The 55469-nt window shown below is 70.8% G+C and carries 57 protein-coding genes, 1 tRNA gene and 1 pseudogene (1 of these 59 cut by a window edge); 27 read left to right on the forward strand and 32 right to left on the reverse strand.

Annotated elements, in window-relative coordinates:
- Together OG509_RS03045 and OG509_RS03050 are read right to left on the reverse strand one after the other, a co-directional pair.
- Nucleotides 1–219, reverse strand: the beginning of a protein-coding gene (locus tag OG509_RS03045) for an alpha/beta fold hydrolase (protein WP_406179860.1). Its footprint begins 561 nt before the window's first position; only the first 219 of its 780 coding nucleotides appear in the window; its start codon is at nt 217–219; its stop codon lies beyond the left edge, outside the window.
- Between the two features lie 146 nt (nt 220–365).
- Complete coding sequence (locus tag OG509_RS03050) at nt 366–947, reverse strand: TetR/AcrR family transcriptional regulator (RefSeq protein ID WP_406179862.1); 582 nt, start codon at nt 945–947, stop codon at nt 366–368.
- A 57-nt stretch (nt 948–1004) separates the two neighbouring features.
- Here OG509_RS03050 and OG509_RS03055 point away from each other — a divergent pair, with 57 nt between their 5' ends.
- The 3 genes and pseudogenes from OG509_RS03055 (at nt 1005) to OG509_RS03065 (ending at nt 3437) form a co-directional block, all read left to right on the forward strand.
- Complete coding sequence (locus OG509_RS03055; RefSeq protein WP_406179864.1) at nt 1005–1484, forward strand: SRPBCC family protein; 480 nt, start codon at nt 1005–1007, stop codon at nt 1482–1484.
- 267 nt (nt 1485–1751) lie between these two features.
- A pseudogene (locus tag OG509_RS03060) lies at nt 1752–2339 on the forward strand (rhodanese-like domain-containing protein).
- Nucleotides 2340–3233: 894 nt separating this feature from the next.
- Nucleotides 3234–3437: a cold-shock protein gene (locus OG509_RS03065; protein WP_053724154.1), complete on the forward strand. Its 204-nt coding sequence runs from the start codon at nt 3234–3236 to the stop codon at nt 3435–3437.
- Nucleotides 3438–5087: 1650 nt separating this feature from the next.
- On the opposite strand, the gene OG509_RS03070 is transcribed toward OG509_RS03065, so the two are convergent.
- A complete protein-coding gene (locus OG509_RS03070) occupies nt 5088–5732 on the reverse strand; it encodes a hypothetical protein (protein ID WP_406179866.1) in 645 nt (214 codons plus the stop codon).
- Nucleotides 5733–6024: 292 nt separating this feature from the next.
- Between OG509_RS03070 and OG509_RS03075 the strand changes: the two genes are divergently transcribed.
- The gene (locus OG509_RS03075; protein ID WP_406179868.1) at nt 6025–9771 is read left to right on the forward strand and encodes a S8 family serine peptidase; all 3747 of its coding nucleotides are present in this window, start codon (nt 6025–6027) and stop codon (nt 9769–9771) included.
- Nucleotides 9772–9907: 136 nt separating this feature from the next.
- Nucleotides 9908–10900: a helix-turn-helix domain-containing protein gene (locus OG509_RS03080; protein ID WP_406179870.1), complete on the forward strand. Its 993-nt coding sequence runs from the start codon at nt 9908–9910 to the stop codon at nt 10898–10900.
- 31 nt (nt 10901–10931) lie between these two features.
- Here OG509_RS03080 and OG509_RS03085 read toward each other — a convergent pair whose 3' ends face one another.
- Nucleotides 10932–11366 (reverse strand): nuclear transport factor 2 family protein, encoded by a 435-nt coding sequence (locus tag OG509_RS03085; RefSeq protein ID WP_406179872.1) that lies wholly within the window; start codon nt 11364–11366, stop codon nt 10932–10934.
- Nucleotides 11367–11476: 110 nt separating this feature from the next.
- Between OG509_RS03085 and OG509_RS03090 the strand changes: the two genes are divergently transcribed.
- A complete protein-coding gene (locus tag OG509_RS03090; RefSeq protein ID WP_406179874.1) occupies nt 11477–11998 on the forward strand; it encodes a winged helix-turn-helix transcriptional regulator in 522 nt (173 codons plus the stop codon).
- 184 nt (nt 11999–12182) lie between these two features.
- On the opposite strand, the gene OG509_RS03095 is transcribed toward OG509_RS03090, so the two are convergent.
- The 4 genes from OG509_RS03095 to OG509_RS03110 form a co-directional block, all read right to left on the reverse strand.
- Nucleotides 12183–12773 (reverse strand): hypothetical protein, encoded by a 591-nt coding sequence (locus tag OG509_RS03095; protein WP_406179875.1) that lies wholly within the window; start codon nt 12771–12773, stop codon nt 12183–12185.
- 148 nt (nt 12774–12921) lie between these two features.
- Complete coding sequence (locus OG509_RS03100; protein ID WP_406179877.1) at nt 12922–14166, reverse strand: cytochrome P450; 1245 nt, start codon at nt 14164–14166, stop codon at nt 12922–12924.
- 197 nt (nt 14167–14363) lie between these two features.
- Nucleotides 14364–15062 carry a nucleotidyltransferase domain-containing protein gene (locus OG509_RS03105; protein WP_406179879.1) on the reverse strand — a complete coding sequence of 233 codons (699 nt, stop codon included), beginning with the start codon at nt 15060–15062 and terminating at the stop codon, nt 14364–14366.
- A 68-nt stretch (nt 15063–15130) separates the two neighbouring features.
- Complete coding sequence (locus OG509_RS03110) at nt 15131–15985, reverse strand: alpha/beta fold hydrolase (protein WP_406187448.1); 855 nt, start codon at nt 15983–15985, stop codon at nt 15131–15133.
- 120 nt (nt 15986–16105) lie between these two features.
- Between OG509_RS03110 and OG509_RS03115 the strand changes: the two genes are divergently transcribed.
- Nucleotides 16106–16675 carry a hypothetical protein gene (locus OG509_RS03115; RefSeq protein WP_406179881.1) on the forward strand — a complete coding sequence of 190 codons (570 nt, stop codon included), beginning with the start codon at nt 16106–16108 and terminating at the stop codon, nt 16673–16675.
- 42 nt (nt 16676–16717) lie between these two features.
- Here OG509_RS03115 and OG509_RS03120 read toward each other — a convergent pair whose 3' ends face one another.
- From OG509_RS03120 to OG509_RS03135, 4 genes are all read right to left on the reverse strand, one after another.
- A complete protein-coding gene (locus OG509_RS03120; RefSeq protein WP_406179882.1) occupies nt 16718–17266 on the reverse strand; it encodes a hypothetical protein in 549 nt (182 codons plus the stop codon).
- Between the two features lie 146 nt (nt 17267–17412).
- A complete protein-coding gene (locus OG509_RS03125; RefSeq protein ID WP_406179884.1) occupies nt 17413–17607 on the reverse strand; it encodes a hypothetical protein in 195 nt (64 codons plus the stop codon).
- Between the two features lie 5 nt (nt 17608–17612).
- The gene (locus tag OG509_RS03130; protein WP_406179886.1) at nt 17613–18074 is read right to left on the reverse strand and encodes a pyridoxamine 5'-phosphate oxidase family protein; all 462 of its coding nucleotides are present in this window, start codon (nt 18072–18074) and stop codon (nt 17613–17615) included.
- Between the two features lie 11 nt (nt 18075–18085).
- Complete coding sequence (locus OG509_RS03135) at nt 18086–18781, reverse strand: SRPBCC family protein (protein ID WP_406179888.1); 696 nt, start codon at nt 18779–18781, stop codon at nt 18086–18088.
- A 207-nt stretch (nt 18782–18988) separates the two neighbouring features.
- On the opposite strand from OG509_RS03135, the gene OG509_RS03140 reads away from it, so the two are divergent.
- Nucleotides 18989–19483: a hypothetical protein gene (locus OG509_RS03140; protein WP_406179890.1), complete on the forward strand. Its 495-nt coding sequence runs from the start codon at nt 18989–18991 to the stop codon at nt 19481–19483.
- A 154-nt stretch (nt 19484–19637) separates the two neighbouring features.
- Nucleotides 19638–20243 (forward strand): hypothetical protein, encoded by a 606-nt coding sequence (locus OG509_RS03145; protein WP_406179892.1) that lies wholly within the window; start codon nt 19638–19640, stop codon nt 20241–20243.
- Between the two features lie 18 nt (nt 20244–20261).
- Here OG509_RS03145 and OG509_RS03150 read toward each other — a convergent pair whose 3' ends face one another.
- From OG509_RS03150 to OG509_RS03160, 3 genes are all read right to left on the reverse strand, one after another.
- On the reverse strand, nt 20262–21551 hold the full coding sequence (locus OG509_RS03150; protein ID WP_406179893.1) for a serine/threonine-protein kinase: 1290 nt from the start codon (nt 21549–21551) through the stop codon (nt 20262–20264).
- Nucleotides 21552–21637: 86 nt separating this feature from the next.
- Nucleotides 21638–21820, reverse strand: a complete 183-nt coding sequence (gene dmpI / locus OG509_RS03155; protein ID WP_053690240.1) for a 4-oxalocrotonate tautomerase DmpI — start codon at nt 21818–21820, stop codon at nt 21638–21640.
- A 115-nt stretch (nt 21821–21935) separates the two neighbouring features.
- Nucleotides 21936–22826 carry a LysR family transcriptional regulator gene (locus OG509_RS03160; protein WP_406179895.1) on the reverse strand — a complete coding sequence of 297 codons (891 nt, stop codon included), beginning with the start codon at nt 22824–22826 and terminating at the stop codon, nt 21936–21938.
- Between the two features lie 124 nt (nt 22827–22950).
- Here OG509_RS03160 and OG509_RS03165 point away from each other — a divergent pair, with 124 nt between their 5' ends.
- Nucleotides 22951–24117, forward strand: a complete 1167-nt coding sequence (locus tag OG509_RS03165; protein ID WP_406179896.1) for a copper resistance D family protein — start codon at nt 22951–22953, stop codon at nt 24115–24117.
- Nucleotides 24118–24166: 49 nt separating this feature from the next.
- Here the strand turns inward: OG509_RS03165 and OG509_RS03170 are convergent, their stop codons facing one another.
- Together OG509_RS03170 and OG509_RS03175 are read right to left on the reverse strand one after the other, a co-directional pair.
- Nucleotides 24167–25108, reverse strand: a complete 942-nt coding sequence (locus OG509_RS03170) for a M56 family metallopeptidase (protein WP_406179898.1) — start codon at nt 25106–25108, stop codon at nt 24167–24169.
- A gap of 14 nt (nt 25109–25122) precedes the next feature.
- Entirely contained in the window at nt 25123–25527 is a 405-nt protein-coding gene (locus OG509_RS03175; RefSeq protein WP_406179900.1) for a BlaI/MecI/CopY family transcriptional regulator, read from the reverse strand.
- Between the two features lie 152 nt (nt 25528–25679).
- Between OG509_RS03175 and OG509_RS03180 the strand changes: the two genes are divergently transcribed.
- From OG509_RS03180 to OG509_RS03190, 3 genes are all read left to right on the forward strand, one after another.
- The gene (locus OG509_RS03180; RefSeq protein WP_406179901.1) at nt 25680–26516 is read left to right on the forward strand and encodes an undecaprenyl-diphosphate phosphatase; all 837 of its coding nucleotides are present in this window, start codon (nt 25680–25682) and stop codon (nt 26514–26516) included.
- Between the two features lie 148 nt (nt 26517–26664).
- Nucleotides 26665–26826, forward strand: a complete 162-nt coding sequence (locus OG509_RS03185; protein ID WP_406179903.1) for a hypothetical protein — start codon at nt 26665–26667, stop codon at nt 26824–26826.
- Nucleotides 26823–27479 (forward strand): phosphatase PAP2 family protein, encoded by a 657-nt coding sequence (locus OG509_RS03190; protein WP_406179905.1) that lies wholly within the window; start codon nt 26823–26825, stop codon nt 27477–27479. The genes OG509_RS03185 and OG509_RS03190 overlap by 4 nt, the downstream gene beginning before the upstream one ends.
- 91 nt (nt 27480–27570) lie before the next feature.
- On the opposite strand, the gene OG509_RS03195 is transcribed toward OG509_RS03190, so the two are convergent.
- Both OG509_RS03195 and OG509_RS03200 read right to left on the reverse strand, forming a co-directional pair.
- Nucleotides 27571–28509, reverse strand: coding sequence for a M48 family metalloprotease (locus OG509_RS03195; protein WP_406179907.1), 939 nt, complete (start codon nt 28507–28509; stop codon nt 27571–27573).
- Nucleotides 28506–28877 carry a BlaI/MecI/CopY family transcriptional regulator gene (locus OG509_RS03200; RefSeq protein ID WP_387291699.1) on the reverse strand — a complete coding sequence of 124 codons (372 nt, stop codon included), beginning with the start codon at nt 28875–28877 and terminating at the stop codon, nt 28506–28508. Before OG509_RS03200 ends, OG509_RS03195 begins: the two co-directional genes overlap by 4 nt.
- Nucleotides 28878–29045: 168 nt before the next feature.
- Between OG509_RS03200 and OG509_RS03205 the strand changes: the two genes are divergently transcribed.
- Both OG509_RS03205 and OG509_RS03210 read left to right on the forward strand, forming a co-directional pair.
- A complete protein-coding gene (locus tag OG509_RS03205) occupies nt 29046–29708 on the forward strand; it encodes a DedA family protein (protein ID WP_406179910.1) in 663 nt (220 codons plus the stop codon).
- Nucleotides 29709–29841: 133 nt separating this feature from the next.
- Complete coding sequence (locus tag OG509_RS03210) at nt 29842–30831, forward strand: glycerophosphodiester phosphodiesterase family protein (RefSeq protein WP_406179912.1); 990 nt, start codon at nt 29842–29844, stop codon at nt 30829–30831.
- Between the two features lie 70 nt (nt 30832–30901).
- Here the strand turns inward: OG509_RS03210 and OG509_RS03215 are convergent, their stop codons facing one another.
- Nucleotides 30902–31459, reverse strand: a complete 558-nt coding sequence (locus tag OG509_RS03215; protein ID WP_406179914.1) for a winged helix-turn-helix domain-containing protein — start codon at nt 31457–31459, stop codon at nt 30902–30904.
- Nucleotides 31460–31684: 225 nt separating this feature from the next.
- Nucleotides 31685–31945: a putative leader peptide gene (locus OG509_RS03220; RefSeq protein WP_406179915.1), complete on the reverse strand. Its 261-nt coding sequence runs from the start codon at nt 31943–31945 to the stop codon at nt 31685–31687.
- 177 nt (nt 31946–32122) lie between these two features.
- Between OG509_RS03220 and OG509_RS03225 the strand changes: the two genes are divergently transcribed.
- From OG509_RS03225 to OG509_RS03255, 7 genes are all read left to right on the forward strand, one after another.
- On the forward strand, nt 32123–33313 hold the full coding sequence (locus OG509_RS03225; RefSeq protein ID WP_406179917.1) for an acyl-CoA dehydrogenase family protein: 1191 nt from the start codon (nt 32123–32125) through the stop codon (nt 33311–33313).
- Between the two features lie 117 nt (nt 33314–33430).
- Nucleotides 33431–33889, forward strand: a complete 459-nt coding sequence (locus tag OG509_RS03230; RefSeq protein ID WP_406179919.1) for an RrF2 family transcriptional regulator — start codon at nt 33431–33433, stop codon at nt 33887–33889.
- A gap of 152 nt (nt 33890–34041) precedes the next feature.
- Complete coding sequence (locus OG509_RS03235; RefSeq protein WP_385578229.1) at nt 34042–34140, forward strand: putative leader peptide; 99 nt, start codon at nt 34042–34044, stop codon at nt 34138–34140.
- A 219-nt stretch (nt 34141–34359) separates the two neighbouring features.
- Nucleotides 34360–35469, forward strand: a complete 1110-nt coding sequence (locus tag OG509_RS03240; RefSeq protein WP_406179921.1) for an aliphatic sulfonate ABC transporter substrate-binding protein — start codon at nt 34360–34362, stop codon at nt 35467–35469.
- A gap of 25 nt (nt 35470–35494) precedes the next feature.
- Nucleotides 35495–36292 carry an ABC transporter ATP-binding protein gene (locus OG509_RS03245; protein WP_406179923.1) on the forward strand — a complete coding sequence of 266 codons (798 nt, stop codon included), beginning with the start codon at nt 35495–35497 and terminating at the stop codon, nt 36290–36292.
- A complete protein-coding gene (locus OG509_RS03250) occupies nt 36279–37163 on the forward strand; it encodes an ABC transporter permease (RefSeq protein ID WP_406179924.1) in 885 nt (294 codons plus the stop codon). Before OG509_RS03245 ends, OG509_RS03250 begins: the two co-directional genes overlap by 14 nt.
- Nucleotides 37164–37234: 71 nt before the next feature.
- Nucleotides 37235–38230: a formylglycine-generating enzyme family protein gene (locus tag OG509_RS03255; RefSeq protein WP_406179926.1), complete on the forward strand. Its 996-nt coding sequence runs from the start codon at nt 37235–37237 to the stop codon at nt 38228–38230.
- Here the strand turns inward: OG509_RS03255 and OG509_RS03260 are convergent.
- On the reverse strand, nt 38169–39452 hold the full coding sequence (locus tag OG509_RS03260; protein WP_406179928.1) for an NAD(P)/FAD-dependent oxidoreductase: 1284 nt from the start codon (nt 39450–39452) through the stop codon (nt 38169–38171). The genes OG509_RS03255 and OG509_RS03260 overlap by 62 nt on opposite strands.
- A gap of 182 nt (nt 39453–39634) precedes the next feature.
- Between OG509_RS03260 and OG509_RS03265 the strand changes: the two genes are divergently transcribed.
- A tRNA-Met gene (locus OG509_RS03265) sits at nt 39635–39708 on the forward strand.
- 52 nt (nt 39709–39760) lie between these two features.
- On the opposite strand, the gene OG509_RS03270 is transcribed toward OG509_RS03265, so the two are convergent.
- The 5 genes from OG509_RS03270 to OG509_RS03290 all read right to left on the reverse strand — a co-directional run bounded on the left by OG509_RS03270 (nt 39761) and on the right by OG509_RS03290 (nt 45128).
- Nucleotides 39761–40708, reverse strand: coding sequence for an ion transporter (locus OG509_RS03270; protein WP_406179930.1), 948 nt, complete (start codon nt 40706–40708; stop codon nt 39761–39763).
- 184 nt (nt 40709–40892) lie between these two features.
- Nucleotides 40893–42080 carry an MFS transporter gene (locus OG509_RS03275; protein ID WP_406179932.1) on the reverse strand — a complete coding sequence of 396 codons (1188 nt, stop codon included), beginning with the start codon at nt 42078–42080 and terminating at the stop codon, nt 40893–40895.
- A gap of 100 nt (nt 42081–42180) precedes the next feature.
- Nucleotides 42181–42843, reverse strand: a complete 663-nt coding sequence (locus tag OG509_RS03280) for a deoxynucleoside kinase (RefSeq protein WP_406179934.1) — start codon at nt 42841–42843, stop codon at nt 42181–42183.
- Between the two features lie 278 nt (nt 42844–43121).
- On the reverse strand, nt 43122–44177 hold the full coding sequence (locus tag OG509_RS03285; RefSeq protein WP_406179936.1) for a tartrate dehydrogenase: 1056 nt from the start codon (nt 44175–44177) through the stop codon (nt 43122–43124).
- Between the two features lie 57 nt (nt 44178–44234).
- Nucleotides 44235–45128 carry a LysR family transcriptional regulator gene (locus OG509_RS03290; protein WP_406179938.1) on the reverse strand — a complete coding sequence of 298 codons (894 nt, stop codon included), beginning with the start codon at nt 45126–45128 and terminating at the stop codon, nt 44235–44237.
- A 134-nt stretch (nt 45129–45262) separates the two neighbouring features.
- Here OG509_RS03290 and OG509_RS03295 point away from each other — a divergent pair, with 134 nt between their 5' ends.
- Nucleotides 45263–46777: a carboxylesterase/lipase family protein gene (locus OG509_RS03295; RefSeq protein WP_406179939.1), complete on the forward strand. Its 1515-nt coding sequence runs from the start codon at nt 45263–45265 to the stop codon at nt 46775–46777.
- On the opposite strand, the gene OG509_RS03300 is transcribed toward OG509_RS03295, so the two are convergent.
- On the reverse strand, nt 46728–47543 hold the full coding sequence (locus tag OG509_RS03300; RefSeq protein ID WP_406179941.1) for an aquaporin: 816 nt from the start codon (nt 47541–47543) through the stop codon (nt 46728–46730). The two genes, OG509_RS03295 and OG509_RS03300, sit on opposite strands and share 50 nt — an antisense overlap.
- Nucleotides 47544–47919: 376 nt before the next feature.
- Nucleotides 47920–49260: a YhgE/Pip domain-containing protein gene (locus OG509_RS03305; protein WP_406179942.1), complete on the reverse strand. Its 1341-nt coding sequence runs from the start codon at nt 49258–49260 to the stop codon at nt 47920–47922.
- A gap of 136 nt (nt 49261–49396) precedes the next feature.
- Between OG509_RS03305 and OG509_RS03310 the strand changes: the two genes are divergently transcribed.
- On the forward strand, nt 49397–50071 hold the full coding sequence (locus OG509_RS03310; RefSeq protein ID WP_385590945.1) for a MerR family transcriptional regulator: 675 nt from the start codon (nt 49397–49399) through the stop codon (nt 50069–50071).
- A 48-nt stretch (nt 50072–50119) separates the two neighbouring features.
- Here the strand turns inward: OG509_RS03310 and OG509_RS03315 are convergent, their stop codons facing one another.
- Together OG509_RS03315 and OG509_RS03320 are read right to left on the reverse strand one after the other, a co-directional pair.
- On the reverse strand, nt 50120–51469 hold the full coding sequence (locus tag OG509_RS03315; RefSeq protein WP_406179944.1) for a lipase family protein: 1350 nt from the start codon (nt 51467–51469) through the stop codon (nt 50120–50122).
- Between the two features lie 96 nt (nt 51470–51565).
- Complete coding sequence (locus OG509_RS03320) at nt 51566–52219, reverse strand: DinB family protein (RefSeq protein ID WP_406179946.1); 654 nt, start codon at nt 52217–52219, stop codon at nt 51566–51568.
- A gap of 155 nt (nt 52220–52374) precedes the next feature.
- Between OG509_RS03320 and OG509_RS03325 the strand changes: the two genes are divergently transcribed.
- Both OG509_RS03325 and OG509_RS03330 read left to right on the forward strand, forming a co-directional pair.
- The gene (locus OG509_RS03325; protein ID WP_406179948.1) at nt 52375–52497 is read left to right on the forward strand and encodes a hypothetical protein; all 123 of its coding nucleotides are present in this window, start codon (nt 52375–52377) and stop codon (nt 52495–52497) included.
- Nucleotides 52498–52679: 182 nt separating this feature from the next.
- Nucleotides 52680–54200: a serine/threonine-protein kinase gene (locus tag OG509_RS03330; RefSeq protein WP_406179950.1), complete on the forward strand. Its 1521-nt coding sequence runs from the start codon at nt 52680–52682 to the stop codon at nt 54198–54200.
- 18 nt (nt 54201–54218) lie between these two features.
- On the opposite strand, the gene OG509_RS03335 is transcribed toward OG509_RS03330, so the two are convergent.
- The gene (locus OG509_RS03335; RefSeq protein WP_406179952.1) at nt 54219–55427 is read right to left on the reverse strand and encodes an NAD(P)/FAD-dependent oxidoreductase; all 1209 of its coding nucleotides are present in this window, start codon (nt 55425–55427) and stop codon (nt 54219–54221) included.
- Nucleotides 55428–55469 lie beyond the last annotated feature (42 nt).

The following is a 55469-nucleotide window of genomic DNA, read 5'->3' on the forward strand; positions in this document are numbered from 1 at the left end:
CGTGTAATCGAAACCTGTCGGCCGGTCGCTGATGCCATGACCGAGCAGGTCGATCAGCAGCGAACGGCGGCCTGCCAGCAGAGGGTGGACCGCAACCTCTGCGAAGTAGGCGGGCGAAGTGGCGCCCAAACCATGCACGTAGACGCGTGATGGCTCCTGCCCGGGCAGCTCGACCCAGCGGATCTGGTCACCCTCGGGCGTCACGGCGGCATTGCGCACAGTCTGCTCCCCTGCAGTCGCCATCGATGAAGAGACGAGAGTAGCCACCAGAGTCAGGTGTACCGCAGTCGGGCATTGGGCAGTCGGGCATCAGCAGCTCAACGGCGACTCGACTCTGCCCGAGCCCAGCCCTCCGCAACAGCCCGTCAGCCGAGCAGGGCAGCCGCGGACTCCTCGGCGAGGTCCTCGGCGTACGGGGGCAGCGGGTGGCCTGCCCGCAGGGGGCGGCGGACCACCCCGAGCGGAAGGTCGATCAGGGCCAGGACGATCCGGTCCCGGCCCTCGGGCCCGGTCAGGCCGAGGGCCGCGCCGACCACGCCGAGGCGGGCGAACACCCTCTCGTTGCCCCGATCCGCCCGCTCTCGATGCTCCTCGGACCAGCCGGCCCGGCCGAACTCCTCGGCGCCGTACAGGAGCAGCCCCGCCTCCCGCGGGTGGGCCCGGCTCCAGGCCACGACGTGCCGGGCTCCGGCGCGGGCGGCTGCGCGGGGGTCGGGGTCACCGTCGAGGGCGGCGAGGTAGCCCTCCTGGAAGCCCTCGACAGTACGCAGCCACACCTCGGCGAGCAGTGCGGCGCGCCCGGGGAACCGGTGGTACACGGATCCGCTGGGCGCGCCGACCGCCTGGGCGACGGCGGACATGGTGACTGCGGCCGGGCCGCCGGCGGCCGTGAGGAGGACGGCTGCGTCGAGGAACTCGCCGACGTCGAAGCGGGGTGGTCTCGGCATGAATCAGAGAGTACTCTCCATTTCAATTAGAGGTTGATCTCCAATTGAAGGAGTTCCATGCCCGTCCACAACGTCCACGAACGCCTGCTGCCTATGAAGGCGGCCGATGCCGGCGCCCTCCTCGATTCGCTCTCCGACGGAGCGGACGACCGGCTCTGGCCGCACCGGACCTGGTCTCCCATGGAGTTCGACCGCCCGCTGTCAGCGGGCGCGAAAGGCGGGCACGGCCCGGTCCGCTACACGGTCGCCGCGTACGTCCCGGGCACCTGGGTCCGCTTCACCTTCAGCGGCCCCCGCGGCTTCCACGGCTTCCACGAGTACGCCGTACTGCCGGTCGACGACGAGCACACCGTGCTGCGGCACACACTGTCGATGCGGGTCACCGGAATCGCCCGGCTGAGCTGGCCACTGGCCTTCCGCTGGTTGCACGACGCACTGCTGGAGGACAGCCTCGACCGTGCCGAGCACCCGGCCCGGCGCGCCCGCTGGTCCCCGTACGTCCGGCTGCTCATGGCCATCGGCCCGAAGGAACGCTGACAGGCCCGAGTACGGGAGATGACGCCGGTCGCCGTCAGCGGTCCGGGGGGAACCGCCGAGCCGGGGATCCCACGGCCGACGGCGGTCGTACGCCGCTCATACGCCGCTCGTACGCCGAGTGCCGTCCGTTGTTGCCGCAGCATGGCAACCGCATGGCAGTCGGGCCGGGTAGGGGCCGCAAGGGCGCTGCGATGCCTAGGATCCCCGGCACGTGCCTCCGGCCTTCCGTGCAGGCCCTCCCCCCTCTGCCAAGGACCGCGATCTGCCATGAGTGCTTCCGCCGACCTGAGCGTGAGCGAGGCGTTCTCCCGCCGCCACGAACTGACCTTCGTCGATGTCCGTACTCCGGCCGAGTTCGCGTCCGGCCATCTGCCGGAGGCCGTCAACATCCCCCTCGACCGCATCGGGCGGGCGCTGCCGGATCTCCGGAAGGCCGCCGGGCACAGGCCCCTGCTGGTGGTGTGCGCCTCCGGGGCCCGGGCGCAGAACGCCGTCGCCACCCTGGCCTCCCACGGCATCGACGCGTCGAGCCTCACCGGCGGCACCACCGCCTGGGCGGCCGAGGGACACCGGCTCGACCGTCCCGAAGGCCGCCCTCGGGCGGTCTGAGCCATGGAGCGCCAAGTCCGGTTCACCGCGGGCTCCGTCGTACTCCTCGGCCTGGCCCTCGGCCTCCTCGCCCACCCGGCCTTCCGGCTACTGTCCGCAGGGATCGCGGCCGGCCTGGTCTTCTCCGCCCTCAGCAACACCTGCGGCATGGCGGTCGTACTCGGCAGACTCCCCTTCAACCAGCGGGGGAAGACGCCCCTGGACACCCCGTTCCCGCCCATCACCCCCAAGAAGCCTCTCGCCTGACCACTCCCCCACCCGGCACGCCGAAGCTCCCTGACCCGTACGAGGGATTCACCGGGCGGGTGGGGCCGCCCCTGCACTCCCCGTACCGGACCGCCCTGCTCACCACTGCCGCGACGGCTGGAAGCTGGTCACGCTCAACCGTCCCGTCCCGCCTCACCGACCCGACCGAAACCATCGACGTCATGCCTTCCAGTTCGGCCGCGGGCGGCCCCTGTTCGACGACGGTCGGGACCTCGGCGCCCTCTCGCTCACCCGTCGACTGAGCGTCACCCTGCCCGACCCGCCCGGCGGGAAGTGCGTCAACCTCTAGGCAGTCGACTCCTACGGTTCCCGCCCGGCTACGCCGACACCCCCGCGCCGAGCGCACGGGCCCGTCTCGCCGCCGAACTCGCCGCACGCACCGAACCGGCGCCGGAGACCTCCGCCACCCGCACCACGACTGCTCCTGCCCGCCGCCAAGTGGGCCCGGGAGCCGCACACACCGGGTAGGCAGGGCGAACCAAACGGTCTGACCTGCACAAATGCCCATGATCACGACCGGGGGGGGTCCCACTCCCGGAAACACCGCCGGTGCAATGGCCGACCCCCTGGTCCAGCCAACACTTCCGTTCGACGCGCCGGGCAGCGCGATCAGCACCTGTCCGGGAACTCCTGGTCGGACCCGGACCACGCCCCCGTTCACCTTCCCCCAATCCACCACTTTCGCTGCGTTCTGTAGCCAGGCGACTGCGGATCGGCTAACGTCCCTGCTAGTAGTCGTGGCTCCGAAGTCTCAGCGCCCGCGGTTCGCATCGCGGGCGTCGTGCTGTACAGCAGTGTCCGAGGACCAGGGCGATCACCTCACCCAGGGGTACTGACAAGCCAGTACCCCGCGATCCTCGACAGGGGAAACACATGGCTACGGGCACCGTGAAGTGGTTCAACGCGGAAAAGGGCTTCGGTTTCATCGCGCAGGACGGCGGCGGTCCGGACGTCTTCGTCCACTACTCGGCGATCAACTCCACCGGCTTCCGCGAGCTGCAGGAAAACCAGCAGGTCAACTTTGACGTCACCCAGGGCCCCAAGGGCCCGCAGGCGGAGAACGTCACCCCCGCCTGACCGAACACCTCGGCGCCCCGCACCCGAACACAAACGGTGCGGGGCGCCTTGCTGTATCCGCGACCAAGAGGGTCATCCGCAACAGGCCAGGCACACACGGCGATGGACGGCGCGACCAGCACCTGCCGGCAGCCGACTCGCGACGGCGGGACTGTTCCCACCGAGTCACACCGAGCGATGGCACGGGCCGGGACCGCGCACGGGGTGGTGCGGACGGCGCACCGACGTGAACCTGCCTCCCGGACCGGACCGCGGGCATGCTCCGCCCGGGCCCGCCGGCACCAGCCGCCGAGCAGCGGTGCACCGGAGCCGGGCCCTCCCCCACCCCACCCAGGGAGGCGGCACATGTCCACACCGCCGGCCACACCGGCCCGGCCCCGGCTGTACTGCCCGCTGCCCGCTGCCCGCTGCCCGCTGCGATCCACCCCGACCACGCCCAAGTGGAGGAGGGCATCGCGCGCTGCGCCCGCAGAGCCGGTCTGGCGCGCCTGCCCGGGCGCGAGGCGCTGCTGGGCCACCGGATGGGCGAGCCGCCCGCCCGGGTGCTGCCCGAGGCGGACCGCGAGGCGGTCCGACTGCTCGCCGACCTGGTGCTGTGGCTGTTCCACCGTTGGACCGTGCGTTGTTCGGGCCGGGACAATCCACAGGGCAGCGGATCAAGGGGGAGCTTGTTGGACGTGTTCGTATGCTCCGGGTGCGGTGCGCAGCTGACGGCGCCGGTCTCCCGGGTCGCTCTTCCCGTCCACGCCCACTACGGGGCGTGGGAGGAGCTGCATCCCCCGCTGATGGAGCCGGCGACGTACGCCGCCGACCCCGAACCCTGCGGCCCGCCCTGGCGTTTGTGGGACGAGGTGGGGGAGGCAGGGGCGGCTGCCCAGGGCATCCACGCGCCGGTGCACTCCGTGTCCTTCGGGGTCCGCGGCAGGGTCGTCATCGCGCCGGGCGACTCCCGGGGGATGGTGTTGATCCCCGAGAAGTGCGCGGGCTACTGCCAAGGGGTGGACGGCCGCGACGGCCCCAATCTGGCGTGCGAGGGCTGCGGGTGTGCGGTTGCCACCCGGATGGACGACTGCGGCCTGTGGCAGGCGGTGTGGCTGGAGCCCGACGCGGTGCGGCGCCTCCCCTCGGCCCTGCCCACCGCCGCGCCGTCCGGCTGGGCCGACGTGGCGGCCGGGCCACAGCGCGTTGCGCCCGTCGAACCGGACGGATCGTGGAACCGCCGCTGGGAGGCCGCCGTGGGCGTGGCGCTCGCCCACCTGGTGGCTGCCGCCGAGGGCCGGCCGGTGACCCTCCCCGCCGGGCCCCTCGCGGACCTGCTCGGCGCCGGCGTGGCCAAGGTCCTTCCTTCCGGTCCCCCGGCCAGGTCCCTGGCTCTCGCCGGGCCGGGGATCCCCCTACCCCGGCCCGTCCCCGACATCCTCCTCGTTCCGCGCCATCCCCTGACCGGCGAGCCGTGGCGCCCCCCGTCCGGCGGGGCCGCAGTCGTACCGCTGGACACCGGCGTCTGGGCGTACCTCGCCCTCCCCGGCGAGACCTCACCGCTCCCGGCGACCGGCACCCTGCCCGACGGCGTCCTGCGCGACGACTACCCACAGCCGCGCCGTCCGTGGCGCCTCTTCCGGCACGACCACAGGGCCTTCGTGGACACCCTCACCCGGCTGCCTGCCGCACGCCGTCCGTGGCTGCGCGCGTACTACGACGCACACCGCCACCCGTACCAGCCGCGCAACGCCGGCGGGAGGTCCGGGTGCTCCGCCGGTAGTAGGTCGAACATGCTCCTGCGCGTACCGAGTCGTCAGGATCCGTCAGCAGGAGCCGGCGCACCCGTTCAGGGGCCTGCGTCCACCATTGGGCCAGCGTCGCCCGGACCTTCGGCTCCGGATCGGCCGCCAGCCGGACCCGCAGATCCGCCGGTACGTGATCGCTCTCCGCCAGCTGTCCGCGTACCTGCGGGTCGGGGTCGTCGAGCAACCGCTCGAACAGCTCTCGCGGCGCGTCGTCCGCAGCAATCGCTACCGCCCTGCGTATCAAGGGATCCGGGTGCTCGGCGAGCATCATTCGGAAGCCTTGCGGGAGGCTGCGGTTGAGGGCGAGTGAGTGGGTGAGCCAGTGGTCACCGGCAGCAAGGATCTCGGCGATCACGCCCTCGCTCAAGTCCGGCCGCTTGGCAACCCTGCCAAGACCCCTGCGGTAGGCGAAGAGACGGCGCACGAGCTCGGACGGCAGGGCGGGGTTCCCCGCGAGCCCCTCCACCACCTTGTCGAGGTGGACCGGTGGCGATGTGGCGTCCGACATGGCAAACGACCCTTCTGCCTGGGTGATCCGACCGCCGATTCTCTCAGGTCGAGCGGTACGGATCTCCTCGCCGCCGAGCCGGTCCGCTGCTGCGGGCCGCGGGCCGCCATCGGCCCGGACAGCGGCTGGGCGGCTGCGACCGGCAGTGACGGCTGGATCAACTCTTGCTCGCCAGGGGCGGGTTCGTCTTGCCCGGATTCGCGTGGGTCACGGCTGGCGAGTCCTTGCCATGGCGAGGACTTGCCGTCGTCGGGCCTTCACGTCGGTGTTGCCGGGCCGATAGACCCATGGCATGTCCTCCCCCTCTCAGGCTTCCGCCTTCCGGCGCAGGCGCCGGCGCGTGCGCCGGCAGCTGATCTCGGCCGCCACCGCGGTGCCGCTGCTGGCGTCCGGGCTCACCGTTCTGCAAGCGCCCGCTCAAGCCGCTCCGAGCAAGCCCACCGTTCCCGCCCACCCCTCGGCTACCCACAAGGTCACCCTGGTCACCGGCGATGTCGTCACGGTCACCACGATGGCCGACGGCCGGCAGTCGGCCGACGTCAAACGGCCCGCGAGCGCCGCCGGCGGCGTCAAGGTCCAGCAGATCAAGGGTGACTTGTTCGTCATCCCGGACGAGGCGGTACCGCTGCTGGGCACCGACAAGCTGGACCGGCGGCTGTTCAACGTCACCGACCTGATCGAGATGGGCTACGACGACGCGAAGTCGGCCGCGCTGCCGCTCATCGCGACGTACGCCCAGTCGAAGTCCCGCTCGGCGGGCGAGCCGACGGCCCCCCGCGGCAGCAAGCTCACCCGCGACCTCAAGGGCATCCGCGGTGCCGCGCTCAGCACCGAGAAGCGGCAGGCCCGTACCTTCTGGACCGACGTCGCGCCGCGGGGCGGCACGACGCTGGGCGCGGGTGTGGCGAAGCTGTGGCTCGACGGCCGGGTGAAGGCCAACCTCAAGGAGAGCGTGCCGCTGATCGGCGCGCCCGAGGCCTGGGCGGCCGGGTACACCGGCAAGGGCGTCAAGGTCGCGGTGCTCGACACCGGCATCGACGTCAATCACCCCGACTTCGCAGGCCTGATCGACGGCACGGCCAGCTTCGTCCCGGGTGAGGCCGTCACCGACGTCAACGGGCACGGCACCCACGTGGCCAGTACGATCGTCGGCTCGGGAGCCGCCTCCGGCGGTGCCTACAAGGGCGTCGCCTCCGGCGCCGACCTGGTCGTCGGCAAGGTGCTCGGCGGCCCGGAGGGCTCCGGCCAGGACTCCTGGGTCATGGCCGGCATGCAGTGGGCCGCCGAGTCCGGTGCGGACGTCGTCAACATGAGCCTCGGCGACTCCTATCCGACGGACGGCAGCGACCCCATGTCCCAGGCGGTCGACGCGCTGTCCGCGCAGTACGGCACGCTGTTCGTCATAGCCGCCGGCAACGCGGGCCCGGAGAGCATCTCCGCCCCGGGCGCGGCCGCCTCGGCGCTGACCGTGGCCGCCACGGACAAAGAGGACCGGCTCGCGTCCTTCTCCAGCACCGGCCCGCTGGCCTACTCCGGCGCCATGAAGCCGGACATCGCGGCGCCCGGCGTGGACATCACCGCGGCCCGCTCGCAGGAGATGAGCGGCGGCGGCGAGGGTCTCTACCGCACCCTCAGCGGCACCTCCATGGCCACTCCGCACGTGGTCGGCGCGGCGGCGATCCTCGCCCAGCAGCACCCGGACTGGACCGGCGCCCGGCTCAAGGAACACCTGATGAGCACCGCGAACGGGCTGGGCGACCGGTATTCGCCGTACGAGGTCGGCACCGGCCGTCTCGACGTGGCCGCCGCCGTGCGCACCACGGTCCGCGGCACCGGATCGCTCTTCTTCGGCAACTACACGTGGCCGCACGAGCCGAGCGACGCCGCCGTCACCAAGGACCTGACCTTCACCAACTCCGGTTCCTCCGACGTCAGGCTGAACCTGGCGCTGACGAACGACGGCGGCCCGTTCAGGCTGGGAGCCACCACAGTGACCGTCCCGGCGGGCGGCACCGCCGCCGTCCCGGTGACCGGTGACCCGCGAACCGCCCCGGCCGGCCGGGACGTCGGCTACGTGACGGGCACCGATGCGACCACCGGGAAGCCGGTGACCCGCACCTCCGTGGCGCTGCTCAAGGAGGAGGAGCGTTACGACCTGAACATCAAGCTGGTCGGCCGGGACGGCAAGCCCGCCGCCGGCTGGGCGACGATCAACCTGGCCGGTGACCTCTGGCCGTGGTCCGTGTACGTCGACGGCCGGACCACCATGCGCATGGCGCCCGGTACGTACACCGTCGCGGCGTACCTCGACGTGGCCGGCGAGTCCGCGGACCGCTCGGGCCTGGCCGTGATGGTCGACCCGGAGACCCTGCTCAAGGACCGCTCCGCGGACGTGGTGCTGGACGCCCGCAAGGCGCGCCTGCTGCGGACCGAGGCGCCGCAGCGCACCGAGGACCGCCAGCGCAAGGTCGACTTCAACGTCCACTACAAGGGCCTCGACCCGTTCACGGACTTCCGCAGCGGGTACGTGGTGCCGCCTACGTACGACGACGTCTACGTCTCACCGACGGAGCCGATGACGCAGGGCGAGTTCATGCTGATCACCCGCTGGCGCAAGGGCGAGCCGCTGCTCGCTCTGAGCGCGCTGGGCGGTCGGCTCGGCTTCGAGGCACTGGTGCAGGCGGGCAGCGCGCTGAGCACCGCCACGGACAAGCTGGACGCGGTCTACGCGGGCAACGGCGCGGCGGCCGCATACGAGAAGGTCAGCGCCAAGGGCAAGGCCGTCGTCGTCGAGCGCAGCGACGAGGTCTCCTCGCAGGCGCGCGCCGAGGCGGCGGTCGCGGCCGGCGCGAAGGCGCTGATCGTGGTCAACGACGGTGTCGGTGCCCTGATGGAGTACGTCGGCGAGTCGGCCATCCCGGTCGCCACCGTGCACCGCGACGCGGGCAAGACGCTCATCGCGATGGCCAAGGCCGGCACCCTCGAACTGACCGCGAAGCAGACCGCGTACACGCCGTTCGTCTACGACCTGACCCGGGACTACCCCGGCCAGGTGCCGGACCGGGCCCTGGTCTACAAGCCGACCCACGGTGATCTCGCCCGGATCGATGCTCGCTACTACTCGGCCACGCAGGGCGGGGCGGCGGAAGGCTACCGTTCCGACTTCACCCTCAACCCGTCGTTCAACCTCCCCGAGCGCGAGTGGCACCCGGGCACCCGTACCGAATGGGTGACCCCCGGCCAGGTCTGGAGGGAGTTCCATGCGCAGGGCGTCCAAAGCGCCATGCCGTGGGTGATGGTGTCGGGCGACAACACGTACGCCAAGGGCAGGACCACCCGTCTGGACTGGTTCGCCCCGGCGATCCGCCCCGGCCAGGGCGAGTCCTTCGGCGTCTACAACTCCCGCTGGCAGAACCAGATGACGTGGAACGTGCAGGCGTGGGCCTCCTCCAGCGACACCATGCGGCTGGGCGGCTACCTGCAGTGGGGTGAGACGCCGACCCACCTGCAGGTCTTCCAGGGCAACACGCTGATCCACGACAATCCGTACAGCACGGACATGCAGTGGATCGAGGTGCCGAAGGGCAACCTGCCCTACCGCGCCGTCCTCGACGCGGAACGGCCCGGGGACGTCTTCCGGCTCTCGACGCGCACCCACACCGAGTGGACGTTCATGTCCGACACCGTCGACTCCGACTTCTTCGAGCGGTTCTCGGTGCTGAACCTGGACTACAAGCTGGAGTCGGACCTGCACGGCGACGTCAAGGCCAACGCGAACCAGCAGTTCGCGCTCAAGCCGGTGCCGATGGACGGCGGCACCCTGCCGGGAACCGTCAAGTCGGTGAAGCTGGACGTCTCGTACGACGACGGCGCCACCTGGCAGAAGGTGACCCTGGCCAAGGGCGCCGACGGCTACTGGAAGGGTTCGTTCAGGACGCCGAAGAAGCCCGGCGGCTTCGTCTCGGTGCGCGCGGGCGCCGAGACGAACAGCGGCTACAGCGTCAAGAACGAGATCATCCGGGCGTACGGCCTGCGATGAACCGCCCTGCCGGGCCCCGGGGAGGCGACTTCCCGGGCCCTTCCCTGCGCAGTTGCCGCCGGCAGGGGCTACTCATGTCCTGCCGCCGTGGCGCATACTCTCCCCGCTGCGGCAAGCGGAACGGAGTCGGTCGTCGATGCTGGATGTGCTGGGCCTCGAACCCGATGACGAGCGCGTCTACCGGGTGCTCCTCGGACTGCCGAACTCCACCGCGGAGCTGCTGTCTGACCGGCTCCTCGTACCGCGAGCCGACGTGGACAAGGCCCTGTCCCGCCTGGTCGGGTGGGGACTGGTGATCAGGTCGGCGGACGAACAGTTCACCGCCGCGCCGCCGGCCATGGCACTCGGCTCTCTCATCAGCCAGCGCCGGGACGGGCTGCGCATGGCCGAGCAGGCCCTGGTGACCTTCGCCGAGGAGCACCGGGCGGCGATGACCGGGAGCAGCATCAACGATCTGATCGAGGTCGTCACGGGCGTCGACGCCATCGGTCACCGCTTCCTGCAGGTACAGCACGCGGCCCGTACGCAGGTCCGCACCTTCATCACCGCACCGTTCGTCGCCGTGCCGCCCGACGAGAACACGGCCGAGCCCGTGGCCCTCGGCCGCGGCGTGCAGTTCCGGGCGATTTTGGACCGGGCCGCGCTGACAGAGCCGGGGATCGTGACCGATGCGATCCGTTCCCTGCGCAACGGGGTGCAACTGCGCGTCGCCGACCGGCTCCCGATGAAACTCGTCCTGGCCGACGCCGACCTCGGCCTCGTACCGCTCGCGGTCACACCGGACGGGGAGCCCGGGGCCGTGCTGCTGCACCGCAGCGGTCTGCTGGACGCGTTGGACGCGCTGTTCGAGACGGTATGGCTCACCGCGCATCCCCTGGTGCTGTCGGGCAACGGCGGGGCCGGCGAAACCACCGTCGAGCGCGGGCCGGAAGGTCCGACCGATCTGGACCGCAGGATCCTCGCGCTCCTCCTGGCCGGTCTGACCGACCAGGCGGTCGCGACCCAGCTCGGTGTGTCACCTCGCACGCTGCAGCGGCGCCTGCGCCACCTCATGGACATGGCCGGGGTCCGGACCCGGATGCAGCTCGGCGGTCACTCCGTCCGAAACGGCTGGTCGGAACCGCAGTGAAGGTCCTCGTCGGGCAAGGGCACGGAGCGGGTCAGGGTGCGATGACGAGGCCTTCGATGAGGTGGTCGTGGTCGCGGAGGGCGAATTCGTAGCGCAGGTCGACGGTGCCACCGGGGAAGTCGCCTTCGAGGTGGTGCGTGGCGGTGTAGTGGGTGGCGCCGGTCTTCTGCGCGCCGGTGAGTTCGATGGTGTACGTGAACTCGGTGGCGGACCGGCTCAGCCACTGTTCGATCGCCTCGGCGCCCTGGTGGGTGGCGCCGTCGTCGGTGACGGTGGCGTCGGGGGTGAAGGAGGACAGGGCGGTGGCGGTGTCGTGCGCCCGGTGGGCGTTGAGGTAGCGGGTGATCGTCTCGGGCAGGGCGTCGGGGTCGATCACGGTGCGCGCGGCGCGGGTCCGGTTGTCGTGCATGGCAGGTCCTCGGGGTGGTGTCGGGTCCCGGTCGCCCTCGCCGGGAGCTGTGGTCACGATGACTTCCCTTCCCGAGGGCGGTCGGGCGGGAGCCGCCGCCCACCATGTGAGTGCTAAAATGGAAGCCAGTAACTTTCACTTTAGCACCAACCAGGGAGAGTGCCCCGATGGCGAGCCGGATCAGGCTGGAGGACCGGGAGTGCCCGCTGTCCACGACGGTGCAGCACGTCGGCGAGTGGTGGACGCTGCTGATCCTCCACGACGCCTTCGACGGCTACACCCGCTTCGACCAGTTCCAGGAGAACCTGGGCATCTCCTCCAGCATGCTCACCACCCGACTGAAGTCCCTCGTCACCGACGGGCTGCTGGAGCGCCGCCCCTACCAGACCAACCCCGTCCGCCATGAATACGTACTGACTCCCCTGGGGCGGTCCCTCCGTCCCGTGATCGTCACGCTGGCCGCGTGGGGCAACTCCCGCCTCGCACCCGAGGAACGGAGCATGATCCTCGTCGACGCCGACAGCGGCCGGCCGGTCGAGCCCGTGGTCGTCGACGCCGGAACGGGACAGCGGCTCGACGACAGCGACGCGTACGTCTTCACGGCAGGCCCTGCGGCGAGCGACGCCATGCGCGACCGCTACACGAACCGAGCGGCGGGTCCCGTCGGCATCACCCCCGCCGCCACGTAGCGCTTCATCCATACAGGAGTCGTGCCGGAACCCGGCGTCGGACGGCAGGGCAGTCGGTTCGGGCCGACGTGCGCAGGTCGGACCGGCCGGGAAGCCGTCGGTCAGCCGGCCCCATCGCGCTCACGGCGCCGGACACCCCCGTAGCCCCGCCCCGAGGGCCACGGGGAACGCCGGCGGGAGCGGGTCAGTTCGCGATGTCGATGTGCATGTTGAAGCGGACGCCGGCAATTCGTACGAGGAGGTTGCCCTGGACCTTGCGTTTGGCAAGGGTGTCGCCTACCTGGCCCTTGCCGAGCGCGGCCTTGTTCTGAGGGTCGTGGCTGACGAACTCGGTGAACACGCCGCCGTCGGCGAGTTCACCGGCAGCCGTCCACTCGTCGCGCAGGTCGCCGTAGGCGCCGCGGTCCATGGGGGCGCCGCCGAGGCCGAGGTTGACGCGTTCCCCTCCCACGTAGGCGGCGGCGCACTGCTTGAGGATGGTGACGACCAGCGAATCCTTCAGGCCGTGGTCGTATTTGATCTGGGTGAGCAGATCCGCCGCGTCCGAGTCCAGCTTCGCTTTGCGGGCGTCCCGGGCGCCCGCTTTGACCAGCTCCTCCTGGTCGGTGAGGATCGTTTTGCGGGCCTGTACGAAGCCGTACTCCTTCTGCTGGGCAATCCGGATGGACGAGGCCCATTTGTCCGCGGCCACCCACTCCGGGTCGAAATCGATCTTCTCGCAGTACGCGATGAGGTCCTGCTCCGCTTCCTCGTCGGAACCTGCGTACTCGGGCATGCGTCCCCCTTCCCCCGCGGCGGTCGTTGCACATACAACTTCGCACGGTGCCGCAGCCCTGTCAGCCGTTCGGGAGGGATCGTGAACCGGGTTGATTCCAGGGGTTGTTGGGGCCCCCATCAGTCGACGCTACGGCTGGTACCGGCGCTCACCAGGCCACGTGCAGGGTCTCGGGTGAACGGTGGATGAGGGTGGGACGCATGGATGGTGGCGGGAGGCGTCGGTCCAGCCGCAGAGCGGGCAGGGCGTGCGAGAACAGCTCCAGCGTCAGGTGGAGCTGGGCCCGGGCCAGGCGGGAGCCCGGGCAGTTGTGCGGCCCGTGACCGAAGGCGAGGTGACGCCGGTCCGCGGGACGGCGGATGTCGAACCGGTCGGCCCGCGCGTGTCGGTGCTCGTCGCGGTTGGCGGAGGCGTAGGCCACGAGCACGGTGGCCCCGGCCGGCAGCTTCGTCCCGCCCAGCGTCACGGGCCGCGTCGTGACCCGGCGAAAGCCCTGGATGGCCGTGTCGAAGCGGGCGCATTCCTCCACGGCGGCGCCGATCAGCGACGGATCGGAACACAGCAGGAGCCACTGCTCCCGGTCGCTGAGCAGGTGCAGCAGGGCGGTGGAGATCAGCGCGCTCGTCGTCAGGAAGCCGGCGATCAGCAGGTTCTGCAGATTCGCCACGAGCTCATGACGCTGTTCGAGGGTCAACTCGCCTTCCCCGGGGGCCAATGCGGCCACGAGGTCCGAGCAGAGGTCCTCGCGGGGGTGGGCCCGGCGGTCGCGGACGTAGCCGTCCAGCAAGTGCTGGAGCGTCACGACGTCCTCCGCGGCGGCCGCCTGCTCGGGTGGCGACAACGGGCGGAAGAACAGCTCTTCGGCGCGGTAGCCGCCGTGCACCGCCAAGGGAACATCGGCGCGATCCAGTCCGATGAGCCGCCCGATGACCAGTCCCGGCAGCCGCCGGGCGTACGCCTCCACCAGCTCGGCCGAGCCGTCCGCGGCGAAGCCGTCCACCAGCTCGCGCGCCTGCTCTCGCGCGTACGGCATCAGCGCCGCGATCCGGCCGGAGGACAGGCCCCGGTTCAACGGGGCCCGGTAGCGCAGGTGGGCGGCGCCGTCCGAGGAGACCACGGTCGGCCGCGGCCCGAACCCGCGCGGGAGGACGCCGAGCGCAGCCTCCGACAGCGGGACGTCCGGCAACAACGCGTTCGCGGAGGAGAAGTCCTCGGCGCGACGCAGGACTTCCCGTACGTCGCCCTCACGCGCGACCAGCCAGGCGTCGACCTCCGGTATCCAGGTCAGCCCATCGGCTCGGCGGGCGAGGGCGTAGCGGGAGTAGGGATCGCGGTAGAACGAGTCCCGAAGCTCTTGAACCGCTCGCTCCGCTTGCTCGTGCCCTGTTGACACACAGCCTCCGTCTCGCGACCGGCGCCCGGGAGTTCCCGGTGCACCGGGCATCCTGCCCGACCCCCGGCCCGATCGAAAGAGTGCATCGGGACGTCAGCCGGACGGGCGGGCACGAGCGGGTACGAGCGGGTACGAGCGGCAGGGCGCCCCTCCCGGGCAGCACCGCACCCATGGGGCGAAACCCCACGGGGATCGGCTCACCGGATGGCGTACCCGTCCCACAGCGGGCCGCCGGCCAGGTCCAGTACCTCTGCCACGACCGTGGCGAAGACCGTCGCATCCCCGGCTATCGCCTGAGCGGCAGCCTCGGACAGTGCGTGGTGCAATCCGGCGTCGGCCGCAGCCAGCCGCCGCGACAACCACTTCCCTCCGCCGAGCCAGTGCCCACCCACCAGCAGGACCAGCTCCGAGGCGCGCTGCAGCATGTGCGAGACCAAATACACCCGCTCGGCAGGGTCCGCGCAGCCGCGCAGGTCATCGAGCAAGTCGGTCAGGACGTACCGCTGGTAGTCACGCTCACGGTCCGAAAGCGGCGGCGGCCCCGCGGCCCAACGCTTTCGCGCCTCGTCCTGGAGCGAAGCGCCCAGCCCATCCGTGTCGACCAGGAGCATGCCGTCAGCGCACATGGCGAGCAGCGGCGAACTCCGCTTGGCGGTCTCCTCGTCGGCGAAGCGGTGCCAGACGGCCTCCGTTTGCACGAACAGCTCCACCGGCCAGCCGCGGTACACCAAGTTCTCCCGACTGGGGGCGGGCGGCCCGTCCAGGAGGACCACGATGTCCAGATCGGATGTGGGCGTCCGGCGGTCGGTCAGCACGCTGCCGGCGAGGAAAGCCGCCCGGGCAGTGGGAAATCGGTCCCGGACCAGTTCGCGGGCGGTGAGCACGGGGGTATCCATGACCGCAGCGTATGTGCCGACGTCGGTCCCGTTCGAGATCGGGGGCTCCGCACCGCAGCGGGCCCGGGCTATCGCGCCGGTGCCGCGAGTTCACCCAGGACTCGGGCCGCCGGTGCCGGGTCGACCAGCCACTTCAGGTGGCTGCCCGCAAGGGTGTGGACGTCGTACGGGTTGTCCGGCGTCAGCGCGTTGCCCTCGCGGATCAGCCGGTCCTGTATGGCGAGCGGCAGGCTCGTGTCGTCGGCCAGGCGGATGTAGGTCTTCGGGATACGGCCCCAGGTCTCGGCCTGCGCCCGGTCGGCGGAGGTGCCGACGTCCAGGTTCTCGTCGGGCTGGAAGGTGTTCAGGAAGGACAGGAACTCCTCGTCGGTGCCGTCAGCGAGGAAGGCCGCCTTGAAGGCCGCGAGGGCTTCCGGATTCGCGGTGCGGAAGTTGACTCGGAGCAGACCGAGTTCGGCCGGGTTCCCGGCCAGCGCCAGAGCCAGGGAAGCGGCGTCGACCGTGGCCATCTCCGGCTCGGCGTAGTAGTCGCTGACGTCGAGATCGACAGGGCACCAGGCCGAGACGTAGACGACGCGGTCGATCAGGTCCGGCCGTGCGTTGGCAGCCGCGGTGGCCGTCATGCCGCCTCGGCTGTGGGAGACGAGGATCACCGGCCCGTTCTGCTTGGCCCGTTCGAGGATCCCGATCAGGTGCGCCGCATTGTCGGCGAGCGTGACGCCCTTGATCGAGCCGGGTTCCGTGGCGAGCCCTTCGAGGTCTTGCGGTACCTGGTAGGACCGCGTGTAAGTCGCCCCGAAACCATGGCCGGGCAGGTCGACCGCGACCGAACGGTGCCCGAGGAGGCCGAGTTCGGCCTGGAGCGGCGCGAATGAGAAAGAGTTCGAAAAGGCTCCGTGAACCAGTACGAACGTCGGTTGCATCTGTCTACTCACCTTCTGACGTGCCTGTGCCACTTGAACTTCGATGACACAAACCTAATGATCATCAGAGCTCGATGGCAATGATCAGGTTCGATGACAGATGACGGAGAATGCCGAGTTGTGATCGAACTCAAGCGCGGCGTTGCCGCCCTCGCAGTTGCCCTCGTCGGCACCGTGGCCCTGACCTCACCCGGTACAGCCGCTGACAACACGCTGTACGAGCCCGCCCAAGGAGGACCGCGCGCGGCGATCGGCCTTGTGGAACCCGACAGAGCGACGATAACGGAAGGGCAGGTCAAGGAGGTCGCGCCCGGGGGCGTGATCACCTATCCGAGCGTCACCAGCTGTCTCACCGTGACCGTGCGCCTGCGGGACGGCGGCCTCGTCGGTGCTCACGCCAGCCTGTTCCAGGTAGCGGGTGAACTGCGATCCGACGAGATTCCGGCCGCGCTCAAGCACCTCATCGGCAACCGCCCCGTGACCGCGGTCCAAGTCAAGGGGGCAGTCGGCGCCTGGCACCCGAGCTACTTCGTGAAGGCGATCGAGAGTTACGGCGAGGAGGAACAGCCGCCGTACCCGGCACGTCCGGACCCCGAAGGACTCGCCGATGCGGTGTCACAGGGACTCGAACTGCCCCGCAGCCTTGTCACGGTCGAGGATGTGCCTGACGGGGACCAGATCGCCGGCTGACGACGCAGCCGGCGCCGGCCGGCCGACTACGCGTCACGGCCGTCAGCGGCTGCGTCGGGGGCCGCCGCGGTGCGGGCGGCGGCGGGACACGGCTTCGGGTGCGGCCTCGGGGGACGAGAAGCCGCCGGCGACTGCCACTCGTGCCGGAGCCGGTGAGGCGGGGAGGGACGATGCAGGGGCCGATGCTGCGGAGGAGCGAGGAGGCGCCGACTGCTGGGCGCGTCCGAGGACGGCGGTGTGCGAGATCAGGGGCGCGCAGGCCTGGCAGATCTCGGCGAGGGTCCAGACCTGGCCGACGGCCGGGTTGTGGATGAGGACGAGCAGCGGGGCACCCATGCAGGAGGCTCTGGTGTCCTCGTGGAATCCGCACTCGGCGGCACGGCAGGCACAAGCCGCGTTGGGGCGGACAGTGGCGAGGCGGGCGTGCGCGCGGGCGTGCTCGGCGGCGAACCGTCGCATGGCCGCCGTGTCCTTGGACCGGGGCGGCATACGGCATGCCTCGGTGGTGCAGGTGACGGAGACGGTGTGGTCACCGTGGCCGGTCAGACGGACCGTCCAGGTCCGCCCCGGGACACGGGATCCGGGAATCATGGTCAAAGCAGAGTTGTCCGTTCACATAAGCGCGGTGGTGTGCCCACTGTTCGACAGTCTCGCGCGTGGCGACAGTGAATTTTCACGCGGCCCTGGCGTCGGCACCGGCCCCGTACTGGTAGCCCGATCACACGGAGAACCGCACCTCAGACGAGGAGACCGGCAGAACCCATGGGGTCTTTGTCGCACGCCATTCGGCAGGTGTCAACGACCTGCCGCCACATCCACGTCTTGTCGACGGAGATCCGGCGCACCTCCGCGAGCCCGACGCACGCGATGAACGCGACGATGCCCAGGGAGCGGGGGCGGGTTTGCAGACCGGCCAGGCCGAATGACAGCACCGCCTCTACTCGAGCCACGTTCCGTCGCGCATGATGACTCTGCCTTGCAGCTCTCGTTCACCTCTCCAGGCGCGCACGGTCTTCGGTACCGCGCGCACGTACACGAAGGGGCCGTCCTCCGTACGCGGGTCCCACCCGAACTTGCCGGCGAACGCATCCGCTGCCTCTCCGGGCACGTCCTGGTCGGTGAAGCACTCCGCCTCGCCCTGCAGAAGCAGCACGTCGAACGTGTCCGGCAGCGCCAGGCGCACCCGCGGTTCCTTGCGGATGTTCCGCGCGGTCGCGGAACTCGCGCCGGTGCACATCCACACCGCTCGGCCGTCCCACGAAAACCACAGCGGCACCTGATGCGGTCCGTGATCAGGATGAGCTGTGGCCACCCATATGTCCCGCTCCGTGGCGAGCCGTTCCAGGGAGTCGCGCCTGCGTTCCGCTACCGGGCGACGAACGAATTCCGTGTTCTGCATGAGTATCGACCCTAGGCAGCAGCATCGCAGCGCGCATCGGGCGCCGGTCCTACTCCCAACGACCGAGAAGAGAGGGGCCGGTGGGGGGCGCGAGCCTCGGCGGTGACCTTGAGGTCGCTCAGCCATGCTTCGAGTCCCTGGCGGAGGATGGCGGTCGCGGTGGGGACGTCCGCGTCGACCTGTGGGCCGGTGTGGGTCTCCTCGGTGCTCACCCTGACGCCGCCGGGGATCTCGGTGAAGTTCCACACGTGGACGCCGTCGATGTGCAGTCCCTCGCCGATTGCGGGGCCCGTCCAGCGGATGCAGGAGCGGTACCCGAGCTGTTCGACGGTCGAGGTGATCTCCAGGCTGGTGGCCGGAGTCGGGTTGGGGGGTACCGGGGTTGTCCACCGGAAGGCCGAACCCTGGCGGAGGGGGCCGCGGTCGAGGCGTTCCGCCGTGGTCACGGGAGCCTGCCAGGCCGGCCAGCGCTCGACGTCGGTCTGCAGCTTCCAGACCGTGCGCAGCGGAGCGTCGATGCGGATCTCGGCCCGGTGGCGGACGCGGGCAGCGGGGTCGACGCCGGCGCCGCGGCAGGTGAGGGACTTGGCGGGGCGGGGGCTGAGGGAGGCGGCGGCGCCGGCGGGTAACGCGGCGGTACCGAGGAGGCCGATGGCGAGCGGGATGGTGAACAGGGCGCGGATGTGGGTGCGGTGGGTGCCGGGCATGGGGTTCTCCTTTGATGTCCGGTGGGTGGGCGTCGCCGAGCGGCAGAGCATCAAGCTGTAATTAGAGGCTATAACTCAACGGTGGTGAGGGGCAATAGGTTGCGTGACACCTTCTAACCGGCCTTCGGGCGACAGCGTCCGCCCCCTGCGCTGTGGGCGGCGCCTGATCTACTGCCTGCCGACGAACTGGAAGCTGAGAGGAGAGCGATGGGTGCTCTGACCGACTACTTCCGCGCGGTGGGTGCGACATCGGTCGTGGAGGTGCTTGAGCGGACGGATGGCGGGTCACCACTCGGCGCAGAGCCGCCTGCCTTCGACGGAGTCGAGGCCAAACACGTGGATCCGACCATCGTCCTGGCGATGCTGATCGCGGCCATCCGCCAGGTGGAGTGGCGAGTGGAGCTGGTCGGGGAGACGACGGTGTGGCCGGCCTCCCCGGCTCCCGGCCCCGACGGCTCCCAGGACGAGGACGACCCGTGGATGACGGGACCGTGGGTATCCGAACTCGATCCCCTGGTACGGGACACCCTGGCGGCAGTGCGCGACGACGAGCTACCGGCCATCGTCGCCAGGTGGGTGCAAGCGGAGGAGCTGCATCGAGCGCACGCCGACGACATGCAGCCAGTAGCCGAAGGGATCGTCCTTCTCGCCAGGCGAGCGCGCGAAGCCGGCGAACAGCTCTACTGCTGGATGTGTCTGTGATGCGGCTCAGCAAGTCCGCATGTGAAGACGACCGGACGGGGCGGGCGCCGCGTACGGTCGACGGTGGGCCGTGGCTCGCCGTCACGGCTGTCGCCCCTCATCCGGTTGGGGAGCCGGTCTCGTCCGTTGATGGCGCCGGAACAGGAGTACGCCGATGCGTCTTTACGCCCAGACTCGAGCACGCCGTTGCCGCCAGGTGCTCGCCGACCTGATCGCCATGGCCCTGCTGGCGGCCGCGGTGTGGTTCGCGCTGACCGTCCACGACGGGATCATGCTGCTGGCCGAGCCGGGGCGGAAGGTGGAGGACGCGGGCGGCAGCCTTGCCTCCGGCCTCGGCGATGCGGGGGATGCGGCCTCGCACGTGCCGCTGGTCGGGGACATCCTGAAGAAGCCGCTGCAGTCCGCAGCCGAGGCCAGCAACGGGCTCTCCGACGCCGGGCAGTCGATGCAGGACGTGGTGGGCCGTGTGGCCGACCTGACGGCATTGGTCCTGATCGTCACCTCGGTGGTGATCGTGCTGGCACTCTGGCTTCCCCCGCGCGTGCGCTGGATCCGGCGCAGTGCTCGGATCCGCGGTCTTCTCGACGCTCCCGGCGGTGCTGATCTGCTTGCCCTACGCGCCCTGACCGGGCCGGTGCGGGACCTCGCATCGGTCTCCGTCCCGCCGGGGGGACTCGCCGATGCCTGGCGCCGGGCGGACGAGCGGGTCATCGGCGACCTGTCCCAGGTCGCGCTCAGGCAAGCCGGCCTGCGCCCCTGAAGGCACGGGCACGTCCCCCTATTTGGCCATCTTCCAGATGGTCAGCGTCGTGACATGGTCCGGCATGTCCGAGGATGCGCCGCCCGTGGCATGGGGCAGTACGTCGGTGATCCGCAGCATCGCCAGGTTGTTGTCGCTGGTGACGGTGCACAGCACCGTGCCCTTGGTGAGCGTCGCACCCAGGTTCAGGTCCTTCTTGGGGACCGCGGCCGGCAATGTGTCGGTGTCCACGCCAGCCCTGCACGCCTCGGGCGTGGTGCCGCTGCTCCTGCCCGTGGGAGTGAGGAAGCGCAGGTCCGCGTCGCCCCAGTCCTGGCACGTGAGCTCCATTCCGGCGGCCTGGCCGATCTTGCAGTTGGGAGACACCTTCGGCGCGTCCAGGTCGACGTGTGTGCCGGTGTTGAAGGCCGGTGCGCGCAGCGTGAAGGGCTTGTCCTCGAAGAGGAGCGTGTACGCGGCCTGCTCGGACGGGGACGGGGCGGGTGCGGGGGAAGACGGCGAGGAGGCCGGGGCGGAGGCCCCGGTGTGCTTGCGGTCCGCCCCGGCGTCGGCGGCGTCGCCCGCGCCGCCGTCCGGGCTCACGAGCGCCCAGGTCACGACCGCGGTGAGGGCCACTGCCAGCGCACCGCCGCCGGCCAACAGCACGGGGCGGCCGCGCTGGGCGGACCGAGGAGTGGGCGCTGTCGTCGGCTGCGGTGTGTGAGCCGGACCGGCAGGCGGCGTGACAGGCCGCGGCGGGGCCGACACCGTGGGCTGCCCGGACCAGTGGACGTCGGGCTCGGTGGGCGGCGCGGCGGCCGGCGTCGTCGTGGGCTCCGGGGGGCGTGCGGCAGCCGCCTCCCGGTGGGCGATCCGTTCCATGAGCGGTGCCGGCAGCCAGCCGTCGAAGGCACGCAGCGCCCGCCCCGCCGCCCGTTCGCTCAGCACCGCCAGTTCGTCCGTCGTGATGCGCGCCGCCGGATCGGCGGTGAGGGTCCGTTCCAGCAGGGGCCGCAGCGGCGCCGGGTAGCCGCTCAGATCCGGCGCCGTCCGCTCGGTGTCGGCGATCCGTACGGCCAGGGCGGTCGCGCCGCCCTCGCCGTACGGATGCCGACCGGTCGCCGCGACCGCGGCGATCAGGCCGAGGGAGAACACGTCGGCGGCCGCGGTGACGCGCTCGCCCAGCGCCTGCTCGGGCGACATGTGCTGCGGGGTGCCGATCACGCCGCCGCTGCGCGTCAGCTGTGTGACGTCGGCCGCCCGCGCGATGCCGAAGTCGATGACGTACGGCCCGGTCGAGCTGTCGCCGCCGTTCGTCACAGCGGCCACCCTATGGTGTGTGACATTCCGTCAATCATGCGGCCACGGCGCGCCCTTGGTGACCACGATGCCCGGGCTCGCCGACGCGGGTGGCCCTACTTGTCGGCGATGAGCGTGCCGGCCGCGCCCCAGCTGTCCGCCGGGACCTCGTGGATCCACACCTGAACGGTCTCGGCCGGGATCTTGTACGCGTCGACGAAGGCGTCCGTGACCCGCTTGACGAGCTCGCGCTTCAGCTCGACATCGCGGGGACCCTGCTGAATGGTGACGATGGGCATGACCGAACTCCCTTGCCAGCGGCGGCTTCCCGGCCTTTCCGGGTCGCTCACCGGCGTGACCCCAGTCCATCGGATCCGTGCAGACCGACCAAGAAGCAGACCGCGACCGCAGCGATCAGTTCTCGTGATCGTCGCCGGCCGGGAGTGCGGTGAGCGCCTGCAGAAGTACCTCAAGAGCAGCGGGCGGGGTCTCCCGGCGGACGGCCAGGCCGATGGGCAGGGCCAGGCCGGGGGCACGGAACGGGCGGAAGGCGACCCGGGGGCTGAGCAGCACGCGCGCTTGGGCCGCGTACACCACGGTCCACATCGGTATGGAGCCGGCACCGATGGTGGCGAGGGTGTTCTGCAGCGATCCGCCGACCGGTCCGGGCAGCGGCTCGAAGCCGGCCGAATGGCAGGCTCCGACGACCAGATCGACCAGGGCCGGGTTGTTGCGGCGGACGGTGATGCAGAGTCGCAGGCCGGCCAGGTCGGAGATGGCCAGTTCCGTCTCGCGGGCGAGTGGATGGGCCGCCGGCAGGGCGGCCACCAGGGGGTCTTTCCACAGAGGCAGGATCCGCACGCCCGGGGCGGGCTCCAGGGAACGTACGAACGCGGCGTCGAGGCGGCCGTCGGCGACCTGTTCCAGGCGGTCGTGAGCCGGGGCCGAAACCAGCTGGACCGAGGTGTCGGGGGCGAGCACGGCCAGGTCGCCGAGCAGCCGGTCCAGGTGTTCACCGAGGCCGGTGCTGGTGCCCAGGCGCAGGCCGGTCCGTTCCCGGACGGCGGCCCTGGCCCGTTCGGCGGCGGCGAGCACCGCCCGCGCCTCGGGCAGCAGCCGCTCCCCCGCGCCGGTGAGCCGGACGTGGCGCGGCGATCGGTCGAACAGATCGGCCCCCAGCTCCCTTTCCAGCCGCTGCACTTGCTGGCTGACCGCCGACTGCACGATGTGCAGCCGGTCGGCGGCCCGACCGAAGTGCAGTTCCTCGGCGACGGTGACGAAGTACCTCAGCTGCCGCAGTTCCATCCGCCGACTGTAACTGTCGAGGTCAGGCGACCATCCGGCCGAGCATGGATTCGCCCCGCGCCTGATTTCATTCGTGTTCGCAGGGAGTAGACAAGGGTAGCCTTATTTAGGCTAGCCTCCCCTTATGCACCTCATGCATCTGGCTGCCGAATCCGGCTACACCACACCTCCGCTCTGGCGCGTCCTCACCAAGGCCGGCTACTTCATCGGCCTCTCCGGAGCCATCGGCGCCACGGTCACCTACGCAGCGTCAGTACGCCCCGCGCTGCGCGCGCCGGAGAGCCATAGCAGTGACGTGGAGGTCATGAGACGAAGAACGGCAGGCTACTTGGCCTGGGCCGGGGTAGCCCTCCTCGTCGCCGGCTATTTCCAGCTCGCCGCCCGCCTGGCCCGGGCCGGAAAGGGCATGCCGTTCGGTGACGCCCTCTCGCCCGGCCGGATCTGGGACTTCCTCCTCGCACCGGCGGGCAAGGGCGCCTGGATCGCGCAGGGCACGATATACCTGGTGCAGAACGTCGTTCTGGTACTCGCCGCAGCCGCCTTGATCGCGCTGTTCGTTCCCCGGGTACGCCGGCACCTGAACACCCTCGCACTGACCGCCCTGCCCCTGAGCCTTGCGGTGACGCTCATCGCTGCGGTGCCGGCCACCAAGCCGAAGGATGCGGAGAAGGTGCTGGACCTCGTGTTCAGCCAGACCCACATCATCAGCGGTGTGGTCTGGGTCGGCGGCCTGGCCTTCCTCGCCGGACTCGCCACCTCCCGCCGCCGCCTCGGCGACAGTGCGGGCCTGCTCTGGGCGGACATCTGGCGCCGCTTCGCCCTCGTCGCCCTCGTCAGCGTCGGCGCGGTGCTCACCTCCGGACTGTGGCTGGGCTGGAAGCACGTCGGCTCCATCAGCCAGCTGTGGACGACGACCTACGGGCTCTTCGTCCTCGTCAAGATCCTCCTGGTCCTCGGCATGGTGACGGCAGGCGCCGTCAACCAGTTCTGGCTCATGCCCCGCATCGTCAAGGCACGCTCCGAGGACGACACCTCCTCGCTCCTGCACCTGACCTTGCGGCACTTCCCCAAGGTCGTCTGGGGCGAGGTCGTCCTCGGGATCGCCGTCCTGGCCGTGGTCCCCTTCCTCAGCGGCTCCGCCCGCTCCGAGGCCGGTAGCCCGCCCGCCGTATCGGACGCCAGCATCTTCACCGTGGGCGCCCTGCTGGTACTCACCCTGGCGGCCTCCCTCTACGTCACCGTCAGGACGTCCGGCGCCCTCGCCCGACGGACGCCTTCGGTCGCTGCCTGACCCGGGCCAAGTCCGCGGGCCAACACCCCGGGCTCCCCGGGAGGCGGGCTCAACCCCCCTTGGCCCGCCGCACCACCTCGTGGAGGTCTTGGACCGCGTCCGCGGTGCACAGAGCGGCAGCCGCGACATAGACGATCGCCGCAACTCCCCGCCATCCCCCACCCGTCGGCCGGGGCGAGAGCAGTGCGGCGACGCGCCGGGGAACGGGCCCCGGCGCCTCGCCGCGCCGGGGCCGCCCGAGCAGGCCCAGGGCCGCCGCAGGCAGTCTGTGCCGGCCGCCGGAGTCCTTCGCCGCCAGCGCGGCCTTCCCTACGGTGACGGCCACCCGACGCCGGTCTCCGGTCGCCCGGACCGCGGCCTCGTCGGCCCAACGCTCCACGGTGTACGCGACCTCGTCGGCCGTCGAACGCAGCAACGGATTCACGGCGGCGGCCAGTTGAACGGCCGCGGTGAAGAGGTGGTGGTGGCCCCTAAGATGGGCCAGCTCATGGGCGAGCAGGACCTCCCGCTCGTCGGCGTCGAGGGACCGCAGCATGCCGGTGGACACCACGATCCGGCCTGGCAGCCCCGGCATCGCGAACGCGTCGGCAGCCCGTTCCTCCAGAACGACCACCGGATCGCCCCCCGGGAAACAGGCGGCTTCCAGGACGGCCGCGCACACCGCCCGCACCCGCCGGAACGCAAAGCGCGAGCCGGTCGCCACGACGGCCGCCAGCAGCAGCGCGGCCACCACGGCAACCGGGATCCACGCGGGATCATCGCGCTGCAGCACCGCCGGCGACAGCTCGGCCAGCCGGGCAATCAGCGGAATGCGGACCAGACCCGCGAGGGCCAGCAGTCCCAGCACCGTGGTACTTCCGGCGGCGAGCACCACCGCACCCGCCGTCAGGAGCAGCGTGGCCGGACGCGGCTCCAGGCGATCCGCCAGCCGACGGGCCCCTGGACCGGCGAACAGGGGGAAGAGCAGCGGGAGGTAGACGGCCAGATGCACGGCAGACCCCGCGCCTACCGGCCCGCGTCCAGGTCGCCGCCCAGCAGTCGGCGCAGCAAGGCCTCGTCCCCGCTGGAAAGGTCGTCGACGAAGCGCGTGAGAACCCCTTCGCGATCCTGCACCTCTTCCATCGCCCGGTGCATCTTCCGTGCGGCGAACCCCTGTTCGTCCGTGGCGGGGGCATAGGCGAAGGCCCGCCCGTGGGCCGCACGGGTGAGCACGTCCTTGTCGTACAGGCGGGTCAGGATCGTCACCACCGTGCTGTAGGCCAGGTCACCACCGATGCGATCCAACACCTCCCGGGGCGTGAGCGGCGCGGAGGCCGAACGGAGTACGGCAAGCACCTCGGCCTCCCGCCTCCCGTTGGCCAGGCGGCGGTCCGCTTCGTGCGCGGGACCGGCACGGTCATGCCCGTCCATTGTTGGCCGCCTCCTTGCTCATCCTCTACAGTCACCCTCGGCTTCTACACGCGTGTAGACGGTGAGGGACTTCCCCGAGTGTGCCATGCCCCTCCTCCCATGACACCCGCCGTCGCCGCCAACACATCGGACCAACCCCAGGGACGGACGAATTGAGCACCATCGGCATCGGGCAGGCAGCGGTCCTCGGCATCGTCGAAGGGGTCACCGAATTCCTGCCGGTCTCCTCCACCGGCCACCTGAAGATCACCGAGGGGCTGATGGGCATCCCGGTGGACGACAAGGCCGTCGTCGCCTTCACCGCGGTCATCCAGGTCGGCGCAATCGCCGCGGTCCTGGTGTACTTCTTCAAGGACATCGTGCGGATCATGACCGCCTGGGGACGCGGCCTGGCCAACCGCGAAGAGCGGTACCACCACGACTACAAGTTCGCGTGGTGGGTCATCTACGCCACCATCCCCATCGTCGTCGTGGGGCTGGCCGCCAAACCCCTGATCGAGAGCACCCTGGCCTCCCTGTGGGTGGTCGCCGGCTCCCTCATCGTCGGCAGCGGCCTGATGTGGGCCGCCGACCAGATGGGCCGGCACAAGCGCGGAGAGGACGACACCGACCTCAGGGACGCCATGCTGGTGGGCTGTTCACAGATCCTCGCCCTGCTCTTCCCCGGTTTCTCCCGCTCCGGCGCCACCATGTCGACCGGCCTCATCCTCGACCTCGAACGCGTCGCCGCCACCCGCCTCTCGTTCTTCCTGGGCATCCCCGCCCTGACCGGCGCGGGCCTGTACGAGCTCAAGGACGCCATCGGCGCCGGCGTGGACACCCTTCCGCTGGCCGTCGGCACCGCGGTCTCCTTCGCCGTCGCCTACGCCTCGATCGCCTGGCTCCTGAAGTTCGTCGCGAAGCACTCCTTCAACGCCTTCGTCATCTACCGGATCGTCATCGGAGTCCTGCTCTTCGGCCTGCTCGGCACCGGGGTCCTGACCGCCTGACGGCGGACCCCTCGGCCATTGACCTCACGCTTACCCCGCAGTCGTCTACAGTGCAGTAGACCACCTGCGGCATGTCAGTCGCCCGGGTGTTCCGCCCGGTCGCCTTCGGCCGGCTCCTTCGAGAGGCCCCACCTGCATGGCCGCTTCCGTGCCCACCGCAATCCACCTCGCGGTCAACCCGTACGCCGCGCTGCGCGAGGACGCCCGAGGCGCGGAGGAACCGCCGGCGAAGTACGGGCACGCCGTCGAGCTCGCGGTGGCGGACCGGCCGAAGGCCGGCCCGATGCGTCCGCTGCCGGTCTCCCCATGACCCGCGCCCGACTCGCACGCCGGGCGGGCCTGCTGGCCCTGAGCGCCGGCGTGCTCTTCGCCCTGCTGGCGCTGTGGGTCGTACGCACCCCGGATCATCTGCTGCCCGCCGATGCGGCCCTGCACCGCTGGTCCGTGGAGCACCGCCCCGCCGTCCCCTCGGCCCTCGCCCGCATCGTCACCTACACCGGCACCGGGTTCATCCCGTACGTCCTGCTCGTACTGGCAGGCCTGTACGCCGGCCGCACCATCCGGCAGCGGGCCATCACGGCCGCCGCGCTGACCCTGTGCCTCGGCGCGGGCCAGACCCTGCGCTACGCGATCATGATGCTGATCGCGCGCCCCCGCCCGGCGACAGCGGACTGGGCGACGCAGGCCTCGGGCTGGTCCTTCCCCTCCGGCCACGCGAGCACCGGCGCGATGACCGCCGGGCTCCTGATCGCCGCTTTGTTCCTGCGCGGTTCCAGGGTGCCCCGCCTTGCGGCCACAGTGATCGGAGTGTGGGGTGCGGCGGTCGGCCTCACCCGCGTCTACCTCGGGGTCCACTGGTTCACCGACGTCATCGGGGGCTGGCTCTTCGCCACCGCCTGGCTGTCCCTCCTCGCCTTCGCGTACCTGTCGCGCACCGGCGGCCGGCCCACGGTCGGCGACTGACGGCCGGCGACTGACGTGCGGCAGCGCATCCTCGTCGAGGACGGTCAACGGGAGCTGCGGTCCGAGTAGGCCCCCGGGAGTCGGTCGGACTTCAGTCGGAGGGGTGCTCCCCCTGGGCGATTTCGACCCCGCGGTGTAGCCAGATCGCCCCGGCCAGGGAGGAAGCGCCGGCCGTGGCGCACAGCAGGGCCATGGCCAGCACCGCGGGGGCGATGCGCCGGGCGGGCGCATGGGCCAGCAGCGCCTTCACGCGGGCGGGGACGGGTCCGGTGACCGCGCCCGCCGCGAGCACGGACCGCTCGGACCGCCTGCTGCCACGGGTGGCGGCCAGCGCCGCGCGCCCCACGGCCTGCGCGGTGAGCAACCGGTCGCCGGTGGCGCGGGCGGCGGCCTCGTCCGCGGCGCGTTCGGCGGCGAACGACACCTGGGGAACGACCGCGGCCAGTGCCGGGTGGCACCATCCGGCGAGCTGGGCGGCGGCGAGGAAGAGGTGGTGGCGCGAGGCGAGGTGAGCGCGCTCGTGGGCCAGGAGCACCTCGCGCTCGCGCGGATCCAGCGAGCGCAGCATGCCGCTGGTCACCACGACCCGGCCCGTGCCCGTCAGCCCGGGCAGGGCGTAGGCGTCCGGGCGGGAATCGTCCAGTACGCACACCCCTCCGACGTGCGGAAGATGGGCGACATCGCCATGGGCACTGCGCAGGCGCTTCACCTCGGACCATCCGTGTCGGATCACGGTGACGCCGGTGACCGCGACGGCCCCGGCGGACAGCGCGGACATCCCGAAGGTCAGCGGCGCCGGCCCCGCCTGGAGCGGTTGCACCAGGTGTACGAGGGCGGCCAGGGGCGGTATCGCCAGAGCGAGGGGCAACAGCAGGACACCCAGGCACGCCACGACCCCGAGGGCGAGTGCCCCCGAGGCGGTGGTGATCGTCCACAGCGCGACGTCGGGCCTCACCCGGGCGGCCACACGCCGGGCGAGCGGCGGCAGGGCCCAGGGCAGCAGGAGGGGGACGAGCAGCAGGACGATCACTGACCGCCTCCCTCCAGCAGACGCCTGAGCTCGGCCTCGTCATCGGGACTGAGCCCTTCGACGAAGCGCGCCAGGACGACGCTGCGGTCGCCGTCCTGGTCGAGCTCGCGATGCATCCGGCGGGCGGTGAGGCCGTGCGCGTCCTCCACCGGAAAGTACAGGAAGCCCCGCCCGCCCGGATTCCGGTCGATGACGCCCTTCTCGTGCAGCCGGGCGAGCAGCGTCGCCACCGTGGTCCGGGCCAGCGGCTGCGGTATCGCCGCTCGCACCTGAGCCGCGGACTGCGGTTTTCCCGCCGCCCACAATGCCGCCAGAACGCTGGACTCCAGCTCGCCCGCCGGCCGACGTTCGCTCGCGCTGCCCGTCATGGAACCTTCCCCTCGGAGAGATCGTCTACAGTAAGGTAGACGGACTACTGTCTTGTAGACAGGGAGGGGCGGACGGCGCCCGTGCTGTCCGGCACCCGGCCTCCCGGCAGCCCCTTGTCTGCGACGGTGAACCCCACCCCGACCACCATTATCGATGGGACCGCGCCGATGCCCCTTACACAGCTCGCCGCAGCGCCGCCGTTGCACCTCGCCGTGAACCTGCTCGACGCCCAATCCCTCCTCGCCACGTTCGGGACGATCGGCATCGCGGTCGTCCTGTTCGCCGAGACGGGGCTGCTCGTCGGCTTCTTCCTGCCGGGGGCCTCGCTGCTGTTCACGGCCGGACTGCTGTGCGCGGGCTCGGCGGCCTCCCCGGGGCACCTGTCACTGCCCTGGGTCCTCCTCGCCTCGGCGGCCGGCGCCCTCGCCGGCGCGCAGACGGGCTATCTGCTGGGCCGAAAGGCCGGGCCCGCGTTCCTGACCCGGACGAAGTCCCGCAAGATCGGCGAAGGCGCCGCCCGGGCGGCGGAGATCCTCGAACGCTACGGGTACGCGAAGGCCATCGTCCTGGCCCGTTTCCTGCCCATCGTGCGGACCGTACTGAACCCGCTCGCCGGGGTCCTGAACGTACCGGCCCGCACGTTCGCCCTCTGGCAGGTCCTGGGCGGTCTGCTGTGGACCATCGGCCTGGTCCTGGCCGGATACGCGCTCGGCGCCTCCGTACCCAACGTCGACCGCTACCTGCTGCCGATCATCGCGGCCATCGCCGCCGCGTCCCTGATCCCGATCGCCCTGGAGCTGCTGCGCTCCCGCCGCGCCGCCCGCCCCTGACAGCCGATCGGCAGTTCCGATGCGGCCGGCAGACCGCAAGACGATTGCGTTCATCATGCATTTATCGTGCGTCAACATGTGACGGGTGAGATCAATTGTCCGGTTCAGGACAGAGACATGAAGGAGCGGCTTCTTGACCACTCACCTCAAGCGTGCTGCCGGCCAACGGCTGTTACTGGCGCTGATCACGGCCCTGTGCGCGATCATCGGCACCACCGCGCTCGGTACGACCCGGGCGGCAGCGGCCGATCAGCGTCACCCGATCTACGCCATCGCGCACCGCGTCGACACCCTGGGCGGCGTGGACGCCGCACTCAAGCACGGCGCCAACAGCATCGAGATAGATGTCTGCGCCTGGTGGAACCCGAACGAATGGCGGGCCTATCACGACTGCTCCTCGGCCGGTGACAACCGGCTGGGCCCCAGCTTCGACAGCATGATCGACCGCATTGTCTCGAACGCCAACGCGGGACGCCGGCTGTCGTTGGTCTGGCTGGACATCAAGGACCCGAACTACTGCGGAGAGCAGGAGAACCGCGGGTGCAGCGTCGCCGGACTGCGCGACAAGGCACAGCGGCTGACGGCTGCCGGGATCCAGGTGCTCTACGGGTTCTACGAGTACCACGGCGGCAGTACCCCGGACGTCGGCGGCCGGGGCTGGAAGAGCCTGGAAGGCAGGCTCGGCAGCCTGGAGGGCATCACGACGACCGGAACCCGCGACCAGGTCCGAGGTGCTTTCAACCGGTCCGGTTCCGGATTCCCGGCCGGACGCCGGGTGATGGACTACGGCGACAGTGACATCACCAAGGGGTTCGGCAACTGCACGGAAGCCACCTACAACACGTGCGCGGAACTGAAGAAGGGCTCCGCGGACCGTGACGCGGGACAGCTCGCGGCCACGCTGTCCTGGACGACCACGTACAACGATCCGTGGTACGTCGACAAACTGCTGGGCGACGGGCGCGTGGACGGGATCATCGCGGGCTACGGGGCCTTCACCGGAGTGCGCGAGTACGACGACAGCTGGCAGTGCGCCAACGCCATCAGCCTCGTCCGTGACTGGGTGAACCGCCACAGCGGCACCCACCGCATGGCCACCCCTGGTGACCGCCTGTTCAGGTAGCGGCGGGGCCCCGGGGCCGGTACGGGACAGCCGGATTCCTCCCGTCGGCCCCGGCGCAGCCGACCCCGGGCTACGGCTGGTCGGGAACGTACTTGTAGCCGACGCGGCGCACGGTCGAGATGCGGCCCCGGTAGGCGGGTCCGAGCTTGCGGCGCAGCCGGGCTACATGGACATCGACCGTACGGCCGTCGCCGATGTGCCCGTACCCCCAGATGCCCGAGATGAGGGCATCACGCGTGTGAACCGTGTACGGGTGGGCCACGAGGTGGGCCAGGAGGTCGAACTCCAGGTAGGTGAGATCCAGTTCGCGCCCGTCGACCTCGGCCAGCCGACGTGTCCGGTCCACCCGGATCGCGTCGTCGAGCCGGCCGGACTCGGGCTCCCGGGCCGGCGCCGACCCGGGAGCCTGCGGCAACCCGGGCACGAGGGGATGGATCTCCGGGCGTATGCCGTGCGCCTGCATCAGCGCCACCGGGTCGACGTTCGCCGGCAGGAACACGAGGTACCCGACGCGACCGCCGTCGGTCCCGCCGGCGGGGACAGCGGGCGGACGGTCGCCGACCAGATGGAGGCGCGGTGCCGGGGAACGGCGGACGGCCGGTGCGGGTGCGGGAATGGCGGTGGTCACGATGAGCCCCTTCGGCTGCGCGGAGTGAGGTACGGAGGCCGGGTGTTCGGGCACGACAGGGCGCGGTGTCTCCGTGAAGGAGTCGACCGGGAGGTTCGGCGCGTCGCACGCCGGACCGATCCGCAGGCCCCGAAGGGCCGGGGTCACGGACGGGGCGACGCACAGACGGAAGCGGCAGCCGGGACACCGGCCGGCGCATCGAGGAAATGCCCTGAGGAAGAAGCCCTAGACGGGTCGGCAGACGGCGCTGGCCACGCGACGGAGGTCAACGTGCCTGCGGCGTACGAGCAACGGCTGCGACGGGGACATGGGCACATCGTGGGGTGCGCGGCGGGCGCGCGTCAATACTTCCCTACTGATTGCATAGGAAATGGCCGGATGAAGGGGCCCTGCCACCGAGAGGACCGGGGGAAGAACTCCCCGACTCCACGCGCCCCCTGACAGGGGATCCGGCCGCGATCCCACCGACCGGCCTCTGGCCTGCATCGTCTTTCATCCCGAGATCGGACTGTCCATCATTCGGTCACGCTCTTGCCGGGAAGGTCGCTTCGGGCGAGTATCCCTATCAATCCGATGGGAAAGGTGGGGATCGTGGCCCTGGCCGGTCGCGGCCGGCTCGCACACCCACCGTCTGCCACCCAACAACGTTCCGGAGTAGTCGACATGACCACCGCCAGCCCCCACGGCACCGACGAGCGGCACCACGCACTCCTGCGTACCGCCCGCGATGTGGCGGACGACCTCGCCGCGGACGCCATTGCTCGCGACCAAGCCGGCAAGCCGCCGACCGACGAGACGGCCCGGCTGCGCGAGGCCGGTCTGCCGGCGGCCCTCACCCCGCCCGGGCCCGGCCGCGGTGCGGACTGGCGTACCGGATGCGCCGTCATACGGGAGATCGCCGCAGCGGACAGCTCTGTCGGCGACCTGCTCGCCCGTCACTACGTACACGCCTGGAGCGGACGCTTCTACGCGGATCACGAGCACGCCACCGCCCTCGAAGAGGAGTCGGTGCGCGAGCGGTGGCTGTGGACCGGGGCGGTCCGCACTCCCGCGTCCAACGACGACACCGAGGGACCGGACCTCAGCCTGAGGCCGCGCGCTACCGGCTACCTGCTGAACGGGCGCCGGTCCGTGGACACGGCGGTGGCCGCGGCCGACCAGATCGTGGTGGACGCCGTCTGTACCGCGACCGGCGACGTACTGGTCGTACGGATCCCACCCGGCGCACGGGGCGTGACCGTCGAGCCCGCTCACGATCGCCTCGGGCAGCGGGTCGCCGGCGCGGGTCAGGTAGTCCTGGACCGGGTCGCCATCACGCCGGAGCAGGTGCTGGGCCGCCGGCCGCACGACGAGGAGTCGACCCCACCCGTCACCGCGCTCGCGGAACCGGCGCTCCGGCTCGCCCTGTGCCACGTCGGCCTCGGCATCGCCGAGGGCGCCCTCACCGAAGCACGCGACCTCAGCAGGGGCGGCCGCGCACACCGACTGCCCGGTGAGGACCCGGACCTCTTCCTGACGTACGGGGAACTCGCCTCTGCCGCTCAGACGGCCACCGCCGTGGTCGACCGGGCGACGGAGGTCATGGCGCAGGCTCTCGCCAAGGGTGCGCAGCTCGATGCCGAGGTACCGGCGGGCGTCGCCGCCCTGGTCGCGACGGCCGAGGCCGTGACCTCGAAGGCCGCCCTGCACATCACCGCCCGGGTGCTGGAACTCGCCGACGCCCCCGGACTGGACCGGTTCTGGCGCAACGCCCGAGTCCTGACAGCCCACCGCCCGGTCGCGCACCGACTGCGCTCCATCGGCGAGCACTACCTCAACGGCTCCCACCGCGCGGTGGCGGCGGCCTTCCACTGACGCAGGCCACCCCTCTTCACCTCCCAGGCCCCTCGGCTGCCGGGCACGCGTACCTGCCCGGCAGCCTGCGGCCACCCACGGCGGTCGCCGGCCTGATCCATGCCGGATAATGGCCCTATGCGGATCTCAGCCAGGGCGGACTACGCGGTACGTGCCGCACTGCAGCTTGCCGCGGCACAGGATGACGGGCCGGTGAAGGCCGAAGCGATCGCCGACGCCCAGGACATCCCGCACAAGTTCCTCGAGGGCATCCTGAACGACATGCGCCGAGGCGGTCTCGTACTCAGCCAGCGCGGCGGCAACGGCGGCTACCGGCTGGCCAAGCCCGCCCGGTCCATCAGCATCGCGGACGTCATCCGCGTCGTGGACGGACCGCTCGTCTCGGTGCGCGGAGTCCGCCCACCGGACCTGTCCTACACCGGCCCCGCCCAGTCGCTGCTCCCCCTGTGGATCGCGCTGCGGGCCAATGTGCGCGAGATCCTCGACGGCGTGAGCCTGGCCGACGTCGCGTCCGCCGATCTGCCCTCTGGCGTATCGGAACTGGCCGATGCCCCCGGGGCCTGGACCAATCCCTGATCCCCTGGCTTCCTGACCCCTGCCCCACCTGCGCTTTCTCGCATTGCGAGATATAAGCGTCCACCATGCGGTCAACCTCTTGGGGCGGGTGCCGGGCTCTGCCAATATGCCTACCAACCAGGTGGGAAAACTAGGAATCAAGGGAGGCGGCCGTGCGAACACTGCACCACGCAGGCCGGATGCTGCCGCTGACCTCCCGCCGACACATCGACCTGGTCCGTACCTCCAGCGCCATCTGTCAGCCCGCCTGACACCCGTCGCCTGGCCGGTTCCGCGCGTTGCGCACCACTGAGCTCTGTCCCACTGCGCTCTCCGTCGACCGGGCAGGCCCCTCGGCCGACCTCACCGACCGCCTGCTTCCGAGCGCGGGCGTCCGACACCCACCCCTTCGCGTGCCGTGTGTACCGAGGGCTTCGCGTCGCCCATCTCTCCGTACCTCCCTGAACACCATCCCGTGAAAGGACACCTCCGTGTCTGCCGTCAGACCGCTCACCACCCTGCGCGCCATCGCCGTCACAGCGGCTCTTCCCCTGCTGCTCACCGCCTGCGGCTACGGTTCCGCGGCGAAGAAGGACGACGACAAGGCCAACGTCGCGGCCACCGGCGACAAGAAGCTTTCCGCGTCGGAGGTCCGTATCGGGTACTTCCCGAACCTGACGCACGCCACCGCGCTGGTCGGCCTGCAGGAGGGCCTGATCCAGAAGGAATTGGGCGCCACCGCGATCAAGCCGCAGACCTTCAACGCCGGCCCCTCCGAGATCGAGGCCCTCAACGGCGGCTCTCTCGACATCGGCTTCATCGGCCCCTCGCCGGCGGTCAACGGCTACGTCAAGTCCAAGAGCAGCAACCTGCGGATCATCTCCGGCTCGGCCTCCGGCGGCGTCAAGCTCGTCGTGAACCCGGACAAGATCAAGACCCTGGACGACCTCAAGGGCAAGAAGATCGCCACCCCGCAGAAGGGGAACACCCAGGACGTCGCCTTCCTCAACTGGATCGCGGAGAAGGGCTGGAAGGTCGACCCGGAGTCCGGCAAGGGCGATGTCTCCGTCGTCCGCACGGACAACAAGGTGACCCCCGACGCCTTCAAGCAGGGCTCGATCGACGGCGCCTGGGTGCCCGAGCCGACCGCCTCCAAGCTGGTCTCCGACGGCGCCTCGGTCCTCCTCGACGAGACCGACCTGTGGCCCGGCAAGAAGTTCGTGATCACGAACATCATCGTGTCGCAGAAGTTCCTCAAGGAACACCCGGACGTCGTCGAGGCCGTACTGGCCGGAACGGTGAAGACGAACGAGTGGATCAACGCCAACCCCGACAAGGCGAAGGCCTCCGCCAACGCGAAGCTGGAGGCCGACGGCGGCAAGCCGCTCGACGCGAAGATCATCGACCCGGCGTGGAAGAACATCCTGGTCACCGACGACCCGCTGGCCACCACCCTGAAGACCGAGTCCGACTGGGCGGTCAAGGCCAAGCTCATCGAACAGCCCGACCTCGCCGGGATCTACGACCTGACGCTCCTGAACAAGGTCCTCAAGGCCGCCGGCAAGCCCGAGGTCTCCGACGCCGGCCTCGGTACCAAGTAAGCCCGTAGTTCAGCTACCCCAGGAGGTGACGACCATGGCCACCACACTCGCCAAAGCTGTTGAGGACACCATCACGGTGACTCATGCCGCCCGCATCGAGCACGTCTCGAAGTCCTTCTCCGGCCCGGCCGGACCGCAGCTCGTCCTGGACGACATCAGCCTCGATGTCGCGCCCGGCGAGTTCGTCACCATCCTGGGAGCCTCGGGATGCGGCAAATCCACCCTGCTCAACCTGGTCGCCGGACTCGACAAACCCACCGCCGGCACCATCGAGACCAGCGGCCGGCCCGCGCTCATGTTCCAGGAACACGCCCTGTTCCCGTGGCTGACCGCGGGCAAGAACATCGAACTCGCCCTGCGCCTGCGCGGGGTCGCCAAAGCCGACCGCAAGCCCGAAGCCGAACGCCTCCTGGAGCTGGTCCGGCTCGGCGGCGCCCACCGCAAACGCGTCCACGAACTGTCCGGCGGCATGCGCCAGCGCGTCGCCCTGGCCCGGGCCCTCGCCCAGGACAGCCGCCTCCTGCTGATGGACGAACCGTTCGCCGCCCTCGACGCCATCACGCGTGACGTGCTGCACGGTGAACTGACCCGCATCTGGGCCGAGACCGACGTCTCCGTCCTCTTCGTCACCCACAACGTGCGCGAGGCCGTCCGCCTCGCCCAGCGCGTGGTCCTGCTCTCCTCACGCCCCGGCCGCATCGCCAAGGAATGGACCGTCGACATCCCCCAGCCACGCCGCATCGAAGACGCGGACGTCGCCGAACTGTCCATCGAGATCACCGAACACCTGCGTGGGGAGATCCGCCGCCATGGCCAGCACTGAAACGAAGCCGAAGACGGACGACCTCGCCGGCCTGGAAGCCGGCCTGGACGCCCTCGACGCCGTCCAGACCCACCGCACCCCGGCCCGTGAGGTCCTCGTCAAGAAGGTCCTCCCGCCGTTCATCGCCATCGGCCTCGTGCTGCTGGTCTGGCAAGTCCTGGTCTCCCTGAAGGTCACCGACGAGACCAAGCTCCCCGCCCTGTCCGCGGTCTGGGACAGCCTTTCCGACATGTGGCTCAAGGGCACCCTGCTCGAAGTCATCTGGACCAGCGTCTCCCGCGGCCTGCTCGGCTTCCTCCTCGCCCTGGCCATCGGCACCCCCCTCGGACTGCTCGTCGCCCGCGTCACATTCGTCCGCGCCGCGATCGGCCCCATCCTCCAAGGCCTGCAATCCCTGCCCTCCGTCGCCTGGGTACCCCCCGCCGTCCTCTGGTTCGGCCTCAACGACGCCATGATGTACACCGTCATCCTCCTCGGCGCCGTCCCCTCCATCGCCAACGGCCTCGTCTCCGGCATCGACCAGATCCCCCCGCTCCACCTCCGCGCCGGCCGCACCCTCGGCGCCACCGGCCTGCGCGGCGCCCGCCACGTGATCATGCCCGCCGCCCTCCCCGGCTACCTCGCCGGCCTCAAACAGGGCTGGGCCTTCTCCTGGCGCTCCCTCATGGCCGCCGAAATCATCGCCAGCTCCCCCGACCTCGGCCTGGGCCTGGGCCAACTCCTCGAAAACGGCCGCAACAACATCGACCTCCCCGGCGTCTTCCTCGCCATCATCCTGATCCTCGTCGTCGGCATCGCCATCGACCTCCTCATCTTCAGCCCCGTCGAACGCCGGGTCCTGCGCAGCCGCGGCCTACTGATCAAGAGCTGATCAAGCCGCCGACCTCGCGGCATCACCCGCGGGGCACCCGCCCTCCCTCGACGTACACCGACGGAGCCACCATGCTTTCCTGCTGCGCCCCCGGACACGGTGATGCCACCACCGTCGCGCTCTCCCTTGCACCGCGGCCACCTGTCGCCGCCGCCCCGCGGCCCGCCCGCGGGCTGATCGACGTACCGGGTGGGCGCTTCCTCATGGGCACCGACGACCCGGACTCCTCCCCGGCCGACGGCGAAGGGCCGGTACGCGAGGTCGCCGTCGACCCGTTCCGCATCGCGCCCACGACGGTGACCAACGCCCAGTTCGCCACCTTCGTCAAAGCCACCGGCCACGTCACCGAAGCCGAACACTTCGGCTTCTCCTTCGTCTTCGGCGGCTTCCTGACCGAGGACGTCGCCGCCGCGTCCGCGCCCGTGGCGGCCGTCCCCTGGTGGCGGGCCGTCCCCGGCGCCGACTGGCGGCACCCCGAGGGCGCCGGCTCGTCCGTCACCGCGCGCCGGAACCACCCCGTCATCCACGTCTCCTGGAACGATGCCCAGGCGTACTGCGCCTGGTCCGGCACGCGCCTGCCCACCGAGGCCGAATGGGAGTACGCCGCCCGCGGCGGGCTGGAACAGCGGCGCTACCCCTGGGGCGACGACCTCACCCCCCACGGCCGGCACATGTGCAACATCTGGCAGGGCGACTTCCCCACCCGCAACACCGCGGAGGACGGCTACGCGGGCACGGCACCGGCGAAGTCCTTCCGCCCCAACGGCTTCGGGCTCTACAACGCCGTCGGCAACGTATGGGAATGGTGCGCCGACCGGTTCGCCCCCGGAACCAGCCGCGTGATGCGCGGCGGCTCCTACCTCTGCCACGACTCGTACTGCAACCGCTACCGCGTCGCAGCCCGGAGCTCCAATACGCCCGACAGCTCCACCGGCAACATCGGCTTCCGCGTGGCCGCGGACAGCGAGTTCGACACAGGCGGTGCAGAGCCGGAGCCTGAGCCGGTCATGAGTCTGTGTTTGACCGGTCCGCAGGTGGCACAACCGCCAGGCGGTGCCGGATGTTGACGGCCGAAGCCTTGGCCAGTGCCACGGGGTTCAAGAAGCGCAGCGGCCCGATCAGGCGCTGTGCGAACAGATGCATGTGCCGCGCCACCGATTCATCGCGCGCCGCCGCCGAGAACACGAGCCGTTCCACGGGATTGAACGGGCGGGCCTTGGCGAAGTCGGCGGCCATGGACTGGTGACCGCGCAGCCGGCGCCGGTGTCTGCGTGCGTACGCCACGAGCGACTTGTCGAGGTCGCCCCGGCCGGCTGCGGCCGGGGCGACCGCCTCGGCCAGCCATTGCGCGGACTGCAGCGCCCATCCGCATCCCACTCCCCACAGGGGATCGCCGGTCAGGGCGGCGTCGCCGATGAGCGCGACGCCCGGTGCGGTCGGCTTGCGGGTGTGCAGCGGGTAGTTGACGGTACCGGTGATCTTCGTGATGCGTTCGGCGGAGTCGATGGGCGGTGCCTCGGGCAGGGCGCGGACGAATTCGAAGAAGCTGCCCTCCAGGTCCTCCCGGAAGGCCGGCAGCCGCTTCTTGTCCGGGAGCACCGCTAGGACCGTGACCCCGTCGTCGTTGGGGAACGCGTACGCCATGTCGGGTTCGAGGAACCACGTCTGGCCGATCCCGCCGTGCAGCGGAAGGTTGCGGAAGTGGGCGAGATACCCGAACCGCGTGTTCTCGTACTGCCGGGCAGGCATCCCGGCGGACTTCGCCACGGCCGAGTCCTTGCCGTCGGCGCCGACGACCAGGCGGGCCCGGATCTCGCGCTCGCCCTGCGGTGTCGATGCGCGCACCCCCACGGTTCGCCCGGCTTCCTGAACGAGCCCGGTCACGTGGTGGCCGAGGAGCAGATCGACGCCGGCGGTCTGCTCCGCATGGGACCGGATCAGCGGGTCGAGGGTGCTGCGCCGGATGTTGTACGCGTACGGCAGCTCGGGGCCCTCCGGCGCGGCCCTCGGTTCGATCCATCCCCAACGGGTGTACCAGCGGGCCTCGTTGCGGACCGCTCCCGCCTTCTCCAGCGCGGGGACGAGACCGAGTTCGTCCAGCACCGGGTGGGCGTTGGCCGTGATGGAGTGGGTGCACAGCGCCTTGTACGCCTCGGGGTCCGAGCGGCGTTCCAGCAGTGCGACGCGGACACCGCGTCGGGCGAGCAGGATCGCCGCGGCGCTGCCGGCGAGGCCGGCCCCGCTGATGACGACGTCGTAGTCGTATCCCGCGCTCTCAGGCTTGGTCATGCGCTGATCGCTCCCTTCGGTGGTGTGGTGCCGTTCGTGGGAGTGGTGCGGTGCGGTGCGGTGCGGTGCCCATGCTGTCAGGCACATGACGCATAGTAGGCAGTGGCGCGAGCGCTACCTGACCCGGCCGGCCGTCGCTGGTCGAACACTGCCGGGCAGTGCCGTAAGGTGGGGTTCACCGACGCGGGGTGGAGCAGCTCGGTAGCTCGCTGGGCTCATAACCCAGAGGTCGCAGGTTCAAATCCTGTCCCCGCTACTGCCAAGAAGGGCCCGGATCCTCAAAGGATCCGGGCCCTTCCCGCGTACGCCTACCGGGCTCCTGCCGACGCCCCGGCCAGCGAGGGGGATCCGGTCGTGACCGGCGACGCTGCGCCCGAGGGGTCGAGCTGGGCCTCCATGTCGTCGAGGGCGCTGCGAACCGCCGCGATCCGCAGCCGCAGCTCGTCCGCCCCCTCCGGCGCCACCCGCTCCCTTCGCCCTGCGGGCGTCCGGGCGGCGGCCTGCGCGGCACGCTTCTCTTCCTGCTCCATCTCACGCGCCTCCTCCAGGGCGTTGAGGACGACACCGATCAGCACGTTGACCAGGACGAAGGAGGCGAGGAGCACGTACGAGGCGTAGTAGATGATGCTGAACGGGGAGACCGCCAGTCCGGCATGAACGGCATCGCCCAGGCCCTCCAGCGTCATCAGCAGGAACAGGGTCAGCCCGGCCCGGCCGAGGGAGCCGTAGTGCACCGGGTCGTGGCCGGCGAAGCAGATCCACCCGATCATCGCGTACACGTAGAGGATCAGGGCGCCCACGAACAGGAAGCTGACCGTTCCGGGCAGGCTGCGGCCGACAGCGACCAGCAGGACCCGCAGCTGCGGCATGAACTGTGCGGTGCGCAGGACCCGCGCCAGGCGCAGCAGCCGTAGCAGCGTGGTGTTCTCCCGCAGGAACGGAACGAAGGCCGAGGAGACGACGAGCAGGTCGAACACGTTCCACGGATCGCGGAAGAAAGCTTTCGGCCGGTCGGCGTGCGCGGCCAGGCGGATCAGCATCTCCAGGCTGAACGCCACGACGCAGAACCGCTCGGCGGAGTGCAGGAGAACGCCGTACTCCACGGACAGTCCGCTGTACGTCTCCACGCCCAGCAGCACGGCGTTCAGGAGGATCACCGAGATGACCCCTAAGGCGAACACGGGTGCCTCGCTCACGTCGCGGCAGCGCGCGGCAAGCCTCTCGCGACCGGTGGACGTCCGAATGAGGTCTGACATCATGCTCCCTCGCCTGCGACCGGCACCCGGTCACGGGCTGTGTCGCGCCCCGGCGGATCCGAGGCTTTGATCAAGCTCCAGGTCGTGTAACGCCGCACGGGCGAATTCGAATCGCTCCGGCCCGACACATCGCCCGATCGGGGAACGGCGGCGCCCGGTCACGAGTGCCGAACGCGGTGCGCCACTACCCCTGGCGCACGGGGTGGCGGAGCAGATAGACGGCCGCGGCCGAAACCAGGGCCGTCATACAGGCGAGGAACACCAGTCCGGCGCCCTCCAGGCCGATGGGGCCGGTCAGTACGCCCACGCCGATCACCGGTACCGAGATGCCCGCGTACGCCACCACGAACAGCATCGAGATGACCGCGGCGCGCTGGTCTGCCGGGGAGGCCCCGGCCACCGCGGAGAGCGCCCCGCGGAAGGCCAGGCCCTGCCCGGTGCCGCCGACGAGCGCGCTGAGGACCACCAGCGCCAGCTGGTCCCAGTACAGGGCGCCCGCGAGCAGCACCAGCCCGGCGAGGAGTGTCACGCAGCCCAGCGGCAGGGACCGGCGGACCCCGATGCGGCCGACGGCCAGCTGTCCGGCGGTCGAGGCGAAGAACGCCAACGCGACGATCAGCCCGCTCACGGCCCGGTCGTGCACGCCCAGGGACTCGACGAGGAACGCCGGGCTGACCGACGTGAAGACTCCGAACAGCGCGAACCCCACGAACGAGGCGGTTGCGGCGGGCACGAACACCTGCCGCACCGACGCGGGCAGAGCGGGCCGCTGCGGCCGTACCGCCGCGAGCGGCTGCCGCTCCCGTACGGTCTCGGGGAGTCGCAGCAGGACGGCGGCCGAGCCGGCCACGAGGACGAGGTGGACGGCGAACGGCAGGTACAGCGGCCAGGGAGCGTACTGGGAGAGCACACCGGCGAGCAGGGGTCCGCAGCCGAGCCCGCCCATGTTGGCGGCCGTCGCCACGAACGTGGCGCGGGAGGAGCCGTCCCGCGGCGCCAGTTCGATGACGTAGGCCGTGGCGGCCCCGGTGAACAGGCCTGCGGACAGGCCCGACAGCAGCCGGCCCGCGTACAGCCAGCCCAGCCCGGTGGCGCACAGGAAGCAGACGGCGCTCGCCGCCGCAAGTCCCAGGCCCACCAGCAGGACGGGCCGCCTGCCCACGACGTCGGAGGCGTTGCCCGCCAGCAGCAGGACCCCGATGACGCCGAAGGCGTACACGGCGTACACGACCGTCACCTGCAGCTCGGAGAATCCGAACTTTTCCTGGTAGAGGCCGTAGAGGGGGGTGGGCAGGGTAGTGCCGGCCATGCACACGGCGAACACCGCCCCGCCGAGATAGCACTGGCGCCATCGCCTGCGATCACCGTCCATTCCGCCGACGGTAACGGCGCCCGGCATCGTGGACGGCGCGGCATGCCGAGGTCAGGGCGGACCGGACGGCGCGTCCGGTCCGCACTCGGTCTCGGAGCGCTCAGGCCCGGATCCTGGCCGCCGCCAGGGCGTCCTTGACCTCCTGCGCCACGCGGGCCGCGTCCTCGGGGCTGTTCACCACGTCCGTGTTGTTCATGTCGACGACGAGGACCTCGCTGGCCGAGTAGTGCTTGTGCACCCAGTCGTCGTAGCCGGACCACAGCGTCCGGTAGTACTCGACGAGGCTCTCGTCCTGCTCGAAATCGCGGCCGCGCAGCCCGATGCGATGCAGCACCGTTTCGAAGTCGGCCTTGAGGTAGACCATGAGATCGGGTGCCTTGCGGTACGGCAGGCCGTCGATCTCGCGCATCATCTCGTTGAGCAGCCCCTCGTACACCCCCATCTCGAGGGTGCTGATCCGGCCCAGGTCATGGTTGACCTTGGCGAAGTACCAGTCCTCGTAGATGGAACGGTCCAGGACGTTGTCGCCCTGCTTGTACGCCTCCTTGATCGAGGCGAACCGCGTCTGCAGGAAGTAGAGCTGGAGGAGGAAGGGGTAGCGCTTCGCCTGGATCTCTTCGGGGCTCGCCGTGTAGAAGAGCGGAAGGATCGGGTTGTCTGCCACGCTCTCGTAGAAGACTTCGCTGCCCAGCTCCTTGGCGAGCAGCTCGGCCACGCTCGTCTTGCCGATTCCGATCATGCCTCCGACGCAGATCACTGCCATACCTCACTTCTCCCTGGGGGTCTTCTGTTCGCGGTCGGGTGGGCCGGGCGCCACACACCACTGGGACGCGTGTCGGCGGTCACTCGATTCCCCAAGATCTTCATGATCAGCGCCATCCGGTCCCCGTCCGGACTGACCGTTCGGCAGTTGCCGCGTGCAGCGACGAGCCACCGCCCCGCGGCCGCCTTGAAGCATAAATGACGCTTCGCCCCACGCCCGCCAGAGCGCCCGCACCCCACCCCTCGTCCCGGTCTCCGGCGGCTACGCAGAAGCCCTGATCAGAGGTGCTGGAGGATGGTGGAAGTGAACTCGGCGGTGGAGGCGGAACCGCCCAGGTCGCGGGTGCGGACCGGGGTGGTGGCCAGGACGCGGGCGATGGCGTCGGTGATGTCGGCCGCGGCCGCGGGGTGGCCGAGGTGGTCGAGCATCATGGCGGCGGACCAGATCGCGCCGATCGGATTGGCGATGCCCTGCCCGGCGATGTCGGGGGCCGATCCGTGGACCGGCTCGAACATGGACGGGTACTCGCCCTGCGGGTTGAGGTTGGCGGACGGAGCGATGCCGATGCCGCCGGCCACCGCCGCCGCCAGGTCGCTGAGGATGTCCCCGAAGAGGTTGGACGCGACGACGACGTCGAAGCGTGCGGGGTCGAGGACGAACTTGGCGGCCAGCGCGTCGATGTGCTCCTGGTTCCACTCGACGGTGGGGTGCTCGGCGGAACGTTCGGCCACCAGCTCGTCCCAGAACGGCATGGTGTGCACGATCCCGTTGGACTTCGTCGCCGAGGTGAGGGGACCGCCGCGCCGTTCGGCGAGGTCGAAGGCGAAGTCGAGGAGCCGGGTCACTCCCGCCCGCGTGAACACCGCTTGCTGCACGGCCATTTCATCGGGACACCCGCGGTTCATCCGACCGCCGATCTCGCTGTACTCGCCTTCGGTGTTCTCCCGCACGACCACGAAGTCCACCTCGCCGGGCACGGCCGCGCGGACCGGGCTGGGGAGACCGTCGAACACGCGGATGGGGCGGAGGTTGACGTACTGGCTGAAGGCCCGGCGGATCGGGATGAGCAGCCCCCACAGGGAGACGTGGTCCGGCACACCCGGGTAACCGACGGCGCCGAGAAGGATCGCGTCATGCCGGCGGAGCTGCTCCAGTCCGTCCTCGGGCATCATCGATCCGTGGCGGAGGTAGCGCTCGCAGGACCAGTCGTACCGCTCGTAGGTGAACGTGATGCCGTGGCGCGTCCCGACGGTGTCGAGGACCTCGCGTGCCGCCGGGAGGACTTCGGTGCCGATGCCGTCACCGGGGATGAGGGCGATGCTGTGGTTCGTCATGGCTCGAATTCCAGCAATCAGTGGTCGTCCGGGTCCAACACGTATCCCCGATATGTCTCATAGGCCGGCCCTATCAGCCGGTGGACCGGCGATCTCCAGGAAGGCACTGGCGGCCGGCGTCAGCCGCCCCTTGCGGCTCACCAGGACGTTGTGCTGGACGCAGGCCGGTTCCAGGTCGAGGACGAGGGCTCCGGCCCGCTCGGACAGGTCGGCCCAGGATTCCGTCACGACCGCCAGTCCGACACCCCGGAGCACCAGGGGCAGGAAGGCCATGCGGTGTTCGGTCTCCACCGCGATGCGGACGTCGATGCCCTGTGCTTTCAGGTCGTCGACGTAGGCACGGATCCCGGTCCCGCGCTGCCCCACGATCAGCCGATGCCCTCCGAGCTGCTCGGCCTGCACCGCCCGCCCGGGCGGGAAGGGGCCGTCCTTCGGGGTGACCAGGACGAGCCTGTCGTCTCCGACATGGTGCGGGACGACGTCGCGACCCGGCAGCGGCGACGAGGTGATCAGCAGTCCGAGTTCGCAGCCTCCGTTGCGCACCGTCTCGATCACGGCCTCACGGGTGAGGGCTACGCGCAGGCTGAGCGACACCTCGGGATAGCGCTCGGTGAAGCGCTGGACCATGGTGCTGAGGGGTTCGATGGTGGGTGAGGCCATCGCGGCGATCTCCAGGCGCCCACCGCGCAGTTCGTGGACGGAGCCGACGCTGGCCCTGGCCAGTTCCAGTGCGTGCAGGGCTTCCCGGGCCCGTGGGACCAGTGCGGCACCTGCCTCGGTCAGGACCGCCCTCCTGCCGATCCTGTGGAACAGGCAGCCGTCCAGGTCGCGTTCCAGGGCCTGGATGGCCTGTGACAGGGACGGCTGCGACACGTAGAGCGCCGCGGCGGCGCGGTTGAAGCCACCGTGGTCCACGATGGCGAGGAAGTACGTCAGCTGCCGGAAGTCCACGGTTCAGAGTAGGCGCCCACCGGATCAGACCCTCCACACCAACCGTGGATCGAATTATATTGACGACCGCCAGTAGGGCGCAATATTTTGGGTGGTCCCAAGACCCTCTACCCCGGTCTGGAAGGACGCACTGGATGGGTTTCGCTCAGGACCGCACCGCGCCCGTCGTGAACACTCGCTCGGGCCCGATCCGCGGCGTCGTCGAAGACGACCTGGCCGTGTTCAGGGGCGTGCCGTACGCGGCGCCGCCCGTCGGCCCCCTCCGGTGGCGCCCCGCGCAGCCGCATCCAGGATGGAGCGCCCCCCTCGACGCGACGAAGCACGGCCCCAGTGCGCCGCAGGCCGTCCGCGAGGGCGACCCGGTCCTGGGCGGCCACGGGCTCCCGCCCTTCGACGAGGACTGTCTGACGCTCAACGTCTGGACGCCCGGCACCGACGACGCGCGCCGTCCCGTCCTGGTCTGGATCCACGGCGGCGCCTTCATCTCCGGGTCCGGGGCGATGCCCAACTACTCCGGCGAGACCTTCGCGCGGAGCGGCGACCTGGTGGTGGTGAACCTCAACTACCGGCTCGGACCGCTCGGCCTGCTGTCCTTGGCATCGGACAGCGGCGCGGAGTGCGCCAACGTCTGGCTCACGGACCAACTCGCCGCGCTGCGCTGGGTCCAGGACAACATCGCCGCCTTCGGCGGGGATCCCGGCAACGTCACCGTCGCCGGCCAGTCCGCCGGCGCGCTGTCCACCGCGGCACTCGCGGCCCACGCGGGTGACGGCCGGCTCTTCCACCGGGCCATCCTGCAGAGCGTCCCGCTCGCCATGCCCCTCGCCACGCCTGCCGAGTCCCTGGCCCGCACCGCCGCCTATCTGGAGATCGCCGGCGCGAAGGACGAGGACGAACTGCGCACGATGCCGTGGCCGCGACTGGTCGAGGCCACCGCCGGGCTGCTCGCGGCAACCATGGAATGGGGACACTGGACCGCGCCGTTCATGCCGGTGCTCGACGGCGGGACGGCGGCGCGGCAACCCGCGCTGAACCTGCTCGACGGCCCGGGCGCGGACATCGACGTCCTCATCGGCTGGACCAGGGAGGAGTCCGCCTTCACCTTCGCGCTGGGCGAGACGTACGCGTCGGCGACCAAGGAACAGGTGCTCCGCCGGGCACGCGACAGCTTCGGTGACGGCGCGGCCGAAGGGTACGCGGCGTACGAGGCCGCCCGCCCGGGCGCACGGCCGATCGACGTGCTCATCGACCTGAGCACCGACGAGCTGTTCAGGAAGCCCACCCTGGCGTTCGCGGAGGAGCGGGCGGTACGGGGCCGCCCCGTCTGGGCGTACGAGTTCGCTTTCCCCACCCCCGCGCACGACGGCCGGCTGGGCGCACCGCACTGCCTGGACCTGCCGTTCGTCTTCGACAATTTCGACAAGTGGTCGCACGCGCCGTTCCTGGCGGGAATGGACACCAGGATCAGGGACGGCCTCGCCAGGACCATGCACGGGGCGTGGATCGCGTTCATACGCACCGGCGACCCCAACCACCCGGCCATGCCGCGCTGGGACCGGTACGACCTGCAGTCCCGCACCACCCTGTGCTTCGACACCGTCACCTCGGCCGTTTCGCATCGCCGTGGGGGGCCGGACCGCCCCGGATGATCAGGCGGTGGGCGCCGGCGCCCAGAGCGGCCCCGAGGGCGGGTGCCACGAGGTAGATCCACAGGCCGGCGGTGGCTCCGGACATCAGCTGGGGGCCGAACTGGCGGGCCGGGTTGGCGGCGCCGCCGCTGAGCGGGCCCAGAACGGCGATGATCGCGCAGATGAGAAGCGCGAGGGCCGAGGGGAACCATCGTTCGTGGGCCGGGTGTACGAGGAAGAAGCCGATCATCAGGGTGACAAGGACCAGGCAGCCGCCCTCGGCCGCGAAGACGGCCCAGGCGCTCCACGAGGGCGCCGCGGCCGCCGCGCCGTAGCCGACCCGTGCGACCGCCGGCCCCCAGGCCAGTCGGGCCAGGGCCGTCCCGGCGACCGACCCGCCCAGCTGCGCGACGACATACACCACCACCCCGCGGCCGGGGAAGGCCCTCAGCAGCCACAGCGCGAGCGTGACCGCGGGGTTCATGTGCGCACCCGAGCGCCGCCCCCACGGGGAGCGGATCAGCCCGAAGACGAGCGCCCCGGCCAGCGCACCGACGACGAGGAGGGCCAGGTGGAGGCTGCCCAGGGCGAGGGGGGAGGCCGGATCGAGTACCCAGCGGATGATCGTGACCACGGTGAACATCAGCGTCGCGGTCAGGGCGAACTCGTACAGGGGGTGACCGGGGCGTGCGGGCTCGGTCCGTACGGGAGCCGGGGCCGCACCCGTGCGTGTTCCGGGTTCCCCGGCCGGGGCGGCCGCGGGCCCGGACATCTCGCCTCCGCTCATGGGCATTCCTTCCGATAGGGCGACGGCGCTCGGGTGCGTGCACGGTGCGCCCATCGAGGAAGCGTGCGGCACTCCCGGGCCGGGATGCGCGCGTACACGCCGACGAGCAGGTGGTGCGAGTCAAGGGCGGGCACCCGCGGGCCGATGCCAATGCCATGGAAACGCTTTCATTCGCCGTCGCACGCGCTCTTGTGCGCCGCCGGCTCTTCAGAGGGTTCGCCGGACTGTTCGCCGTCCTCTGCCTTGTGGCACCCGGGCCCGCGGCCGCGACGGCCGCCCACCACGCTCGGGCCCGTGCGGTGACCGTAACGGCCCCGGGCCGCAGCACGTGGCTGCGACCCGGGGCCGTTACGGAAGGGTGCCCACGGCGGCCGTCTCAGGTCGTGGCGTTCGCCTCGGCCGCGCGGGGCTCGGGGGTTTCGGCCGGGGCCGGGGACTCGTCGTCGGGCCGGGGGATGCGGTGCAGCCCGCGGCGGTCGTAGAAGCGGGTGACGGCGAAGCCGAATACCAGCGCGGCGACGAGGGCGATACCCATCGAGGCCCAGGCCCGGCTCAGGCCCGCGTCGGCCTGGGCGCCGTAGTAGAGGATGGCGCGCATGCCCTCGGTGATCTGGCGCAGCGGCTCGAAGTCGGCGAGGGCCCGGAAGAACCCGGGCAGCGCCTGGAGCGGCACGGTCGCGCCGGAGGAGGGGACGGCCATCGCGACGAAGACGATGGTGGCCAGCAGCATGCCGGGGGTACCGAAAGCGGCGAACAGGGCCAGGCTGCCGATGCCGACGACGGCGACGGTGGCGACGGAGTAGAGCCACAGCAGGCCGAGGTGGGAGGCGTCCATGTCGAGGATCTTGACGGTGGCGACCTCGACCAGGGTTCCCATCACGAGCGACATGCCGAGCATGAGCGCCATGCCGACGGCCAGGGTGCGGACGCGGCTGGTGTGCTGGACGGGCTCGCGCTTGCGGACCGGGCCGTAGTCGGTGTGCAGGTAGCCGAGGGCCGTGTCGACCTGGGAGTTGACCAGGTTGGCGCCGAGCATGCCGCAGACGACGAGGACCAGCGCGTAGTAGAAGGCGCTCAGACCCATGGCGCTGCGGGAGCCGACGGGGTGGCCGTCGGCGACGGTGACGGTCACGGGGTCGGCCAGCTTGAGCTGGGCGGCCGTCGGGAGCGGGGTCTTCTGGGCTGCGGCCTGCTTGAGGAGCTCCTGGCCGAGCTGCGCGGACGCGGTGTGGGCGGCCTTCTGGGCGGCCTGGGAGGCCATGGAGGAGCCGATGCTGCCGGCCGACTGGTTGGTCAGCACGGTCAGGGTGGGCGGGGTGGCCTTGCCCTGCGGCGCGGGCTGCGGGGCACCGAGCGCGGTCACCGTGGCACTGAAGTCCCGGGGTATGACGAGGGCGCCGAAGACCTTGCCCCGGCCCAGCCGCTTGTCGGCCTCCTCGCGGCTGACGACCTGCCAGTCGATGCTCTTGTCGCCCTTGGCGGCCTTCTGTATGCCCGCGACGATCTGCTCGCCCAGGTTGACGTGGCGGCCGCCCGCGTCGGCGCCGCCGTCCGTGTTGACCAGGGCCACGGGCAGGTCGCGCAGGTTGCCCTTGGGGTTGACGTTGCCGCCGACGTAAAGCAGGGCGAACAAGATCGAGACGACTGCGGCGATGAGTCCCGTTCCGATCCACAGCCGGGGTCGGCGGAGCACGGAGGGGTGTGTGGACTGGGGCATCGATTCTCCGGTGCGGCGGCGTTTCCTAGCTGGATACTCAAGGTATCCAGTCACTGGATAGTGGCAGTATCTTGTTGTGGTGTCCAATCGCCGATGAGGGCACCGGACCGCATGACCAGCCCAGCAGGGAAGCCGTATGAAGATCTCGGAGCTCAGCCGTCGGACCGGCGTGCCGGTCGCCAGCATCAAGTACTTCCGGCGGCAGGGCCTGCTGCCCGCAGGGCGGGCGACCGCCGCGACCCTGGCCGAGTACGGCGAGGAGCACGCGCAGCGGCTGCGTCTGATCAAGGCACTCACCACGCTCGGCGGCCTGTCGATCGCAGCCACCCGTGAGGTGCTCGGGGCCGTCGACCAGGCCCACACCTCGGAGGGCGCGCTCGGAGCGGTGAGCTACGCCCTCCCGGTGCCGATGGCGACCCAGAGCGCCGCGGGCCCCGACGAGGAGGCCGGGGCCGAAGCGGCCGCCGGGGCCGAGGTGGCCGAGCTGCTCGCGGCCCTGGACTGGCGGGCACCCGACACCTCACCGCACGTACACGGGCTGACGTCGGCGCTGAAGGAACTACGGCGGCTCGACGCCCGGTACGCCCCGGGAGAGCTCGCCGCCTACGCGAGGCTGGCCGAGTCGGTGGCCCGGCTGGACCTGGAGCGGGCAGCGGGCACCGAAGACCCGGTGGCCCTGGCCGAGCGGGCGGTCATCGTCTTCGCGATCTGCGCGCCGGTGTTCGAGCTGCTGCGCCGTCTCGCCCAGGAGAACCAGGTCCGGCGCCGCGTCGCGGACGCCGGCGACGCCGGGTCCGCGGCATCCCGGTAGCCCGCGTGGACCGGACCGACCCGGACCGGATCGGACCGGTGCGAGCGGTCACGGTGTGGACGTCGGCCGCTCCGGCTCCAGCGAGTTGCCCGCGGGGATCCTGCCGCAACTGGTGGGGGCGGTCCTGCCCGCGAAGCGGTCGTCCAGCCAGGCCATCGCGCGCGGCGCCCAGTACGGCATGGCTCCGACGTGGCTCAGCAGGCCGTACTGCTCGTACTTGATCGAGTTGTTGCCGGTGTCGCAGTACTGCCGGGCCAGCGCCCGTACGTCCCCGGCGATCATGACGCCGTCACCCGTGCCGATGCCCGGCGGGCTGTTGAACGTTCCTTCGAGCCAGCCCGCGTTCCCCTGCCCGATGAACCCCGGGACGGTCGGGGTGGCGGCCTGGCCCAGATTGATCTTGTTGACCGCTGCGACGAAGGCCGGTATGGAGTTCGGGTCCTTGTACTCCGGTTTCGCCATGTCCTTCCACGTCATCCCCGGGTGGTGGCCCAACGCATCGAGGATCGAGCCGCGTTCGAGCTCTTTGACGACCGCGAGGCCCTTCGGGCTCAAGTAGGGGGCGAGGTCGATGCCGTACGAGCGCGAGACGCCTACGAGCGCCATCGGGATCACCCCGTTCCACGCCAGGGCGCCGTCGACGTACCTGAGGTTGTGCGCGGGGGCGACGAGCAGCCCGCCCTCGGCGAAGCCGACCAGCTGCTTGTTCACCTCTGGCGCGTACGCGGGGGCGAGGACCGACGTCCAGTTGGTGGCGATGGCTCCGCCGGAGTAGCCGAACAGGCCGAACCTCGTGCCGGAATGCAGACCGGTCTCCTCGGTGCGGATGCCGGCGCGGATCGAGTCCAGGGTGTTCGTTCCGTACTCCGGGCCGGCCGCGAAGTCGGCGTTCTGGCCCTCGGTGTCCGGGATGACCAGGTCGTAGCCCTTGAGCAACAGCGGCGCCAGGATGAGGGATTCGGCGTTGGCGATGGCACCGCCGAGGGAGACGTCACCGGCGATGGCCCGGGAGGGGCCGTCCTCCGGGCTGAGGGAGTCGTAGAACGACTGGTACGACACCGCCTTGCTGCCGTCGCCGTGAGGACTGCGGACCACGGTGGTCACGTTGGCCGACGGCCTGCCCCGGGCGTCGGTCGTGCGGTAGAGCAGCTGGATGGCCTTCAACGGCGTCGGTATGCCGAAGACGTGGTAATTCAGCGTGCGCTTCTTCAGGACGTCGCCCGGCTGGTACGAGGACAGCGGCTTGCTGCCGTCGTAACGGTAGAACGGGTCGGGCGTCGTGGCGGCCACCCGTGCACCCGCGGCGGGTGCGGCCGCCGCTGTCGCCGTCGGCGCCGCGCCGACGACGACGGCGGTCACGATGGCGGTAGACAGCAGAGCAGTGGTTCTCCGGTTCATTACTCCCCCGTAATGTCGAGCCGCAGCGGCTTTACCTGGCGGTAACTTACTGGAGGTAACGCCGTTTCACATAGGCGTGTCACCGGGCGGTTCGAATCAGCTGTGGCTGTGTGGTGCGCCGTACCAGCGCCAGTTGGTCCGGCGGGGGCGGTCGGGCGTCTCGATGCGTCCCGTGGCCCACAGCAAGGTCGACCACGGGGTGTCGATGACGGGCACGTCGGGGAACAAGCGCGCGAGGGCCCGCTCGCTCAGGTCCCGCGGGGGCTCCCGGACACAGTCCAGGCCCTGGGTGATGTCGTGGGTGTGGACCAGCGTTTCGACGACACCCATGGCTGCGAAGCCCTCCGGGTCCGAGGCTCCGAAGACATGTGGGGCCAAGGTGGTTGCGGGCGCGGTGTCCACGGCGGCTGCGAGCAGTCCGCCGCAAGCCTCCACGACGGCCAGGAGCCCCTCCGGCCCTGCCTCGTGGTCTCCGAAGATGACGTTGGCCGGGCCGTCGGGTCGATCGCGGGACACGCGCAGCGGGACGCGCCGCACGCCCATGGGCTGCGCGAGCCCGAACCGCAGCGCGTAGGTGAGCAGATCGTCCGCGAGGTGCTCAAGGGTCTCCCACCGCGTCCACTCCAACTCCCCCGCCCGGTCGTGCCATTGGGTGGCGGGGACGCCTTCGAGGGCGTCGAGGCAGTGGGCGACGGCTCGGCGTACGTGTTTTCCCGACACCGGCGTGTGCGGTTCTCCGGACTGTGGCATGCGAGGAGCCTACAAAGCCGGACCGGGCGGGGCTGCGCCATTTGGGTGGGGGCCGAGTGGTGGGGGTGGGCTGCCGGTGCGAGCGTGGCAGACACCCGGCATGCCGGCGGCGTTCAGGACCGCAGGCCCGCAGGCCGTACAGAAAGGTGCCCGATGTGGAACAGGCGAAGCTGACGCTCGAAGAGGTGCTCGACCTCGTCGAGAACCGGCCGGAGAAGACGCGCACGTGCCGGGTGCCGGACGGGGTGATCGCCGCCTTGCCGCTGACCGACGCGTGAGCTGCGCCGGATGCGGCCACGATGTTCCCCGCCCGCAGAAGAACGGCTCGTTCTCCGGGTACTCGTCGAGCTCGTACGCGTACGCCTGATCCCCTCCCGGCAGGATGCCTGCGGGCGCTCGGCTGACACCGGGTGCGGGCCGGCTCTAGGTTCTCCTGTAGGCGATTGCACTCGGGGGGACCATGGAGCAGTTGAAGGCCGGCGACCCGGCGGCCGTCGGCCCGTACCGGATCACGGCGCGGCTCGGCGCGGGCGGCATGGGGCAGGTCTACCTCGGGGAGTCGCGCAGCGGTCGGCGGGTGGCGGTGAAGGTCGTACGGCCGGAGATCGCCTCGGACCCCGGCTTCCGGGCACGGTTCCGGCGCGAGGTGGAGGCGGCGAAGGCGGTCGGAGGGTTTTGGACGGCGACCGTGGTCGACGCGGATCCGGAGGCGGAGACACCCTGGGTGGCCAGCGACTACATCCCGGCGCCCAATCTCGCCGAACGGGTCCGGGCGAGCGGGCCGTTGGCGGAGGACGCAGTGTGGCGGCTCGGCGCGGGCATGGCGGAGGCGCTGCACTCCGTACACCGGGCGGGGCTCGTGCACCGGGACCTCAAGCCCGCGAACGTCCTGCTGACGGAGAACGGGCCGCGGCTCATCGACTTCGGGATCGCCAAGGCGCTGCACGGTGCGACCGGTGCGACCGTGCTCACCCGGACGGGCGTGGCCATCGGCACCGCCGGATTCATGTCGCCCGAGCAGGCCCAGGGCGGCAGTGTCGGCACGGCCAGCGACATCTTCTCGCTCGGCACGGTTCTGTGCTTCGCGGCCACCGGGCGCATGCCGTTCGGCGAGGGCAGTGCGGCGGAGCTGCTCTACCGGGTCGTGCACGAGGCGCCGAACCTGGAACGTGTGCCGGAGGGACTCCGCGCGGTGCTGGGCGAGTGCCTGGACAAGCGGCCGGAGAGGCGGCCGTCCGCCGAGGAGGTGCTGTCCGCGCTGAGCGGGGGTGGCGCGGTGACCGTCGCGCCTTCGGTGACGGTCGCGGCGTATCCGCCACCGCCGCCGGGCGCGCCCCGGCAGGAGCCTGCCGTGCCGGTTCGGGATGCGGTTGTCGATGCTGTTGTGGATGCGGTTCCTGTCCGGGCGATTGCCGGGCGGAAATCAGGGGCGCCCATCGAGGTGCGGTACTCCATGGGGCACATGCGCGTCGCCATCGCGGCCATGCTCGCCGCGGTCGTTCCACTCGGCGTGGCCGTGTTCTCGTTCGTGGACCATCCCCTCCCCGCCGCGTCGGCGGGCATCGTCGCGGTCGCGCTGTTCAGCCTGGGAGGACTGGCCATGGCACGCGGAGACGCGGGGTGCGTCCGAGTGGCGGGTGACGGACTGTACTTCATGCGTAAAGGCCACGAATGGGGCGCCTCCTGGGAGGAGTTGGGCCGGATCACTCTGAGGTCTACGCGCTGGGGTCTGCTCCAGGAGTTCGTCCTGGTCGGCGAACTGGCGCCGAGTGCGACGAAGAACGTCGTCTGGGACCGCTTCCGGCCTGCCGGCCTCGGCTCCGGCCCCGGTCTCGGCCCCAGGGCGGCCGTCACCACCATCCGATTCCGCAACGCGGGGCTGGCGCGGGCGGAGATCGGACGGCTGCACGAGGCGTTGCTGCACCGCGCCGGTGAGCGCTACTCGTACGACGGTGGACTGCTCGCGGTCGTCCGCGGCTGAGGCCGGTAAGCCGGTGCGTCACGTGGTGATGAACCGGCTCTGCGCCTCGCGGGCCGCCGGGACGCGGTGGCGGCGGGTCGGCAGGAGCATCGTCGGGTGCGCGATGGTCCAGGTCGTTGACGCGCAGATGAACTCCTTGACGCGGGCGCCGGCCCGGCCCGTGATGACGGTGGTCGTCATCTGGTCCTCGGGGGTCACGCGCTGGAGGATTCCGTCGCGGCGTCCGAGGCTGATGCACTGGGCGGCGTAGCCGATCGGCTTCTCGGGGACCTTGCGGCCGGTCAGGCGCGCGGCGAGGGCGTCGGCGGCCTGCCACGCCATCGGGTTGGCCGTGGCGCAGGCCATCCGCAGCGGCCTGCCGCCCGCGCCCTCGGCGAACGCGGCGTCGCCGACGGCGTACACATCGGGGTGCGAGACCGAGCGCATGGTGGCGTCGACCACGATCCGCCCGGTGCTCGACACCTCCAGGGTGGTGGCGGCCGCGATCGGGTGGACGGCGAAGCCCGCGGTCCACACGGTGACCTGGGCCGGGATCTGCCCGGCTGCTGCCCCGGCGGCACCGGTGCCGGTGACCACGTGGTTCGCTTCGACGCGCGTGACGTCGGCCCCCTCGTGGACCGTGATGCCGAGCCGGTCGAGGACGACGCGCAGGTGGCGCTGCGCCTTTTCGCCGAGCCAGCCGCCGACGCCGTCGCGGGCGGCGATGGCGACGTGGAGGTCGGGGCGCGCCTCGGCGATCTCGGTGGCTGCTTCGATGCCGGTCAGGCCGCCGCCGACGACCAGTACGCTGCCGTCGGGCCCCAGCTCGCCCAGGCGTGCCCGCAGCCGCAGGGCGTCCTGCTTTCCGGCGATGTTGTGGGTGTACTCGGCGACACCGGGGACGGTGTGGTCGGCGTTCGTGCTCCCCAGGGCGTACACGAGGGTGTTGTAGGCGAGGGTGTCGGCGCCGTTCTCACCGGTGAGGTCGACGGTCTTGCGCTCGGCGTCGACCGCGGTGACCCATGCCTGCCGGACCTGCACGCCGGTGCCCTCGTACACCTCGCGCAGCGGGCGGCGCGGCAGGTCCTGGCCGCTCGCGAGCTGGTGCAGACGGATGCGCTCGACGAAGTCGGGGTCGCCGTTGACCAGGGCGATCTCGACGTCGTCGCGGTGCAGCCTCCTGGCGAGGCGGCCCGCGGTGACGGCTCCGGCGTACCCGGCTCCCAGGACGACGATGCGGTGCTTCATGACGTGCTCCTATCCGGTTGGACTCACCTCCTGAACCGGACA

It is taken from the genome of Streptomyces sp. NBC_01006, from assembly GCF_045162725.1.
Lineage (GTDB): Bacteria > Actinomycetota > Actinomycetes > Streptomycetales > Streptomycetaceae > Streptomyces.

Bases quoted from the DNA above. Each gene is read 5' to 3' on its own strand.
- OG509_RS03050 (WP_406179862.1), bottom strand. From the start codon at position 947: ATGCCGAGACCACCCCGCTTCGACGTCGGCGAGTTCCTCGACGCAGCC.
- OG509_RS03055 (WP_406179864.1), top strand. From the start codon at position 1,005: ATGCCCGTCCACAACGTCCACGAACGCCTGCTGCCTATGAAGGCGGCC.
- OG509_RS03065 (WP_053724154.1), top strand. From the start codon at position 3,234: ATGGCTACGGGCACCGTGAAGTGGTTCAACGCGGAAAAGGGCTTCGGT.
- OG509_RS03070 (WP_406179866.1), bottom strand. From the start codon at position 5,732: ATGTCGGACGCCACATCGCCACCGGTCCACCTCGACAAGGTGGTGGAG.
- OG509_RS03075 (WP_406179868.1), top strand. From the start codon at position 6,025: ATGTCCTCCCCCTCTCAGGCTTCCGCCTTCCGGCGCAGGCGCCGGCGC.
- OG509_RS03080 (WP_406179870.1), top strand. From the start codon at position 9,908: ATGCTGGATGTGCTGGGCCTCGAACCCGATGACGAGCGCGTCTACCGG.
- OG509_RS03090 (WP_406179874.1), top strand. From the start codon at position 11,477: ATGGCGAGCCGGATCAGGCTGGAGGACCGGGAGTGCCCGCTGTCCACG.
- OG509_RS03095 (WP_406179875.1), bottom strand. From the start codon at position 12,773: ATGCCCGAGTACGCAGGTTCCGACGAGGAAGCGGAGCAGGACCTCATC.
- OG509_RS03105 (WP_406179879.1), bottom strand. From the start codon at position 15,062: ATGGATACCCCCGTGCTCACCGCCCGCGAACTGGTCCGGGACCGATTT.
- OG509_RS03110 (WP_406187448.1), bottom strand. From the start codon at position 15,985: ATGCAACCGACGTTCGTACTGGTTCACGGAGCCTTTTCGAACTCTTTC.
- OG509_RS03120 (WP_406179882.1), bottom strand. From the start codon at position 17,266: ATGATTCCCGGATCCCGTGTCCCGGGGCGGACCTGGACGGTCCGTCTG.
- OG509_RS03130 (WP_406179886.1), bottom strand. From the start codon at position 18,074: ATGCAGAACACGGAATTCGTTCGTCGCCCGGTAGCGGAACGCAGGCGC.
- OG509_RS03135 (WP_406179888.1), bottom strand. From the start codon at position 18,781: ATGCCCGGCACCCACCGCACCCACATCCGCGCCCTGTTCACCATCCCG.
- OG509_RS03140 (WP_406179890.1), top strand. From the start codon at position 18,989: ATGGGTGCTCTGACCGACTACTTCCGCGCGGTGGGTGCGACATCGGTC.
- OG509_RS03145 (WP_406179892.1), top strand. From the start codon at position 19,638: ATGCGTCTTTACGCCCAGACTCGAGCACGCCGTTGCCGCCAGGTGCTC.
- dmpI (WP_053690240.1), bottom strand. From the start codon at position 21,820: ATGCCCATCGTCACCATTCAGCAGGGTCCCCGCGATGTCGAGCTGAAG.
- OG509_RS03160 (WP_406179895.1), bottom strand. From the start codon at position 22,826: ATGGAACTGCGGCAGCTGAGGTACTTCGTCACCGTCGCCGAGGAACTG.
- OG509_RS03165 (WP_406179896.1), top strand. From the start codon at position 22,951: ATGCACCTCATGCATCTGGCTGCCGAATCCGGCTACACCACACCTCCG.
- OG509_RS03175 (WP_406179900.1), bottom strand. From the start codon at position 25,527: ATGGACGGGCATGACCGTGCCGGTCCCGCGCACGAAGCGGACCGCCGC.
- OG509_RS03190 (WP_406179905.1), top strand. From the start codon at position 26,823: ATGACCCGCGCCCGACTCGCACGCCGGGCGGGCCTGCTGGCCCTGAGC.
- OG509_RS03200 (WP_387291699.1), bottom strand. From the start codon at position 28,877: ATGACGGGCAGCGCGAGCGAACGTCGGCCGGCGGGCGAGCTGGAGTCC.
- OG509_RS03205 (WP_406179910.1), top strand. From the start codon at position 29,046: ATGCCCCTTACACAGCTCGCCGCAGCGCCGCCGTTGCACCTCGCCGTG.
- OG509_RS03220 (WP_406179915.1), bottom strand. From the start codon at position 31,945: ATGCAGGCCAGAGGCCGGTCGGTGGGATCGCGGCCGGATCCCCTGTCA.
- OG509_RS03225 (WP_406179917.1), top strand. From the start codon at position 32,123: ATGACCACCGCCAGCCCCCACGGCACCGACGAGCGGCACCACGCACTC.
- OG509_RS03230 (WP_406179919.1), top strand. From the start codon at position 33,431: ATGCGGATCTCAGCCAGGGCGGACTACGCGGTACGTGCCGCACTGCAG.
- OG509_RS03250 (WP_406179924.1), top strand. From the start codon at position 36,279: ATGGCCAGCACTGAAACGAAGCCGAAGACGGACGACCTCGCCGGCCTG.
- OG509_RS03255 (WP_406179926.1), top strand. From the start codon at position 37,235: ATGCTTTCCTGCTGCGCCCCCGGACACGGTGATGCCACCACCGTCGCG.
- OG509_RS03260 (WP_406179928.1), bottom strand. From the start codon at position 39,452: ATGACCAAGCCTGAGAGCGCGGGATACGACTACGACGTCGTCATCAGC.
- OG509_RS03270 (WP_406179930.1), bottom strand. From the start codon at position 40,708: ATGTCAGACCTCATTCGGACGTCCACCGGTCGCGAGAGGCTTGCCGCG.
- OG509_RS03275 (WP_406179932.1), bottom strand. From the start codon at position 42,080: ATGGACGGTGATCGCAGGCGATGGCGCCAGTGCTATCTCGGCGGGGCG.
- OG509_RS03280 (WP_406179934.1), bottom strand. From the start codon at position 42,843: ATGGCAGTGATCTGCGTCGGAGGCATGATCGGAATCGGCAAGACGAGC.
- OG509_RS03285 (WP_406179936.1), bottom strand. From the start codon at position 44,177: ATGACGAACCACAGCATCGCCCTCATCCCCGGTGACGGCATCGGCACC.
- OG509_RS03295 (WP_406179939.1), top strand. From the start codon at position 45,263: ATGGGTTTCGCTCAGGACCGCACCGCGCCCGTCGTGAACACTCGCTCG.
- OG509_RS03300 (WP_406179941.1), bottom strand. From the start codon at position 47,543: ATGAGCGGAGGCGAGATGTCCGGGCCCGCGGCCGCCCCGGCCGGGGAA.
- OG509_RS03305 (WP_406179942.1), bottom strand. From the start codon at position 49,260: ATGCCCCAGTCCACACACCCCTCCGTGCTCCGCCGACCCCGGCTGTGG.
- OG509_RS03310 (WP_385590945.1), top strand. From the start codon at position 49,397: ATGAAGATCTCGGAGCTCAGCCGTCGGACCGGCGTGCCGGTCGCCAGC.
- OG509_RS03315 (WP_406179944.1), bottom strand. From the start codon at position 51,469: ATGAACCGGAGAACCACTGCTCTGCTGTCTACCGCCATCGTGACCGCC.
- OG509_RS03320 (WP_406179946.1), bottom strand. From the start codon at position 52,219: ATGCCACAGTCCGGAGAACCGCACACGCCGGTGTCGGGAAAACACGTA.
- OG509_RS03330 (WP_406179950.1), top strand. From the start codon at position 52,680: ATGGAGCAGTTGAAGGCCGGCGACCCGGCGGCCGTCGGCCCGTACCGG.
- OG509_RS03335 (WP_406179952.1), bottom strand. From the start codon at position 55,427: ATGAAGCACCGCATCGTCGTCCTGGGAGCCGGGTACGCCGGAGCCGTC.